Raw genomic sequence first — 57,671 nt, 5'->3', positions numbered from 1 at the left:
GCGTTTACACAAGACTGAACTCCGCACGCGAGCCGAGAAACATTGATCTTCGTCGTTAAAAGCTCTGTTCCGATGCTCTCGTACTTTAGTACGCTCCGCGTCGGTACTCGCTTTTGCCTAGAATATCAACGTTTCTCGGCTCGCGTGGGTTCAGTAGGGTGTCTGGGTATTTGTTGGAATGTCTCTGCGTGCTGACGCATTGCAACTTTTTATAGGATTGTGATTTTATCTATAGTGATGTCGTGGACTGGTTTGTCTTGGGCGCCTACGCTTACGGACTCGATTTCGTCTACTACGTCCATACCTTCTACTACTTGACCAAATACTGTGTGACGGCCATCTAAGTGTGGTGTTCCGCCGGCTTTGTAGGCTTCGATTACTTCGGCTGGGAATCCAGCACCTTCCATTTGTTTTGCCATTTGTGGATGCAGATTTTTATTTGTTACGATGAAGAATTGGCTGCCGTTTGTTCCTGGGCCTGCGTTGGCCATCGATAGAGCGCCGCGCATGTTGAATGCGTTTGGTGAGAATTCGTCTTCAAATGGTGCTCCCCAAATGCTTTCGCCGCCGTAACCAGCACCTTCTGGATCGCCGCCTTGAATCATGAAGTCCGCGATAACACGGTGGAAGATGATGCCTTCGTAGTAGCCGTTTTCTGCGTGTGTTAGGAAGTTTTCTACTGCTTTTGGTGCGATTTCTGGGAACAGCTTGATTTTGATTGTTCCGCGATTTGTTTCCATCGCTACTAATTTTTCGTTTGTTGCTACTTCTTTTGATAATTGTGGATAGTATGTCATTTTTTTAATCTCCTCTTTTGCTTTTAGTTGACTGCTCTTATTTGAACCAGATTATAAGTAAGTTCACAAATACAGCGAGTACATATATACATAATAAACTAGCCGCGCCCCAAATAACAATTTTTTTTGACCATGGTGCCTCCTCTTCCTTAGAGCGTTTATTTTTGTTTCTGTCCTTCTTTATTCTATAATGGAATTAGTGATTTGGAAACTAATAAGGAATAGAGATGGTTTTTATGTCGATTAAACAACGGAATCTGTATATTTTAATGGCGGCAAATTTGTTGATTTCGGCCAGTACGACGATGATTATGCCGTTTTTATCGTTGTATATTGAAACTTTTGGTGATTATAGTGAGGCGTATGTACAACGCTGGGCTGGATATATTTTTGGGGTTGACTTTTTTTAGTCGCTTTTATTTTTTCGCCGATCTGGGGACGGATTGGGGATAAGTATGGGTTTAAGAAAATTTTGATGTTTACTGCTTTTGGGATGAGTATTAGTATTTTCCTTATGGGTTATGCTCATTCTGTCACGTATATGATGATTTTGCGGATTTTCATGGGGGTCGTGACTGGCTTTATTGGTATTTCTAATGCTTTTATTGCGAGACAGACGGATCGTAATGAGGCTGGAAAAGTGCTTGGGACTTTGCAATTGGGCGGAGTAACTGGGATGTTGTTTGGTCCACTGCTTGGTGGGGCTTTGGCTGACTTCTTCGGGTTTTCGAGTACGTTTATTATTACGGGAATCGCGATTTTTGTTGCTGCGTTGCTTGTGACTTTTGGTTTGAAGGAGATTCGACCGGATTTAGAGGGCGTGAAAAAAGTGACGTATTCGCGTCGGGAAGTGTTGAAACATATTTTCCAATTGCGGGTTTTGATGATGGTGATGATTATTTCGTTGCTTATTCAGGTCGCGAATTTTAGCGTGCAACCTTTACTCGCGCTTTATGTTGGGGAGTTGACGCATACGGATAATGTGGCGTTATTGTCTGGGCTTGCTTTTTCGGCGGCTGGTTTTGGTAATTTAGTGATGACTCGAAAATGGGGAGAACTTGGGGATAAGTATGGGTACGAGAAAATTTTGAATATCTTGCTGATTATGGCGGCCTTGTTTGTTTTACCGCAGGCTTTTGTTCCGAATTTGTGGTTGTTTATTTTCTTCCGGTTCTTGTTCGGTATTGCGATTGGTGGCATGGTGCCTTGTGTGACGGCTTATATTCGGCTGTCTGCTCCGGGTCAGATGCAGGGCGAGATGCTCGGCTATAATCAAAGTGCTCGTTTTCTCGGGAATGTGATTGGACCGATTCTTGGTGGGACGATGGCTGGTTTTGTCGGGATGAGTAATGTTTTTGTCTTTACTAGTTTCATGTTTGTCGTCGCGTTTGTACTTCTTTGGTTTAGTTTGAGATCTGATCGAAAACGCCATGTGAATGTGGACTAATTCTTTAATCGTTGTTCTTTTTTTCGGGACAACGATTTTTTTTATTTTTTCACCTTTCTTCATATTTATAGAATTCGAAAAATATCACCCTTTTCACAGACTAATCAAGTTTCTACCCTTTTTTTCAGGTAAATAAGTATGCTATAATAAAAATTGTGGCAAACAACGCGTGTTCCATGTCTTTATTTTTCGGGCATACCCACGAGCACAGAATCACAGCCTATTCTTTATCTTCGGGTTTTTCAGTTGAAGCTTCTATGCTTTCATAAATAAATTGTGATGTTTCGTCATGTTAGATCTTATTTTCATCAAGGAGGGAGAACTTTTGTCATTTCTACACCTCGCCATTTTCTTGCCATTTTTCATGGCCATGCTCATTCCCATTTTTTATCGATGGACCAAACAACTGCATACTGGATGGATTGTTTTGCCAATTCCCGTCATCTTATTTATCTATTTTTTGACGTTTATTCCGCAAACAATGGATGGGGTTGTCACGCAGACGATGCCTTGGATTCCATCACTCGGTATTAATTTCACTGTCGTTGTCGATGGGCTCAGCTTATTATTCGCTTTGCTTATTACAGGGATTGGGTCGCTCGTCACGTTTTACTCTATTTTCTACTTAGGTAAAAAGAAGGAGCGTTTAAACAATTTCTATGCATTTTTGTTTATTTTCATGACAGCAATGCTCGGAGTTGTGCTCAGTGATAACCTGGTTGTTCTCTATTTATTCTGGGAAATGACATCGATTAGCTCATTCCTGTTGATTGGCTATTGGTATCACCGGGAAAGATCGCGTTATGGCGCGCGAAAATCATTACTTATCACCGTCTTTGGAGGCTTAATGCTCCTCGGTGGGATTTTATTACTTCACCTTATTACAGGTTCGTTCTCATTACGCGAAATTATTTCGGAGGCCGCGCTTGTTCAGAGTAGCTCCCTCTTTATTCCAGCAATGATTTTTATTTTGCTGGGGGCGTTCACAAAATCGGCGCAGGTTCCGTTTCATATTTGGTTGCCTGACGCGATGGAAGCGCCGACGCCAGTTAGTGCGTACTTGCATTCGGCGACAATGGTCAAGGCTGGAATTTATCTGGTTGCTCGTTTTACACCTCTTTTTGCGATGTCGGGTGCTTGGTTTTGGACGATTTCGTTGGTCGGGATTGTGACACTTTTCTGGGGTTCGATTACGGCAACGAAGAAAACCGATTTGAAGGCGATTTTGGCGTATTCTACCATCAGTCAGCTCGGCTTGATTATGACGTTGCTTGGTGTCGGGGCTGCTGCGCTTCATTTTGATTCTTGGAATGATAACATTTATATTGGCGCAATTGTGGCTGCAGTGTTCCATCTGTTTAACCATGCCACATTTAAAGGTAGCATGTTCATGATGGTTGGGATTGTCGATCACGAGACCGGGACGCGGGATATTAAGCGCCTTGGTGGTTTGATGCAGATTATGCCGATTACCGCGACAATTGCTTTTATCGGAACGTTTGCGATGGCTGGTTTGCCGCCGTTTAATGGCTTCCTAAGTAAGGAGATGTTTTTCCAAAGCATGGTCGATGTGACGTCGCTGAACCTGTTTCATGCTGAGACGTGGGGCGTTGTATTGCCGGTCATAGCTTGGGTCGGAAGCATCTTCACGTTTGTTTATAGCCTGATTATCTTCTTCAAAACCTTTGGTGGCAAATTCAAACCGCATTTGTTGCCGAAAAAACCGCACGAGGCTCCGATTGGCTTATTGTTACCGCCAATGATTCTGTCAGCGCTTGTCGTCATTACTGGGTTATTCCCGAACTTGATTGCAAAACCACTCCTTGAGCCTGCGGTGAAATCGATTATGCCTTCGCTTTATGGGACGGATTATTCGATTCATATAAGCTTCTGGCACGGCTTCACGTTGGCTTTATTGATGACAGCCGGCGTCATTATTTTAGGGATGCTCCTATACAAGACGGCGAATTGGTGGAAACCTTTTATTTCAGAGAAAGTTCCGGCGTTTTTCCGTTGGGGCAAAGCCTATGATAATGGGATGTATTATATGGAGCAAGGCTCGTATCGCTTTACTTTATGGGTGATGACTGGCTGGTTGCGGACGTATTTGAACTACATGTTGACGGCTTTCATTATTTTAATGCTTGGTACGATTTTTGCGACGGATGCGCTTAATTTCGATCTTTCGGCGATTTCGCGTGTGACGTTGATGGACTATGTTTTAGTGCTTGTCATGATTGTAACGCTACTCGGTGTTGTCTTTTCGAAATCTCGTATTACCTCGATTATTTTGCTTGGTGCCATGGGTTATACGATTAGTATTTTCTTCATTGTGGCTCGGGCGCCCGATCTTGCGTTGACGCAGCTCGTGATTGAGACGATTTCTGTTGTGCTTTACTTGCTCGTTTTCTACCATTTGCCGCAGTTTAGTAATATTGAAGAGAAACCGCGATGGCTTTCCGTGAAAACATTTATTAGTATCGGTGTTGGACTTGTCGTCTTCTTAATTTCACTTTCGGCCTATGATACGACATTTTACGATTCGATTTCGCAGTATTATATTGACAATACGTACACGAAAGCTGCTGGGAAAAATATTGTCAACGTTATTCTTGTCGATTTCCGTGGCTTTGATACGTTGTTCGAAACGGCTGTGCTCGCAATTGCATCCATTGGTATTTTTGGAATGATAAAATTACGGTTAGCTAGGAGGGGAAAAAATGAAAACAAATGACGTATTGCTGCGTAATGTGACCAAGGTTGTTGTGTTTATTATTTTCCTGTTCTCGCTTCATCTATTCTTAGCTGGGCATTATAATCCTGGTGGTGGCTTTGTTGCCGGATTGATTTCAGCCGGCGCCGTTACACTAACGTTGATTGCGTATGATTCGCAGACCGTGAGAAGTATGTTAAATATTAACACAATTATGATGACTGGTGTCGGATTGTTATTTGCAGTCGGTACCGGCATGATTGGTATTCTTACTGGCGATCCATTTTTGACGCATAAATTCGGTCATGTGGATTTGCCGATTATTGGTGACACATCGCTTCACACAGCGACGATTTTTGACTTAGGTGTTTACCTGGTCGTTGTTGGTGTGACGCTTACGATAATTCAGACGATTGGGGAGAGTGACTAGATGGAACTGTTGATGTCGATTTTAATTGGGCTCATGTTTATGGCAGCCACTTACCTCCTTCTTTCAAAAAGTTTGTTGCGTATTATTCTTGGAACGGCGATTTTAAGTCACGGAGTTAACCTGCTTGTTCTGACAATGGGTGGTTTGAAAAAGGGGAAGGCTCCTTTACTCGATACACCAGGGCTTTCCGCTTACAATGATCCACTTCCTCAGGCGCTTATTTTGACGGCGATTGTTATTAGTTTTGGTGTGACGGCATTTTTCTTGGTGCTTGCTTATCGGGCTTATCAGGAACTGGATAGCGAGAGCGTTTCAAAGACAAGGGGGCATGAATCTGATGATGACTAACCTTGTTTTAATGCCCATCTTGATTCCGTTTTTTTGGGGCGATTTTCTTGATGTTATTACCGCGAAAAGTGATGGTGCAGCGTGTCCTTGCTGTGATCACGAGCGTTGTGCTGATTGGTGCTAATATTTTTCTCGTTTATTACGTCTATCAAAATGGAATTCTCGTTGTAACGCTTGGAAACTGGCCGGCGCCGTTTGGGATTTCTATTGTTGGCGACATGCTAGCGATTCTGCTCGTGACGACGACGAGCCTTGTGCTTCTTGCTACGCTGATTTATTCCTTCTACTCTATCGGAAAACCTCGAGAACGATTTCTTTATTATCCGGCTGTCTTATTTATGATTGTCGGTGTTAACGGCTCATTCTTGACGGGAGATATTTTCAACTTGTTCGTTTTCTTTGAAGTGATGTTGATGGCCTCTTATGTATTGCTCGTATTAGGTGGGACAAAAATTCAACTGAAAGCTACGGTCAAGTATTTGCTGATTAATGTCATTGGTTCAGCCTTTCTGGTTATGGCGATTGCCCTTCTTTACTCGATGATTGGCACGCTGAACATGGCCGATATTTCGCAAAAAATTTCTGAGATTCATGGTGGCAATACAGGAATGATAACGGTTGTTGCAGTGTTATTCTTGTTCGTATTTGGATTAAAAGCTGGGATATTCCCACTTTACTTCTGGCTACCTGGTTCTTATTTTGCACCACCGATTCCAGTTCTTGCTTTGTTTGGGGCTTTGCTTACGAAGGTTGGAGTGTACGCGATTATTCGGGTTTATACGCTGTTCTTCTATAACGAAACAAGTTTTGCGCTACCGTTATTGTCTACACTCGCGCTCATTACGATTGTGCTCGGTGTCATTGGCGCCATTAGTTACAACGATATGAAAACGATTATGATTTACAATATTTTAATTGCGGTTGGCGTGATTCTGTTCAGCGTCTCGCTCATGACCCGCGAAGCTATGACCGGTGCGATTTTCTACTTGATTCACGATATGCTGATTAAAGGCACACTGTTCCTTGTGATCGGTACTATCATTGCAATCACTGGCTTTTCCAGCATCAAAAAATTCAGTGGCCTCATGAGCGTGAAGCCATCGCTTGGCTGGACGTTCTTTATCGGGGCGCTTGGTCTTGCTGGTATTCCACCACTCAGCGGCTTTATTGGAAAACTGTTAATCGTGGAAGGCGCTTTTGCCGTTCAGAATTATGTTGGTGGCGTTGTCGTTCTTCTTTCTAGCCTGTTCGTCCTGCTTTCGATGATTAAGATTTTCTCCAAAGGTTTCTGGGGCGAGAAAAAAGGCACGTTTAAACTAGATATTCCGTACCGAAAAATGATGGTACCCGTCTTGATGTTGCTCGCAATTTCTGTCGCTTATGGTATCTTTTCAGAAGGTATGTATCCGCTAATTGAAAAAGCGGTCGATCCATTAGTTGACCCATCGATTTATATTCAAGCGGTACTGGGGGAGTGATGCAAAAATGGCGTTTCAATTAATTATTAATATTATTCTTGCCTGTTTGTGGATGTTCTTACAGTCTGCTTTCACGATGGGAACTTTCATTCTTGGTTTTATCATCGGGATATTCTTGCTGTTCTTCATGCGCCGCTTCCTTGGCTCTCGTTTTTACATTTGGCGAATTTTAGCGCTTGTGAAATTGATTTTTAACTTCTTTAAGGATCTCATTATTTCGACCGTGATGGTAGCGCGTATTGTTTTGAAAAAAGATATGAACATTCGACCAGGAATTTTCCGGTATGAAACGACGCTTGAAACTGACTGGGAAGTGACGATGTTGGCGATTCTTATTACGCTGACACCAGGGACGCTTTCTATCGATATTTCCGATGACTATAAAGCAATTTATGTGCATTCGCTTCATGTTCCGAATATTGAAGAGGAAATTGCGACCATTCGCAAATCCTACGAAGGCGCGATTATGGAGGTGTTCCATTGATTATTATAACCGCAGTCCTAGCCATTGCTCTGTTTATGTATTCTGTCTCGATTTTCCTTTATTTATACCGGATTTTAAAAGGACCAACGACGTCGGATAAAGTTGTAGCGCTGGACTCGATTGGGATGAACCTTGTCGCGATTGTTGCCCTGCTTTCGATGTTACTGGACACGAGTGCGTATTTGGATGTTATTCTCTTGATTGCTCTGCTCGCCTTTATTGGTACTGTCTCATTCGCTAAATTTGTGGAGAAAGGTAAGGTGATTGAACGTGAACGTGATAATTGAGATTATTATTTCGATCATGATTCTAATCGGTGCCTCACTCAGCATTTTGGCGGCGATTGGTGTTATTCGCCTTCCGGATGTCTATACACGAACGCATGCAGCCGGGATTAGCAATACGTTTGGCGTAAGTTTATTACTTTTCGCGACGGTCGGTTACTTTTTCCATTCAGGGGAAGGCTTTAACGCGCGGGTTCTGCTTGCGATCCTGTTTATCTATTTGACCACGCCAATTGCCTCTCATTTGATTAACCGTGCGGCTTACGATACCGGTGTGCCACTGGCGATACGAATTCGTGACCAACTACGCTCTGTCAAAAAAGACGACGAAATTAAGCAGCGAAAAAATATTATTATCAAACAAGAGCAGTTAGAGCGTGCGCGTCAAGAACGTGAAGAACTCGAGGAACAGCTCGATTGGGATTTACGTGATGAGAAGATTGTGGAACGTGAGGAGTTAGAGGATATTGCTCGTGAACAAGAGGAAACATTGATTGAGCTTGAATCTGATGACTCGGAACAAGAAATAATCGAACTTGACGAAGAAAATGATACAGATAAAAAAGAATAGATAAAACGCCATGTCCCGCGAAAAATTGGGGCATGGCGTTTTTTTTATGCTCGTTTTGGCTTAACCGCTAATGTACAGCGACTGATGGCTATTAATTTATTGTCTGCCTCACTGCGAATCTCGACTTGCCACACATGTGTCGTTCGCCCGATGTGAATAGGTGTCGCCGTAGCAAGCACATAGCCATCTTGTATAGAGGAAATATGGTTCGCATTGATCTCAAGTCCAAATGCAATTTCGTTCGAGCTCACATGCTCTGTGGCCGCGATACTCGCTGTCTGTTCAGCAAGTGCCACCGATGCCCCACCATGCAAAAATCCAAACGGTTGCCGCGTTTTTTCATTGACCGGCATTCTCACGGATGCAGAATCCTTCGTCAGTTCTACCAGATCCATTTCTAAGTATTCATCTAAGCTCATAATCGTATCTCTCCTCGCCCTACCTATTTCCTAATTATAGCTGAAAAAAGTGGTTGTGACAAAAGTCAGACTATCCATTTGCCCGTCTTCTATTGAGGATCTAACTCATTTTATTCAAACATTCTCGAATAGGTTTCTCTTCCCTTTTCTTGTGGTACAATACTAATATAACTGTTTGCTAGGGAAGAGGAGATCGCCATGTTAATCAATGTACCTTTAATCGCTTCGCTCATTGCTATTTTTTTCGCGCAATTTGTCAAAGTTCCAATCCATTTGCTTGTTTATCGTAAAATGCAATGGGGTCTCATGTTTTCAACGGGAGGTATGCCTAGTTCGCATTCAGCAGCTGTCACAGCGCTCATGACTACACTCGCTATTACGTACGGGATTGATTCTCCTTATTTCGCCATTGCTGTTGTTTTCGGGATTATTGTCATGTTTGATGCTACCGGTGTTCGTCGCCAAGCTGGGGAACAAGCCGTCGCGCTCAATAAATTAGCCCGCGATTTCCATGAATTCGTAGAACATGCAAAAGGATTAACGGAACCAGGACAAGAAGAAAAACAAAAACACTTGAAAGAAATGCTCGGTCATAAGCCAATGGAAGTTTTCTTTGGCGCTTTGACAGGTATCGCGATTGGTTTTCTTGTGGATTATTTATTTGGACTTTTATAAAGATGATGAGGCGATTCGCAAAATAGGCGGTCGTCTTTTTTTGTCAGTTTTAATATGTATTGAAAAGGGAATAAGGAGGTAGGTACGAATAGAGAATAGGAGTTGAATTTAATGTTAAAAGGGAATTTAAAATGGCTTTTTGTGGTCATTCTTTTTTTTAGTTGCTAGTTTCAGTGGTGTAAAAGTAGAAGCGTCATCTAACTTTTCTGATAATAATTGGCAAATATCATGGCTTATTAAAAATGCTGATTTTGAAGTTGTGGACATTGCTGATTTCGGTGTTTCTGCTGGTGCGCCATACGTTTGGTATGTCGATCAAGAAGGCGTGGAAGCATGGGGAACCTCAAACCCTTCTGGTGAAATTGAAGTATGGCAAAATGGCGTTGGTCAGCCTATTCCTGCCTACTCGGGTAATAATTTTATTGAATTAAATTCAAACGGGCCTGGTCCAGTTTATCAAGACATCAAAACAATTCCTGGCTCCACGTTAACATGGAGTTTTGCGCATCGAGGTCGTAGCGGCATTGACACAGCCGAACTACTGATAGGCGCGCCAGGTAACTTGGCTCCGATTTTCCTAGCCTCAGACGGACAAGAATGGGGAACTTACTCTGGAACATATGTTGTCCCTGCTGGGCAGACGCATACACGGCTCACTTTTGCCCCTATCTCGACTTCTAATGGTAATCTGACCACTGGGAATTTTTTAGATGATATCAATTTGTATATCAGTATCGAAGGCGCGCAACTGGGTGACTATGTATGGCATGATGAAAATGGGAATGGCGTACAAGATAATGGTGAATCCCCAGCGCCTGGTGTAGAAGTGAACCTATATGACAACCAAGGCTCCCTCCTCCAAACGCAGACAACAAATGATTTAGGTGGTTATTTATTCAGCGGTTTGCTGCCTGGAAATTATGGAATTGCCTTCGTTAATCCTGACCCAAGCCACTACGTCTTTACAAATCAAAAAAGTGGTGGTGATGCCGCGCGAGATTCCGATCCGAACAAAAATGGACGTGCTACAATCAATATTCCTACTCTCCGTTCTGAAGTTATATCGATGGATGCTGGGCTGACAACGATTGGCTCTGCAATGATTCATAAAACAGACGGTGTCAAAAATTTAGCCGGTGCATCATTTGACGTGCTAGATAGCAATGGGAATCTCATCACAAATGTCACAACAGATGCAAATGGTATCGCGATGGCTGAGAACCTCATACCTGGCACCTACACCACAAAAGAAACTTCCGCGCCGATTGGTTATCAACTAGATCAAACCGCTACCTCCTTTGAAATCGTTTATGAGCAAACAACTCCCGTCGAACTCAATGTGACCAACCAGATAATAACCGGTTCCGTCACCGTGCATAAAATTGGAAAACAAGACCAAGCATTGCCCTATGCTATTTTTGAGATCAATACCGCGTCTGGTGAAAATATAGGTACAATCACAACCGATAAAAATGGCGATGCTACAATGTCCGGATTGATTCCTGGTGACTATGTGTTAAGTGAAGTTACCGCGCCAAAAGGATATGAACGTTCAAAGGAAACGCGACCATTCACGATTCCTTTTAATCCAACAGAAACCGTCGAACTTACTGTGAAAAACGAATTGATAGAGACGCCCCCTGAGCCAAAGCCTGACGAGCCTAGCAATCCGAGTACACCAACGACAGACTCTAAGCATTCCGCTGTAATAACGGCAACAAAAGCCGTAACATCAGCAGAAAAATTACCCGCAACAGGCGATTCTGACGATTTGGCTGTACTATTTATCGGTATTTTTGCGCTAACAACTAGTATGTACCTCGTTCGACGCAAATAAAAAATAGGACTTGAAATGAAGCGCATATATTGCCTCATCTCAAGTCCTATTTCGATATTATTTATAAAACTTAAATTTACCTTTATTCATCATGACACCCGTTCCACCAATTTGGTATAACGCGCGGTCATCGATGACTTTTTTCATTACGGATGCTGGGTAGCCTTTCAAGCTTCTGCCCATGACAACACCGATAGCATCGTTGTCCCCGATAGAACATACCGTACCTTTTTCATGGTATACGAACGGTGCTAATTCTGCCGTATATCCTTTTACCATTTTGGCAAGGTTCACCGCAGCGATATCCGCTTGTTGCATCGCGATTTGCGCTGTTGGTGGGTACGGCCGATCATTTTCAGGGTTAATCATTAATGAACAATCCCCGATAATCAAAATTTCTTCGTTGCCAGGAACCGTCAAATCGTCGTTTACTTTCACACGACCACGGCCAGCTTCGAATCCAGATGCTTCGATGACGCTATTTCCACGTACACCAGCTGCCCAGATAACAGTCGCTGCTTTGATTTCCACATCTTCTGTTTCGCTTTTCGCATATTTAATACCGTCTGCTGTAGCTTCCTTCACTGGCGTTCCAACGTTGAATTCTACACCACGGTCTTCTAAAACGCCTACGCCATAGTCTACTAGTTTTGCATCAAATTGTGGCAACACTTTTGGTGATGCTTCCATGCAAACAATGCGGACTTTTTCACGTGGTACGTCATATTTTTTCACAAGTTCTGGAATGCGGTTCGTTAGTTCCCCTAAGAACTCAATCCCCGTGAATCCAGCGCCACCAACAACGATTGTTAATAATTCATCGCGTTGTTCGGTTTTCCATTTTGCAAAACTGCCTTCAATTTGAGCACGAATCTTCTTAACAGAATCGATGCTTGTAATCGTGTACGCGTATTCTTTCAAACCGCTGATACCGAAAGTTTCTGCTTCTGATCCAAGTGCAATCAGCAAGAAGTCGTACGAAATATCCCCTTTGTTCGTCAGTGTTACTGTTTTGTCATCTTTGTTGATTTTCTCCACAGTATCTTGAATGAAAGTTGTTTTTGCCCCGTTGACTACTTTCGCGATAGGATACATTAGTTTTTCTGCGTCTAACGTTCCTGCGGCAGCTTCATGTAACCATGTTGTTTCATGATGATAGTCATTTTTGTTCACCAATACTAATTCCGCTTCAACATTCAATTGTTGCAACTTACGCAACGTTTTCAAGCCGCCATACCCAGCTCCCAGAATGACGATTTTTGGCTTACTCATCTGTATCACATCCACTTTCCCATTGTATTTTTCTCACAAAAAACTGCATTAGGTCAAAGCCTAATGACAATTATGTAGATTGCGCTTAAACATCTACGTTTCAAGAAGAAGGCAAAAGCCCTCACCCTATATCTTAGCTCTTTCAAGTCTTTTTTTCAAGAGAAGAAGCTCACAATGTGATAAAATTCTGAAAAGCTATTGCCATACTGTTTCTGGTGTTTTTATGGTAGAATGGTTTTGTTATGGAAATTCGAGAGAACATTTATTTATAGGAGGTTTTTTTGTGGACGATCAAACAAAAATTTATGATATAACGATTATCGGTGGCGGGCCAGCTGGACTATTCGCGGCTTTTTATGCGGGGATGCGAAAAGCGAACGTGAAAATTATCGAGAGCTTACCTCAACTAGGCGGACAGCTTTCCACACTTTACCCTGAAAAATATATTTATGATATCCCAGGCTTTCCAAAAGTACGCGCGCAAGAGTTAGTCAATAACTTAGTCGCTCAAATGAAGCCTTTTAATCCGACAATTTGTCTGGAAGAAGCCGTTGCAAGCGTTGAAAAACAGGCAGATGGCACATTCGAGATTAGTACGAATCAAGATACGCATTATAGTAAAGCAATTATTATTACAGCCGGAAACGGTGCTTTTCAACCTCGCCGTTTAGAACTTGATGATGCGATGCAATACGAAGGTAAAAATCTGCATTATTTCATCAATGACTTGGGCCGTTTTTCAGGACGCCGCGTAGCCGTTTGCGGTGGCGGTGATTCCGCAGTAGACTGGGCTTTAATGCTAGAGCCTATCGCAAAAGAAGTATCGATTATTCATCGACGTAACGCCTTCCGAGCCCATGAACACAGCGTTGAGAAATTAGAACAGTCCTCGATTACGATTAAAACACCATTCATACCGACTGACATTATCGGTGATTCCGAAAATCTGACGCAGATCGTTTTGGAAGAAGTGAAAGGCGACCGGAAAGAAGTCCTTGAGATTGATGATTTCATCGTGAACTACGGTTTCGTTTCCTCTTTGGGACCGATTAAAGAATGGGGACTGGATATCGAGCGTAATTCGATTGTTGTCAATTCCAAAATGGAGACGAACATTCCCGGCATTTATTCCGCAGGCGATGTTTGTACGTATGATGGCAAGGTAAAACTGATTGCAACAGGATTCGGCGAAGCACCAACCGCTGTGAATAACGCGATGAATTACATCGATCCGAAATCAAGAGTTCAACCGATGCACTCGAGTTCGATGTTTGACTAAAGTGCTGAAAGAGCCCGTTAGCTCCGAAAAAATTTGTTAGGGGGCGCAGTGAAAACCCGCTTTTGGTTTTTATGGGGGCCACGAAAATTTCGAGGAGCTGGCTCTTGAAGCCGGATCTGACTAAAGTGCTGAAAGAGCCCGTTTAGCCTCGACAGAAATTGTTAGAGGGCGCAGGAAAAGTCCTCCCTTGACTTTTACGGAGGCCACGAAATTTCCGAGAGGCTGGCTCTTGAAGCCGGATTTGACTAAAGTGCTGAAAGAGCCCGTTATGTTGATGAACTTTCAAACCGTCGTTTGGTTTGATTTAGTGAATCAATAGACAGTGGAGCAACGCGAGACTGACAACCATATTACTACTAATCAAAGAAATCTAATCCTCGAAAGGAAGTTTTTATATGAACATATTAGTATTAGGAGCTAACGGTCAAATTGGGAAACAAACCGTTGCACTGCTCGCAAAAAACACAAATTTCAATGTCGTAGCTATGATTCGCAAAGAAGAGCAACGAGCAGCTCTTGAACAACTTGGTGCAAAAGTAATTATTGCCGATTTAGAAGACGACTTTAGTTCAGCCTATAGCGGCATTGATACTGTTATTTTCTCAGCTGGATCTGGTGGACATACCGGCCCTGAAAAAACCATTGCCATCGATCAAAACGCGGCGATTAGAGCGGTCGAGTACGCTGAACAACACGACATTTCTCATTTCATCATGGTTAGTTCTGTCGGAGCTGATCAACCAGAAAATGGTCCTGACTCACTCAAGGGCTATCTAATCGCCAAGGGAAATGCTGATAAGGCGCTACAACAAAGCCAGCTAAATTATACAATCGTTCGTCCTGTATTGCTCACAAACGAACCTGCGACTGCACATATCAGTGAATATACAACAGGTCCCACGACTATTACGCGAGCCGATGTTGCCCTTTTTCTCAGCACTATTGTTGATAATACCAAAACGTATAAACAAATCTATACCATTCAAAACGGTGATACACCGATAGATCACTTTATCAAATAAAAATAGGCTAGTTCCGAAGAGTCGCCATACTCTTTGAAACTAGCCTATTTTCTATTAAAAAGGATTGTCCTCTAAAAACTGATAAATATTCGCGACTAAATCTGCAGGTGTCTCTCCTCGAACCACTTCCCCATCCACTAGCGCGAACATAGAGGAAGCGCACAAATCGCAGTACGTCAGACAATCGTATTCAATCACATCAAGCTTCGCGTCCGCATCCAATGTATCAAATGCCTCCTGCGCGCCCGAAGCTAAATTATTCACACAAAACTCAACAATCGGATTCATGATTCCCTCCAATCCAATTTACGCCGGTTGATAGCCACGTTCTGTCATCATAGCATAGATATCCTTCAAACGCGGATTTCCCTCAGCGATAACCTCCCCATCAATCACAATCACAGGATACATATACTCCTCTTCCACGATCATGGTGGCTATTCGCTTCATATCAGCTTCCTCTTGTGGCGCAAAAATATCGACATACTCCACTTGAAACGGCTGTTCAGGAAACTTGCGACCTATCGCTGCTCTGAGCCACTCCTCCGTCTCCTTGGAAGATGGAGAGCCAACACAGCTCGCACAAATATTCGATGACCCATAAACAAAAATTCTCGCTTCTTTTTCCATCTTTGCTCACCTCTCTTTTATTCTACAAAATATAGACTACAAAAGCGAGTAAACCGGTTTCTTAATTGAATTATAAAACTATTTCGATATATATTTGTTGACACGCTATTCTGTCTATACTATACTTCATATAGTTCCTTTAATGCGTTTAAGTAGTGCATCAGGAAACTATCATTGTTTGTTACCGTGCTTAATCCACACGGTTAACATAAAAGTAACACTCCCTTTTTTAGTCAGATTTACCCATCTGACTATATAAACTTGCCCCATCCCTTCTTGAGCCTTAGGGACGGGGCATTTTGTTGAAGTGTTGTTCATACTACAAGTAAATCGGCAAGATGCAAACGCTTTCGCTTGATTTGTGTAAAGCGATATCTTCATCATACCCAAAAGGAATGTTTCACGGTCTCATCAGATTTCGAATTTCAAATAAAATTTAGTCGTATTACGAGCAAAGAAAACAATAAAAAATTTATACAGCAAAATTTTAAGTGCCCTCAAAAAGGCAAGTTATTTTTCATATTTTCTATATTTATATTAACAAATATTCTCATTATAAGTTTCACTGGTCACTTCTTTACAACCTCCCCTCAACTTCGGACACTATCCCTTTCTTTTTTTGCTGATGCTGTTATAATAGGGGATATAAGTGAGAACTATTCACAGTTAGGAAGGAGTCGAATGCCATGAACAGCGAGATGTATGCGGAAGTGGATACTGCTCTTAAGAAATTTAGACCTTTTTTAGTCAGAGATGGCGGCGACTATGAGCTCATTGAAGTAACGCCAGATGGTATTGTAAAAATTCGTTTATTAGGGGCTTGTGAAACGTGCCCAAGTTCAGATATGACATTAAAAATGGGAATTGAACTCACTTTATCGGAAAAGGTAATGGGTTTTAAAGAGGTTGTTCAGGTTTTTTTAAAAGGAAGCTTGTGCCGATTTTGTTTGAGTTGGGAGAGATAAAAGATGGTCGAGAAACAAAGTGAATTAGAGAAGAAAGCGCGGGAATGGCTCATAGAACGCGGGGTAACAATCGATGATATCGCTGACTTGGTGCTATTCTTGCAAAAACAATATCATTCAGCCTTAAGCCTTGATATTTGTCGCGAAAATGTGGAGCGTGTCTTGCGCAAACGCGAGGTCCAAAATGCGATTTTAACAGGGATTCAACTTGATGTCTTGGCTGAGGAAGGTAAACTCGTCCAACCGCTACAAAACATTATCGGCGCTGATGAGGGACTATACGGCGTGGATGAAATTTTAGCGCTTTCCATCGTCAATGTATACGGTTCTATCGGATTTACGAACTATGGCTATATTGATAAAGTGAAGCCTGGTATTTTAGCGAAATTAAACGAACATGATGGTGTGCAGGTGCATACATTCCTTGATGATATCGTGGGTGCGATTGCTGCAGCGGCCGCGAGTCGATTAGCGCATAGTTATCATGATGATATCGTACAATAAAAATACAGAAGCATCGCAGGTCTGATTTTAGACTTACGGTGCTTCTTTGTTTATTTTCACAACTTCGACCTGGCGAATCGAGTTTTTATTCATGCTTTGAATCATAAAGCGCCAACCGGATTCCTCCAAAACGTCTCCTGTTTCCAAATCAAATCGCTGGTAGAGTAACCAGCCTGAAAGCGTATGAACTCCTGGACTGCTCAGCTCAATTCCAAGCTCCTCTTCCACAGATACCAATGGTTCATTGCCTTCGATAACGAAATGGCCCTCAGCGACCTTTCTGACTCCTTTTGGCGATGTCGCCTCTTCCATATCTCCAACGATGATTTCCATCACATCTTCCAGCGTAACAAGTCCTGATGTCCCACCATACTCATCTGTCAAAACAACGAAAGACTGCCCTTCCTGCTGCATTTTGAATAACAATTCCTGTAACTTCATTCCCTCAAAAACTTGCATCATCGGCGTCATGAATTTTTCAATCGGCTGATCTAAAATCGCCAAATCACGCCCTAGTCCTGCCATCACAACACTTACTTGTAGCATGCCGACAATGTGATCCTTATCGCGCTCCTCTGTTACTGGGAAAATATGATACGTCTCTTGCGCGGTTAACTCGAGTAAATCCCGAACCGAGTCCGACTTACAAATAGTAATCATTTTCATCCGTGGAATCATCACTTCTTGCGCCGGGACATCATCTAATTTAAAAATATTTTGCATATAGCGAAACTCTTGTGGGTTCAGTAAACCTTGCTGGTAACTGTCATCCAACACGATTTTCAATTCCGTCGGCGTCATCCTGTCCATATCCTCATTGCCCGATTTCACGCCGAATATTCTCGTAATTAAATTGGCCGAATGATTGAGTAGCCAGTTGAGTGGGAATGTTATGTAATACCACCAAATCAGCGGGCGTGCAATGAACATGGCTACTTTTTCCGTGCTGTGGATGGTGAATGTTTTCGGTGCAAGTTCTCCTAGCACCACATTCAAAAACGTAATCAAAATAAAAGCCGTGAAAACCGCGATAGGCCCTTCGATCGAAGTTGGGATTGGCAACACATCAAAAAGTGGCTGTAACCACCCGCGCATCGTTGCCTCACCGACCCACCCCATGGCAAGCGCTGCGAGTGTATTTCCTAATTGGCAGGCCGCAAGATAATCGTTCATTTTCGTTGTCACTTGCTCCACATATTTCGCACGCGGGTTACCACTCATGACAAGCTGCCGCACCGTGGGCTTTCTAATCGCAACAATCGCAAATTCGCTCGCTACAAAAAAAGCCGTCATCACGATTAAAAATACGACAAAAATATCATTAAATACCGCCATCCGAACATCTCTCCCCTGTTAAATAAGAAAAGACGGCACTTCCATTAAGTATCCGCCTTTTTTTCGTATAATTATAATTCCCATTCCGATAATTTCATCACGCGGTGAATCGGTTGTACTTCTTTTGTCGCCAATTGTTCTGGTGAGGTAAAGCCAGTATGCACGATTAGTGTATCCATTCCAAAGCGAATCCCAGCTAAAATATCCGTCTCATAATTATCGCCAACCATGATGACACGTTCTTTTTTCACGCCAAGTTTGGCAATTGCTTGCTCCATGATAATTGCTTCTGGTTTTCCGATGAAGATTGGTTTCACACCTGTAGCAATGGCCACAACAGATGTAATCGAACCGTTTCCAGGCAACAAGCCACGCTCTGTCGGAATTGCTGCATCTCCATTTGTCGAAATAAACATCGCGCCTGCACGAACAGCCATCGTCGCCGTCGCCAATTTCTCGTAGTTGATGTCCCGGTCAATTCCCATCACTACAAAATCAGGGTTCTCCTCGGTCAACTCAAAACCAGCCTTCTCGATTTCATGCCTCACGCCCTCTTCCCCGATTAAGTAAACCGTCTTTTTCCGATCCACCTGCTCCAACATAAATTCTACTGTTGCTTGCGATGTTGTAAAAACCTGATTCGTCGTAGCTGGAATGTCGAATTTTCGCAAAGTTGCCGCAACCTGCTCCGGCGTTTTTGACGAATTGTTTGTCACATATAAATACGGAATATGCGCCTGATCCAATTTTTCAATAAAGCCCTGTGCCTCGGGTATCGGCTCACTTCCAAGATACATCGTCCCATCTAAATCAATTAAATAGCCATCATATTTCACTATCGCCTACCTCTTTCTCTGCTTTCGCCTATTTCACTACTTTTTTAATCACAAAATACTTGCATCCAAAATTGCAGTACTCATATAAATACTCTTTCAACGTGCTAATTTTCGTATCATAAGTCGCTTTCCGGTTATCATCATCAAAAAAACCTTTCAAACGCAGCTGATCATAGCCCCAATCACCAACAATATAATCGTAGCGCGCCAAAATATCGCTGTATCTTTCCGTCAAAGCCTCTTCATCAAACGCTTCCCGGTTATCTTCAATAATTTCATATGTCGTATTCTGAATCGTAATCATGATTCCAGTCAACCTCCCTCACCGTATTTTTCTTTTAATTTCCATGTCATCACATCGCGTAATAACTCTGGTGTATAGACTTCTTTTCCTGTCACCCGTTTAATAATCGGGAAAAATGGCGCATAAACGAACGTGTCGTGCGTTGCAACTCGGTATATCTTCTCAGGATCAATCACCGCGCCGTCCCATAATGCCAAATCTAGTTCCGCATCAAAAGTCATTCGCTTCGTCAATATTGTCCCGAAAAACTCGCCACGAAAACCGAAACCTCGCAATGGTATATCGCGTAACTCCTCTTCTTTTTCCGCAATCTCGCGAATCAAAACATCCAGTTCTATCCCTGTCATCGAAAGTGCAATAAAATTCAGTGGGTGCGGTAACAATTGGTGAATATCATACGCCGTCACAATTCCCTTAGGTAAATCGGTCATATAAATACCAGCATTCGTCAAAAAAAGTATCTGCTCCCGTCCACTCACAAGCCGCCTCATGAAAGAGTTCTGAAATCTCGGAGCTTTTAAACCAATTATGCTCTAGTTGATGCGGAAGTGCAACCACTTTCTGAGCTAATTCCGCCTTTCCTTGTTCTAGAAAAGCTACTACTTGTCGTTCTTCATCTACAGGTGCGGGTAAATCTGCCACCGTGTGTACGCGCGCTTGTTTTGACACCAATTCACCAGTTACTCCATCGAATTCTAGCGTCACTTCCCCAATATATTCTCCCCATCGCCCACCAGCCGCAAGCAAGGCACCATTCACTTCTTTGCCATGTTCCAACAAATGATGCGTATGCCCGCCTAAAATAAGATCGATTTCTGGTATTTCTGTTGCAATTTCTTCATCTAAGGGCAGACCAAGGTGGCTAAGTAAAATAATAACGTCCGCCTGAATCTGATTAACTTCCCGTTTAATCGCTTGAATCGGCTCTTCAATTCCCCATCCTAACGATTCGTAATACTCCGTAAAACAAGCCGTTGCCCCAATAACAGCAATTTTTATGTTGTCCCGTTGAATATAAATATGTGCTTTCGCAAAGTGAGCAAGCTCCGTTCGCGCCATATCTTCAAATACATTGCAGCAAACAACCGGTAACTCCGCTTGATCGTATAAATGCGCCAACTCCTTGTGCCCAAGCGCTGCGCCCTCATTATTTCCAATCGTCACCGCATCATAAGGAAGCTCATTCAAAAGCGCTACATTCCCTTGTCCCATTGAACCTTCCGTATAAGGATGCACCCGATCAATAAAGTCACCAATATCAAAAAATAAATCATTCTGTGCGGTCAAACGTTTTTCCCGTAAAAAAGCAAAGATGCGCGGCCATTTCTCCAGATGACTATGAATATCATTTGTATGCCAAATCGTTAAACGTTTCATGGTAACATCCCCTTCTTTCATCTCCTTCTATTGTAGCCTAAATGCTCCCTTTTGACACGTCACAAAACTGCTTTTCGTCCCTTATTTTCCTTTTAAATTAGTCAAAAGTGGCGTATGATAGACACTATACAAAGAAAAAGGAGGGATTATTTCTTGGACATCTATCAAATTTTTGCACTTTTACTCATCGCAATTTTTGCTGGCGTGCTCGGTTCAGTGTTGGGTCTTGGCGGAGGAATCATTGTAACACCAGCGCTTACACTCCTTTTTGGCATTGATATTAAGTACGCGATTGGTGCCAGTATTATTTCTGTTATCGCAACGAGTAGCGGCTCAGCCATTGCTTATATAAAAGATCGCATCACCAATTTGCGTGTCGGTATGTTTCTCGAAATCGCGACCACGCTCGGCGCCATAACCGGAGCATTTGTTGGCGGACTTCTCTCTGCGACTGCCCTTTACATGATATTTGGCCTCCTGCTTCTCTACTCAGCAATCACGATGATCAAAAAAATAGGCTCTGAGTTCCCAACAAACGTGAAGCCCGACACTCTCGCGACAAAATTACGACTGCATGATACCTATTATGATAAAGCACTTCGACAACAAATAGACTATGAGGTGGCAAACGTCCCAGCAGGATTTGGCGTCATGTACGGAGCAGGTATCGCCAGCGGTCTGCTCGGCATCGGAAGTGGCGCTTTTAAAGTCATGGCACTAGACGTTTTCATGAAAATGCCACTCAAAGTTTCCAGTGCAACGAGTAACTTAATGATGGGCGTCACGGCTGCTGCCAGTGCCACGGTTTACTTATTCCGAGGCGATATTGATCCCTTGATTGCAGGCCCTGTCGCGATTGGTGTCTTGATTGGTGCAACGATTGGAACCAGAATTATGCAACGCCTGAAAAGCAAAGTTATCCGCCTCGTATTTATTCCCGTTTTAATCTACGTCGCTTTGCAAATGATTTTAGAAGGATTGGGGTGGATCTAAATGACTGATAAATCAACAACAGACGAAGAAATGCACCGCGTGGAAGCCGTTGTTAGTTTACTACTTCGAATAGGAGTCCTTCTGAGCGCCGCAATTATTCTCGCAGGTCTGCTACTACTATTGCTCACCGGCTCAAGCGGCTACCCCGGAACGACCTATCCAACAACGCTAACTGCCATTTTCAGCGGGATTAGCGATTTCAAGCCTTATGCGATTATCATGTTCGGCCTTTTCTGCCTTATTTTAACTCCAGTTCTTCGTGTCGTAGTCTCTCTCATCACTTTTTTGAAGGAAAAAGATTACGTTTACGTCACGATAACTGCGATTGTTCTTATCATCTTAGCCATCAGTTTCTTCATTGGTACAACTGGATAAATAAAAACAGTAGTCGCGCTCTTTCTAACTCAGAGCCCCACTACTGTTTTTCACTATCATAAATCACGATATCTTCTCGAATCAAAACATCATAATTCTGCTCTTGCGCCAAAATTCGATGCAAAATCACTTTTTTCTCATCTATTAGCACTTCATAAAACACCAAATATGCCTTACCGATCCTAACTCTGCGGTACTCGCGACTATATTTAGGATCTTGCAACGCCATGCCCATCATTGGAAAAATAGTCAATCGCATTTCCACATTCGCAAGCTTTTCAAAAAATTTCTGCTTCTGGCTTTCGCTACAATATTGATATTCTAAAAAATGAATAATGGCTGCCAGATCTTCCTGAAAAGCATCCGACCATTCTATTTGAATACCACTACTCATACATTAAACCTGCTTATCCATAACGCGAAGATTTGACCACCCATTGCTCGATGTAACCGTACGCTTGTCTTCTTGTGACTCTCTTAATTTATTCAAAATATCTATTTCATTTGAAACCAAAATTCTATCCAATGTCGGAGGGGCAGTATGTGTATTATTTCTTCTTGTCATCTTAATCGCTCCTTTATATTTATTACCATCATTATAACACATTCCGAATGTTTTTTCCAACCGATATCCAAGTGGAGTGAAAATAACTTTTTTTAGGACACTTACATATTTTATCACTCAATTTGAGTATAAAAAAGCAAGAATAAGGGGAGAAAAAATCACCCCCTCCTCATATATCAAATAAATTCATCTGCATCGGTGCAAGCCCTTCGTACGAAATATCCAGCGCTTTTTGCAGTTGTTTCGCATTATCTGCTGCGTCCCCGCCAGAATTATTATTAAAAATCACGATAATCTCTTTCGTTTGTTTTTGCAAATACCTGATGTTTTCCGCCCAATAATTAATTTCCTCTTCATTATAACGGTAAAGTGTTCTAACTTCTCGCCATTCCGGACTATTCGCTTTCATCCACCCTGCACTATTTCTACCGTGTAGCCGTATCAGTGTCATCTCTTCATTCGTTGCCTTAAGTACAATCGGCACACTTCCATTCCCAACTTGCGGCTCATCAACAACCGTATGAATGAAGCCTAAATCTTTTAACAAAGCCAATGTCTGCGGTGTATTCGACTCCGTGTACCACGTCTTATTACGAAATTCAATCGCGAGTGGCAAGTCTCCCATTTTTTCACGAGTAGCTCGTAAGTATGTCACATTCTCTTTCGTGCAACCAAAATAAGGAGGAAATTGGAACAGAATCGCTTTCAGACGTCCTCGCTCACTCATCGGGGCAATCGCATCCATAAAACGACGATACATTTCCGTTTCTGAATCATAATATTGCTGCCATTCTTTATGCTTCGTCATCGCTTGAAAAGCCTTCACAACGAAAGAAAACTCTTCTGGTGTCTGCTCCACCCATTTCTCAGTTGTTTGCGGAGATGGAATTGCATAATAACTCGTATCCACCTCCACCATCGGAAAATGTCCAGCATAATCTTCTAATTTATGCTTTCCAGTGCTCGAATATATCGTCTCATGGTCACTCCACCCCGTTAATCCAATTGTTATCATCACAAAAACGTCCCTTCCTATCTTTTAGATTTCATTGCTCGCGTTATCGTTAAGTCCTTTTGATTTGCAAATTGGCGATATTCCAGGCTATCCATCGCGACCAATTTCACATAACCATCTCGATTAAAATATAGCCCCCACCCATATCGCTTTCCAAGTGGCGAAGTCCTCATACACGCCTGACTCTTTCCCAAAAAAGTAGTTTTTTCTTCTTCCCGCGCTGTCTCTGGAATATTTTTATGCAACATATGCGTTTCAAAAAGAAGATCTTCTTGCGTATATTTATAATCATGCCCATTTAAAAGTTCAAACTGGATCTCACCCACCGTTTTTTTCAGCCGCTTTGTATTCGGAATTTCGCCATGCTCGGCCCTACTATCTTCCGCAACTAAAATAAACGTATTATAATAATTTAAATTCACTTCTCCACACCCATCTTTCATTTTATTGTACAACAGCAAAGAAGGTTTTTCACTATGATTTTAGAAAGCGCTTTATTGTGCGTAAAACAAGGAAATACAGCTACTTTCGAGAAAATATTTTGCCGTCGCATCCCCCATTAACGTTTCCATGCTAGGTTACAACTGCCTTGAGGAACATACAAATTATTTACTTCTCATTCAATGGGAGACGCTCACATATCATACCAATGGATTTCGAAAATAAGCCGGATATGAAGACTGGAAAAAGCTTCTCCACCACTATTATAACCCTTTCCCCGAAGTCAGGCACTTCACACGAATTGAACCAAGCTCATAAGTTACTTTTTATTCAAAATTAGACGAATGCCATTTTGCGATTTTCATTTTTTAAGCGTTCATGCGTTATTTTTTAGTCAAGCCTTCCACGAGTGCCTTCGCCGCCGTGAATTGTCCTTATAGCAGACAATTACGGATGTACTATTCTTCTCTCTTATCCGCATAATCAAGCATTTTGAAATGGGCATCCAGTAGGCTTTGGGCATCTTCATGTATGACGCCCCCCAAAAGCTCCTTCTTTTCGCCTTTTTTCGGCACTCTCACTTTTATACCTAGCGTTTGCGCCAATAATTTCGTATCCAACCGTTCGGGCACAAGTAATTCTTTTGGCAGCAAATGGTTCGGATGATTGTAAAAAGCGATAATGAAGCTTTCCACCATTTCATCGGCCTCTCCGACAAACTCGAAAACTTTAGAGCTCCTCCCAACGATAGCGCCATTACGTACAAAAAGGGACTTGAATCGCGCAAAACTGATTATGTTCTACAAAATGAATCGCATCACGATGACCGAAATCGCTTTTCAGCACTTTTTTTCTTTTCTGTTATGCGCTCTAATACGTTCAACAGTTCGTGGCTTTCTTTCGCTTGTTCGAATTCAAGTTTATCTATTTGTTGTTGCATCCGAGTTTCAAGTTCGCACTTTATCTCTCGTTGTCCACCATTGAAAAAGTCTGAGATTCGTTTGATTTGCGTTTCATATTCTTCCTTTGTGACATCTCGTGCACAAGGCCCTAAGCACATACCAATCTGGTAATAAAAACAAGGACGTCCTTTTTTCCCATCACAATGGCAAAGCGGGTAGATTTTCTGTAGAAGTTCATATGTTTCAGCAGCTTTATAACGACTAGCATAAGGTCCAAAATAATGCGCGCCATCTTTCTCAATTTCTTTTGTTACTTCAAGATGCGGATTTTCTTCGTTCGTAATTTTGAGATATAAATACCGAATTTCATCTTTTAGCATCACGTTAAACGGCGGTTGATACTTCATAATGAGCGTCATCTCAAGCATCAGCGCTTTTTCTTCCGTATCCGTGATAATTAATTCCAAATCATAAATATTATGAACTAATCGCGCGGTCTTCCCTAGTTGTTTTTTTTGTAAAGTAGGATTTGACGCGTTGTTTTAAATTTTTGGATTTTCCGATATATAAAATTTCACCTTTTTTATCTCGATATATGTAACAACCTGGTGATTCAGGCAATGTTTTTAATTTTTGTTTCAACTGGGATTCCACGGATAGCACCTCCAAAAATGTCTATTAATTCCTTCATTTTAGACTTTACTTGACGTTTTGTAAAGCTACGTAGAATTAGAGCCTATTTAGAAAGAAGTCCATACTTGCAACTTCTTCTAAATAGGCTCTACTTATATTATTGGGGACTTACTGCTACTCTTTTGACTTCTTGATATTGTTCATTATAACCAATAATACGAATGGATGCGTTTTTGCTTGTGATAACTGTTGCTAAATTTTTCAATGTGAAAGTTCTTGTTGTCTTGTCTAATACTGCTGTTTGTACGATGTTGCCGTCTATTGATAACTTAATTTCTGAGATATCTTTACCATACATACCCTTCATTGTTGAATGACCCAAAGTGTAGTCATCCGGTGCTAATAGATAGTTGTATAGTGGTGAACCTGTTGTATCCATATCTACACGATTAATTTCTTTATATTGTTTATCTACCGCAACCACTTGCACAACATCTAATGGGCTGTGGATATAAGAAGCGATATTCGTGAATGTATAGTTTCCGGATACGCTTGTAGCTTGAGTTACTGCCACTCCATTCACCCATAAACGAACTTTAAATACGTCACTTCCGTAAGTGCCTGCTAAAATTTGATCGCCTACTCTGTATGTTGTCGGTACTGTTAGCGAATTATTCAGGCTAGAAGTACCCGTCACAGATACTCCAATGCGTTTCAATTCGTTATATTGTGTATCTACGCCAACTATTTCTACCTTATCTGTTGCTGCGTTAATAAAACTAGGCACGTTTGTAAATTCATAAGTGCCATCCGCTTTTGTCGTAGCTTGCGAAACGATTTTCCCATTTACCCATAAGCGGACTTTCCAAATATTTTTTCCAAATGTTCCAGTTAGGTTATTCGTACCCAGTTTATATGTCGTTGCTGTCAACGCGTCGTCAAAAGTAGACGTCCCTGTTACTTGTACAGAAATACGGTTTTGCTCTACATATTTCGCATCGACACCAATGATTTCTACTTTATCCGTAGCTTTGAAAATGTAGTTCATTGCATTCGGAATTTCATATGTCCCGTCTGCATTAGTTGTTGCTTGAACGACTACTTTACCGTTGATCCATAGACGAACGCGGGAAATGCTTGATCCAAACGTACCAGTTAATTTTGAATCACCCAGTTTGTAGGCTTTTGCTGTTAAGTCATTCGGTGTGATTGGTCTCGTGATTTGAACTGTAATTTTTTTTCGTCAATCCAGGATTAGAAGCGGACGTCACTGTAATGATAGCCTCTCCCGCACCGATTGCTTTCCAATTTCCTGATCCATCGATTGTGATTACATCTGTATTACTCGATTGGTACGTTACCGCTTGGCTTGCTTTGGAAGGAGAGACAGTAGCTTTCACTTGTCCTTTGTCGCCATCCTCTGCTTGAATTTGATTCGTACTTATTTCGATCGATGTTGCCACTTCTTTAGGTAATAGGACAGCATATTTTTCTAAAAGCTTTGATTTCGTGGGCTCAGACAAAACCTCAATTGCAAGAAGTAAATCATCTTTTAATTCTGCATAGTCACTATTTACTAAAATAGGATTTGCTTGAATTTTACTAGCTAAGGCCTCAATCTTGACCACCAGCTCTGCCTCTGCATTGTTCTGAAGATTATCGTTCACTAAACCAGCTTTTGTGATAGTAAAGGTGTTCGTTTTTTGTGATGTGTTCACAATTTTTTAAATCATCTACATTCAATCTTCCTGGTTCTGCATGATAGATTCGTAGCTTGTAGCCTACTTTGATATCAAGTATATCTTTACTAGGCACTGTGCCAGAACCAGTCATGGATTTCGTATAGACAACATTGTTATTTAGATCCAGTACTTCTATTTTGGCATATTCTGTCGAGCCAAAATAAGAGTGTGGATCTGTAGAGGTTAATGACATTGTTAACTTTCCTGTGCTTAGATTGACAATAGCATTTGCGAATTCACCATCACCTAGACCTAAGAAATGGACAGTTTGGCTTGTTAATGGGCTTGTTTTTTTTAGCTGTGTAGCTGATTGTTACATCGTTCGTCGCTTCTTTCACGCGTAAATAATGTGTATCAAAACTATATTTAGTCGTCTTCCCTGTAGGTAAACAGATGGTGTAGATACCATTTGGTAGCGTGCCCAGGTTCATGTCCTTCGATGTGATTTTCATACGTTTGATTTCTTTAGATCCGTTCATTAGAATTAAATCTTGACCTTCTATTTGTGAAAAATCGTCTATTTTCAAATGCATCGTTGTGCTTCCAGAAAGTCCACTAGATGCGAGTTGATCCGTATCCACTAGCGAAAAAGGAGTGGTGAGACCCAGCTTATTTTGGAGCGTTGTTAATTGTGAAGCTGGCACTAATTCAGTTAATGGCGCTACTGGTTTATAATTTCGCGAACGATTGTCATCTTGTTGTTGCGTGGACATTGTTCCTCCAAATGAGAGGATTGTGGGAGTGAAATCAAATCCGCTAGCTTGTCCATAGTACTGCGAAATCAGATCAAATAGAAAATGATTGCTTGGTACAAAGCCTGCTTGATTGGCAATTTTCCTATACTCTTGATTGAAAAGTGTAAAACCTTCGTCTCCAGCTTTATCTTGTAATGTAACAAGAGCAAGGAGTCTAGATCGATGGTCCCATTTAGTAACAGGAGTATGTGTCGTCTGCCATAAATTTATAACGGTTTTCTCCACATTAGATTTATCCCCATAAGCGAATAACCATCCATTTTGATATATTCCTGTTCCCATTGTCTTTTTTTCATAGGCTGCCGCATAGAGGTTATTCCAAACCTCGCCCGCGTCAAAACTGCCATCACTCATAAATGAACCCTGATAACCATGGCCTATCTCATGTAATCCACCCCAACCTTTAGAAAGATAAAATCCAGCTAATGTATCAGCATTTTCTGCGGTGTGACTTCCAGAATAATAAGCTGCTCCAGCACCACTAGCATTTGCCTTCATAAAATATTTGTTTGGAATATTTTTATCTGTCGGATTACTTGGTGTAAAAGATAAACCATCTAGCTTATTATACGTTTCAAAAATATCGATATAGTAAGCTATTAACTCATCAATAGACTTAAAATCTTGCATATTCTTCATATAAGCTTTATCTTTTTTAGGTGCAAAAATTTGCGCGTATGGACTTATGATAAGTGCAAATTCTGCTTCCGAGCTATCCCATTGCTGAAAGAACGCTGCTTGATTATTGCCTTTTTGATAGATAGGTAGTGTTTTCATTGCATTCGTTACTTTGTATTCAATAATAGGTACTTCGTTTCCAAATGTTGTATCAATGAAAGGTACGGCTGTGTATCCATGGCTAATTGTTTGCCAGTTAGATGTAATGTTCACTGATTTCTCTTTCTGGGAATTGTCATTTAGTAACTCCATTGTTAGAGTCCCCTTGAAATTCGGATTCGTTTGTCTAATCTCAAGTGGAACATTTGCCGGTAGAATAATACCTAAATCCTGTTTATCATGGTAAATACCTTTTGAAACACCTGCTGTATCTAACCATGTTGGCTTCTCTAGGACATACAAAGACTTCGTTTGTATAGAATCGGCATGTACTTGTTGCGCGAAACCTCCTAATAAGATTATAAACATTAACAATAAGACTGCTTGAACTTTTTTCATACCTTCTCCTTTTTATAGTCGCTTAACAACTACATGTTTTATTTTAGTCATCTGAGTATACAACTACTTTAGATTATCATTTAAGTGGCTTAAAGAAATACATTATTTCTTCTTTATTTAGAAATTAATTGTAGATTTGATGACAATTTATATATTTGAAGGAAAAGTCACCATTTAAGCAAACAAAAAAAATAGACTCCAATGAAGAGACTACTTTTTATAAGAACGGATTAACCAATCGAACCTTCCATTTCGAACTTAATAAAACGGTTCATTTCAGCGGCATATTCCATTGGTAATTCTTTTGTAAACGGCTCAATGAAACCCATAATGATCATTTCTGTCGCTATTCAAAATTTCTTTGTACGGAATCGTATCAGATGTCGATGCGTTATCCATAATCAGCGCCTTTCCCGCGAAGATGAACAGCTGGGTATTTCATCGTTAATTTCGAACCAATGTTTCCATCAATCCATTCCATTATCGCATTTTCATCACAGAAAGTACGCTTGGTTACTATATTGTACACGTTATTGGCCCAGTTTTTAATTGTTTTTTTTAATCCCCCACAGTTACACCTCCAAGACGTACGTCGGCTCTTTTATTTTAGACGTTGCCAATGTTTTTGCAAAGCTTACATCCCCCTTGGTACACGAAAACAGAGTCTTTTTAGAGAAGTCAATATATAACTTCCAAAAATAGACTCTGCGATTACTATGTCACTTTAAGTTGCCTTATCTCCGTAACTTTACTATATAACCAATTCCCATGGTCCCCATTCAGCCGCACCAGGAACATCTCCTTGTGTCCACCATTTGGCTTTGTACGTTTTTCCTTGATATACAGCAGTGTCCCCAGCAACGTAAATGGTGTCAGACTTCCATGTATCTCCAGCTGGTAATGAGCTTACTGTGACTGCCACGGCATTACTTGTTACTGTACTAGTTCCTGTGGCTGAGCTATCCGTGTTGGTTACAATGCAGTAGTAATAATTCGTACCTACGACGCTAGTTGGTGCATTGTAGCTTGCACTTGTTGCGCCACTTATTGCTGTGCCGCCAGTGTTCACTTTACTAGAAGCCTTATACCATTGATAACTAAGTGTACCTTGTGATACATTAGCTCCTATTGACAGAGCTGCTACTCCACCCAAAGTAGTTGTTTTATCTGTTGGTTGACTGGTAATCGTAGGTGTCGCAGCACTACTTGTCGCACTAACAACTACAGATACCGCGTTACTTGTTGTTGCCGTCTTGATTCCTGTGGCTGAACTATCCGTGTTAGTTACAATACAGTAGTAATAGTTGGTTCCTTCTGTATTTGTTGGTGTATTATATGTTGCGCTTGTTGCACCACTTATTGCTGTACCACCAGTGTTCACTTTGCTCGAAGCCTTATACCACTGATAGCTAAGTGTCCCTTTAGATACAGAACTGACTACCGCTAAGTCTGCCGTTCCACCTATCTTGACAGTTTTATCAGTAGGTTGGCTAGAGATTGTCGGAGCTTTCGCATCTGGTGACGGTTGAGCTGCATCATTTGCTGCTTTAATGATTGGGGCAATTGTGTTTACAAAATTGTTTCCGTTCGCTTCATCCCAACCGATGGACCATGTCATAATTCCACGGTAAGTAGGATATTTTGCAAGCAGGCTATTTAGGGCTGACGCGTATACTGAAACGCTTTGTGCCCCGTTACCTGCACCGGTAGTGGAAGGAACTCCGAAAGCAACTTGATCAGGTCGTAATCCGGTAAAAGTCCCTTTATCCATCGTTACGAATCCCGTGATGAGCATCTCAGAAAGACGAGTATATCCTTCTGCAGAATAAACTTGTGCAAAAGGCGCACCGGCATTTGCTGATGGCTGTAACCAAGCGAAGTCGCCATTAAAACCGTTATAGTATTGTGGGTGAATATAGGTCAAAATATCACGAGTAGCGTTAAGAACAGGTAGAAATGCTCCACCATTACCTGTACTGATTGCGCCATTTTGAACATAGCAATACTCAGGAGCCGCAGAAATAATGAAGTCAGATCCGTAAGTCGTTTTCAGATTGCGGAGTAAATATTCAAGGTTTATTGACTGCTGTGATGTCAGATTACCAATTTTATCAGTACTCATAACAGCTATAGAACTACCCTCAAAGTCGACGTCAAAGCCATCAAAGCCGTATTCATTAATAATATTTTTAACGCCGTTCAAGAAAGTATCCCGCTGGGCAGCATTGTCCATATGAACAACACCGTTTTGTCCTCCGCATGAAATGACAATCTTCTTACCTTGAGCTTGTAGCGTTTGAATATCTGCTTTAAAAGCTGCTATCTGCTGAGCTTCTGTACCTGGATAGACTGCTGAAAGATCCATTGATAAATTTGGCGTATAGTAGTTGCCTTTCGTCTCAATAAATGAAACGTTAATTACATCCCATCCTGAACTTGCTTGAGCCAATGTTTTTTTTCGACCCACCGTTACCGCCAAGCCAGTAACCTATGTTTACATGTGGTTTAAGCTGTGTACTTGATGCCGCGGACACATGTGTTGTGAACGCCATCACAGCGGAGAGTACTAAGATAATTGCTAAGCCTGCTGTCAGAATATTTCTTTTCAATGATATGTTCATGAAAAATCCCCCTAATATAATAATTCTTAATTACTATAGTAAAATACTCTGATGCTATTTGCTTTTCCACTTATATTATCTCCTCAAAAACCACCCTTTCGTATCATTCTATTTTTCACTAGATTTCTTCAATGTTGATTAGGGATTGTCTTGTTTTATTGAACTAATAGATGGGCATTATTCTCAAGCAGAGAAAGAATGCGCTTCCATGAAGGTGTTTATCAAAAATTCCCATATCGTTATCTTAAAATAAAGTTATGTAAATGTCAATTTTAATCGCTACTTGGAGAGACGTATATAAAAAGAGTAACCCGAAATCAACAGGTTACTCTAACTTTAAAACATTTCTATCCTCAATGAAAACATCGAGTATATAGGTGTAGGAGATTTATCCAATCGAGCCTTCCATTTCAAACTTAATCAAACGGTTCATTTCGACGGCATATTCCATTGGTAGTTCTTTTGTAAACGGTTCAATGAAGCCCATGACGATCATTTCTGTTGCTTCTTCTTCTGTTACTCCGCGACTCATCAGATAGAATAGTTGCTCCTCAGATACTTTAGAAACTTTCGCTTCGTGCTCTAGAGAAATGTCGCTATTCAAGATTTCGTTGTAAGGAATGGTATCAGATGTCGATGCGTTATCCATAATTAGCGTGTCACACTCGATATTCGAGCGAGATCCTGCTGAATTACGGCCAAAGTGAACGATACCACGATAGGTTACGTTACCGCCTTGTTTGGAAATCGATTTTGAAACGATGGTCGACGATGTGTTTGGCGCCAGATGAAGCATTTTCGCTCCAGCATCTTGGCGTTGTCCTTTACCAGCAATCGCAATGGAAAGTGTCATACCACGGGCGCCTTCCCCGCGAAGATGAACGGCTGGGTATTTCATCGTTAATTTCGAACCAATGTTTCCATCAATCCATTCCATCGTCGCATTTTCATCACAGAAAGTACGCTTGGTTACGAGATTGTACACGTTGTTTGCCCAGTTTTGAATCGTTGTGTAACGACAATATGCATCGCGTTTAACAATGATTTCAACAACGGCTGAGTGAAGGGAGTTGGTCGTGTAAACTGGCGCGGTACAACCTTCTACGTAGTTTACGCTTGCGCCTTCATCCACGATAATCAGTGTGCGCTCAAATTGTCCCATGTTCTCCGAGTTAATACGGAAATAGGCTTGGAGCGGTGTATCCACTTTCACGCCTTTTGGAACGTAGATGAACGAGCCACCAGACCAAACAGCCGAGTTTAACGCTGCAAATTTATTATCAGTTGGCGGGATTATTTTTGAAAAATACTCGCGGAAAAGATCTTCGTTTTCTTTGAGCGCTGAATCTGTGTCTTTGAAGACGATACCGATGTCTTCTAGATCTTTTTTCAGGTTATGATAAACCACTTCGGACTCGTATTGCGCGGAAGCACCGGCAAGATATTTCTGCTCTGCTTCTGGAATTCCGAGTTTGTCGAAGGTACGCTTGATTTCGTCGGGAACCTCGTCCCAATCGTTTACCGTGTGATCTGATGGTTTCACGTAATAGCGAATATCTTCAAATTTCAGTTCGGAAAGATCACCACCCCATTGTGGCATCGGCATTTTGTAGAATTGTTCTAAAGACTTCAAGCGAAAATCGAGCATCCATTGCGGTTCTTCTTTAATGCTTGAAATTTCGCGTACGATATCTTCTGTCAAGCCGCGTTCACTACGGAAAACGGATGTATCTTTATCATGAAAACCGTATTTATATTCGCCCATTTCTGGAATTTCAGTCATAGTCAAGATCCTCCTTTAAACTTATTATTTCTTTCCCTCAAATTCGAAAATGGCACGTTCCATGGCTTTCCATGAAAGTGTGGCGCATTTGATCCGAGCTGGGAATTTTGCAACGCCTGATAAAGCTTCGACATCGCCGTTTTCATCGATAACATCGTGTTCATGACCTTGTACCATTTCTGAAAAGTCACGCGACATTTTGAGGGCTTCTTTTTCTGATTTGCCGATAATGCTCTCAGTCATCATCGAAGCGCTCGCCATCGAGATTGAGCATCCGCTACCTGTAAATTTGGCGGCAGTAATGACTTCATTTTCCACTTTAAGATGGAGATGAATTTCGTCACCACACGTCGGGTTATTCAGGTCAATCGTGACACTTTCGTCGTCTAATGTGCCATTGTTACGCGGATTTTTGTAGTGATCCATAATAACTTGGCGATATAATTGATCTAATTTGCGACCACTCATAGTCCGAAATACTCCTTTGTTAGCTTGAGGCCAGCGATAAACTGGTCGACCTCCTGCTTGGTATTATATACGTAAAAACTTACTCTAGCTGTGGAAGACGTATCCAACCACTTCATGAGCGGCTGTGCGCAATGATGTCCAGCGCGGATTGCCACGCCTTCTTCATCAAGCACTGTCGCGACATCGTGGGGATGTGCTCCCTCTAAATTAAACGTAATCAGTCCGCAACGCTTCGTCGCATCTAATGGACCATATATCGTAATCCCATCTAGCTTTTGCATTTCTGTCATCGCATAGGCGGTTAATTCTTCTTCATGATTGTGAATCAAATCAAAACCGATCGTTTCCAAATAGTCAATCGCAGCGCCCAAACCAATCGCTCCCGCAATGTTCGGCGTCCCTGCTTCCATTTTCCATGGTAGCTCTTTCCACGTGGCATCGTGTAACTCCACAAAATCAATCATTTCGCCGCCAAATTCAGTCGGGTTCATCTCGTCAAGCAATTCCCGTTTCCCATAAAGCGCACCAATTCCAGTTGGAGCCATCATTTTATGACCTGAAAAAGCGTAGAAATCAGCGTCCAATGCGAGAACATCGACCTTCATGTGTGGCACAGCTTGCGCGCCATCAACAACGATAACCGCGCCAACCGAGTGCGCCAAATCTGCAATCTCGCGAACCGGTGCAATCGAGCCGATCACATTAGAAACGTGAGCAATCGCAACAATTTTCGTTTTCTCATTGATCACTTTTTCGGCATTGGCAAGCGTAATCGTCGCGTCTGCGTCCAAATCGATATAAACAAGCGTCGCGCCCGTCCGTTTTGCCAATTGCTGCCACGGAATCAAGTTACTATGATGCTCCAAGTGGGAAATCACGATCTCATCTCCAGCTTGCAAATTCGCATCACCATAACCGTTTGCGACCATATTAATCGCCGTCGTCGTCCCGCGCGTGAAAATAATTTCCGCCGTTTCGCGAGCGCCAATAAAACGCGCAACCTTGGCACGACTTCCTTCATAAGCATCCGTCGCACGAGCCGCCAGCGTATGCACACCACGGTGAACATTCGCGTTTTCCCACTCATAATACTTCATTACCGCATCTAGGACCTGCTTCGGCTTTTGAGAAGTAGCTGCATTATCCAGATAAGCAAGCGGTTTTTCATTGATCTCTTGCTTTAAAATCGGGAAATCAGCCTGAACTTTCGAAGTTAGCGTCATGTTAGCGCACTTTCCCTTCGATAACTTCCTTCAATTGAAGTTTTACACTTTCGATTGGTAGTTGACGCACAACTGGATCAAGGAAACCGTGAATAACAAGACGTTCTGCTTCCTCTTTCGAAATTCCGCGGCTCATTAGGTAGAAAAGTTGCAACGGATCCACACGGCCAACTGACGCCGCATGCCCAGCTACTACATCATTTTCATCGATTAAAAGAATTGGATTGGCATCTCCACGCGCTTTTGGACTAAGCATTAACACGCGAGATTCTTGTTGCGCATCCGATTTTGACGCGCCATGTTTAATATGACCAATACCGTTAAAAATCGTTGTCGCGCTATCTTTCATAACACCGTGTGACAAAATCGTACCCAGCGAAGCCAAGCCGTAATGCGTCACACGTGTCGTAATATTTTGCGTTTGCTTTCCACGACCAACCGTCACCGTTTTCACGTCACTGACAGAGCCATTGCCCATCAAGTCCGTCGTGTTTTCATTAATCGTGTCGCCATCGTTCATCAAACCAAGCGCCCACTCCACACGGCTATCGTTGCCAACATGTCCACGGCGGCTAACATATGTCGTAGCGCCACTTCCCAAGTTGTCCACCGCACCGAATTTAACTTGCGCATTATTTTCCGCGATTACTTCAGCAACAATGTTCACAATACCTTTATTATCCGCGTCAAGCGTCACATAGTTTTCCACATACGTTACGGCGCTATTATCATCCGCAACCAATAAAACATGGTTCACAAGTGGAGACGCTGCGTTTCCGTGTGCAAAAACTGCTTGAATCGGCTCTTTCACTTCCACATTTTTCGGTACATATAAGAACAATCCACCGTTCATAAGCGCTGCATGGAAAGCTGTCAAACGACTTTCATCCACTTTTACCGCTTCGGTCATGAAATACTTCTGCACCAATTCCGGATGTTCCTTCGCCGCCGTGATGATATCCGTAAAAATAACACCCGCGTCAGCCAATTCCTTATTTAAATGCAGTCGCGCTGGGCGATTATCGATTTGGACGTACACATTCGCGTCCTCCGCAATTAAGGCCTGCACGTTCTCAGGTAATGCTTCGTTCGTCACACCCGCTCGGAAGGCCTCGTAAGCCTCAAACTTCGTGAAATTCCAGCGATCAATCTTTGTTTTATCTACAAACGGCAATGCTAATTCAGAAGCTTGTTGCCATGCGTTTATCCGTAGCTCTGTTAACCAGCCAGGCTCGCCTAAATCGCCTGAAAAAGCACGGATAAAATCATCTTTTACTGCTAAATTTTCTGTCATGATTTATCCCTCACTCTCTTATTTTTGGTCAACGGTTTCTTCTTCTTCGTCAAACTCGATACCAAGTTCTTGCTTAATCCAGTCATATCCTTCAAGCTCTAGGCGCTTCGCAAGTTCAGATCCGCCACTTTTCACGACTTTACCTTGCATCATTACGTGCACATGATCAGGCTCGATATAATTCAGCAAACGTTGGTAATGGGTAATAATCAAGCAACCAAAACCTTCGCCGCGCATTTCGTTGATTCCTTTTGAAACGACTTTCAATGCATCGATATCAAGACCAGAATCGATCTCATCTAAAATCGCAATCGTCGGCTCAATCATCAATAATTGTAGAATTTCGTTACGTTTTTTCTCTCCGCCAGAGAAACCTTCATTCAAATAACGCTCAGCCATTTCTTCGTCCATTTCCAAAACAGCCATTTTTTCGTCTAATTTACGGATATATTGCATAAGCGGAATTTCTTTACCTTCTTCACGACGGCTATTAATCGCAGCACGCATGAATTCGGCGTTTGTAACCCCACTAATTTCACTCGGATATTGCATGGCTAAAAATAGGCCAGCACGAGCGCGTTCGTCTACTGCCATTTCCAGAACATCTTCCCCATCAAGTTCGATTGTTCCTTGTGTTACTTCATATTTAGGATGCCCCATTATCGCTGAGGATAGCGTCGATTTACCAGTTCCGTTAGGTCCCATTATTGCATGGATTTCCCCTGTAGAAATTTCTAGGTTAACCCCTTTTAAAATCTCTTTTCCTTCTATTTCAACATGTAAATCTTGAATTTTCAACGTTGACATTAAAAATTACCTCCTAATTTTTCCGTGTTATTTTTCATCTCGCATGTTTCTAGTTTAGTATAATTCTAATCTAATTACAACTATCCGAAATACTTTCTTTTTTAAAAACGTCTTGCTTTGTGATATAGCCTTGTTCTTCCCTCCATCGCTCATATTATCACTTACTTGCCAGCACTTGAGAAAATCGCCATTAGCGTCCTCTACCAGTGTACCAAAATGTAACACCGAAAACACTCAAAAAGGTTTAAAAAAGGATTGTCGAAATGAAGCCTATATGCTATGGTTATGTTAGCGTCATAATTTTGAAATATTCAAGAGTATACTTAATCACCTCGCAACAAGAATTAATGGAGGCATATTTAATATGAAGAAAGCCATCATCGCATTGACTTTGATTGTTCTATCGGTAGCTATCTTTTTAACAGCTTGCAGTTCACCAAAATCAGAGTTCATGTCATCTTTTCGAAATATCGTAAAAAATAAACAATATACTGCTACGTTCATGTTGCAGCCTAAGGCAATATCAGGTTTTGAAGCACTTGACGGTCTGAATCCAGATGCCTTAACCGCGAGCAATCTCACTGTGAAAACATCGCGCGATACGGAACGCGATTTAACCTATAATACATTTGGCCTCCATATCGGTGGCGCACCGACGATGGATTTGACTGCGCATTCCTTTCAAAACGGAAGCACTGGGAAAATTTTCGTTCCTGTAAATGATTTTTTCGAAACAGCAGCACCCGTTACGAATATGCTCAATTTAGCGACGGACTCCGTTTACTCCAAAGTACTTTCTGAAAATGAAGATTTAAAGGGCAAATATGTTGACCTACTTCAAACGCTGCAGAATGTTACAGGCCAAGTTATCGATGAAAACACGGTCGACGAACAAGCCGATCAAATACAAGCTATCGAAGGAAAAACCGCTTTTCTTCTTTATACAAAGTTGAACAGCCTGGATAAAAGCCATTATCAAACGACAAATGGGACGATTAAACTCACGCTTAACAAGAAAGAACTCGCAGAATTAGCAAACGCTTGGCTGGAAGAGTTCCATTCCAATCGGGATTTTATTAGTCTCTATGCAAAAATAGCTGGCCTGACGGAATCTCAAGCGAAAGAAAGCTGGGCTGATAGTAATAAAGAGATGCAAGAAAACACTTAAAAGCCTGATTCAGAATAAGAAAATACAACTTAGTACTGTCATGACTGTGTATCCCGACTCCGATAAAGGCGTCAAAAAACTAGTGATGGCTTTCGATTATGCAAATCCGGACAATCAGCAGAAGTTAAAATTCGATTTTACGATGAATTTATTAGATTTCGAGAAAATACCAATGGCACCGAATAAAGCGGATATCATCACGAAGAAAGAACTCGATAACGTGATGACGGACATCATCCGCGCTCAAAGAAAATAGCTATGGCACATGTGCCATAGCTATTTTCGCGTCCTACCGTCTCGCAATATTCACCGTCGTAAATACAAATTTATCATATCGATGACGCGACTTCGAGTACTCAAACGCCATCCCATTATTCAAATAAACCGTCTGTTCGACTTCAATCACGGGATCCGTCTCCGAACAATCAAGATAATCAAAATCAAGTTGTCCCGGCTTATCCGCTCGAATTTGCTTGTAAGAACTGGCGATTTTCAAATTTAGCCGTTCGCGAATATACGTATAAATCGAATGCTCCAACACTTCTTGCGTCACGCCAGGAATCAACGCAACAGGCATACACGTATGCTCCAAAACATAAGGCTCACCGTCCACAAGTCGTGCCCGGACAATATCGTAAATCGGCGTTTCCAAATCAATATTTAACCGCTCCGCTACATACTTATCCGGAAACGTGACCTGAAACTGGACGATTTTACTCGCTACATCGCGCCCTTCCAACAATTTCGTAAAGCCGTTCACTTCTTGGCTATGAATGTTCAACCGATCCATATCAAGCGCAGACTTAATAATAAATGTCCCATGCCCGCGCTTTCGATACAGCAACCCTTCCAAAACCAGAACCTCCAGTGCCTTCTTCATCGTCATGCGGCTACAATCAAATTCTTTGGCAAGCGTCATTTCATCTGGAATCGGTTTATCAAGCGGATACTCCTTCGCGAAAATACGCTTTTTCAACTCTTCCGCGATAAAACTATATTTTGTTTGATTATTTGCCATGACGCTAAACACCTCTTTTTTCTTTCTATTTTACCATAAAAATTATTCCGCATCCTCAAAACCATGATTATCAGAAAGCTCTTTATACCAACGTCCTGAAGATTTGATTGTGCGCTTGTAATCTTGATCTAAGTTCACTTCAACCAAGCCATAACGATTTTTGTACGCATTCGCCCAAGACCAGCAATCCATAAAGGTCCACAGATGGTATCCTTTACAATTCACGCCCTCCGCCATCGCCTTATGCAACCACTTCAAATGATCCTTAATAAACGCAATCCGGTAATGGTCATCGATATAGCCTTCCGCCGTACGATAACGATCTTCGCCCTCAACACCCATCCCATTTTCAGAAATGAAGAACGGAATGTTTCCATAATTATCGCGCAGATTAATCGCAATATCATAAATCGCCTTCTCAAAAATCTCCCAACCACGATACGGATTCATTTTGCGATATGGCATTTCATAGTTATCAAACAAATGCTCCGGCATAAATGGCGCATCCGGATGAGCCGCATATTCCTTCGCCTTCACACGGCGTGGCTGATAATAATTCACACCCAGAATATCAATAATATTGTTTTTAATAATCGCTAAATCTTCCTCTGTATACGTCGGTAAAACATCGTGTTCCTTCAAAATTTCTACTAAATCAGCCGGGAATTCCCCTTTTGTCACAGGATCTAAGAAACTACGATTAAAAATCAAATCCGCAATATGCGCCGCACGAACATCAGCAGGATTTTGACTACGCGGATAAGACGGCGTCAAGTTCAGGATAATCCCAATCTCCCCATCTTGCTTCAATGCGTGATATTCCTTCACAGCAAGCGCATGAGCAACCGTTGTATGATACGCCACTTGTACTGCACGCTTGAAATCAACAACATTCGGGAAATGCGCATCGTACAAATATCCCATTTCAACAGGAACAATCGGCTCATTAAACGTAAACCAATGCCTCACACGATCACCAAACAACTCAAAACACGTTTTTGCAAAAGTCGCATAAGCACTCACTACTTCACGATTTTCCCAACCACCGATTTCTTGCATCGACATCGGCATATCAAAATGATACAGGTTAATAAATGGCTCCACACCATTCGCCAGCATTTCATCAATCACATTATTATAAAATGCCACCGCTTTCGGATTCACTTCCCCAATCCCATCAGGAATCAAACGCGACCACTGAATCGACGTCCGGAACGAATTATGCCCCGTTTCCTTCATCAATTGGATATCCTCTTTATATTGATAATAAAAATTAGACGTATTCACCGGACCTACATTATTGAAAAAACGACCTGGTTCTTCCTTATACCAATGATCCCAAATACTCGGTTTTCTGCCATCGACATCAGCAGCCCCTTCCGTTTGCGGACCTGAAGCAGCACTACCCCACCAAAAATCTTGCGGAAATTCATATTTCATCATTTCTACCTCCAAGAGACGAGCATCAAGCACCCGTTTGATATCTTTATTATACCCTATTTTTTTAAAAGTATAAACTTATAACTTGATAAAGATGTATTTGAGATGTTTTTTGCAAAACAAAATAGATACGAAGTCAAATTGAGTTCTTATAGATAGTACCATTCAATTAGAGATATACATATTTCTTCTTTCTTATTATATTGAAACAGCAGATATCGACAATAAAAGCCAATCCATCATGAAGTTCCCTGGTCTGCAAGCTAATCAAGAAGTGACCTTTATAGCAGAAGATGGAAAAGGAAATACAAGCGATCATGTCATCATGATAATACAGGTAGCTACAGTTAACTATCCATAACGTAAACTAGTGCAAGTGGGCAGGTAAGGATAACATTGTAAATATAGTCTCTAATCCTGAGATTTGCTACGCCTCTTTTCATAGAGAAACTATGCATATTTCCCATTTTCTATCACTGCTCCTTGCATCGCTAAACGATCTGCATCTAGTTATGTGATTTAAAACCCTCTTCTTTTGAGAATGTACTAAATAATTGAAAGGAAGGTGCTGTAATACGAAATATCGGAAAACATCGCTTCAGCAAAACTGTTATGATTTAACAAAAAGGACGGTTATTCATTGACCACACAGAGACACGTTCAGGTGCAGAAAGAGAGCTTGAAATCGCTCGAAAATTGGCACATTTAGATAGTTTTGCAATAGAAGAACTCCCTAAAAATACAGCAGATAGTATACATCTTTACTGTTGGGTATGGACCCAGTCACCATCCTAATACGTGAATAGATATATCTAAAACACCCTATCTTTTGGATAGGGTGTTTTCTGATTCTATGCTTTGCTGTTTCAACCTAGCTTCTTGTATCATAAGAAAACGGCCACCTCGGTAAGTAGGCAGCCGTTTTTCGAGAAATAACAGCCAGTGAAAGCTGTTACTATCCATAATAATACATCTGATTCATTTTTGCAATGATTGGCAATGGATCTGGTAGAACTCGAACCTACGACCGGACGGTTATGAGCCGTCTGCTCTAACCAACTGAGCTACAGATCCACAAAAAAGTAACCGCCCATTGGTATAAACATTTATTTTAAAGGAAGCGATACATTGAGAAGCACTATTTATCTTAAAAAGTTACGTTAGTTAGCTCCAAGATAAAATACACTACAATCAATGGGCTGTATACCTTTAAAATATGGAACCCGACCTTTTGTACCTAGCTTAGCCTCGTCAATGCTTATTCCCCTCTTTATTTGGTTTTAAAATGAATAACCCAATTCCAAGTAGTATAACCCCGATAAGCAGTAAATACATCAAACCTGAATCACCAGTTTCTGGAAAAAAAGTACTCTTACCATCTGAGCCACCATTTCCTGTCGCTCCATTATTATTTGATGAACTCGTAGGATCAACAGTCGATATCTTCTTGTTTTCAGCTTGAACCGTGATAGCTTTCGGTACACCTGTCCCCTTATCATTAATCGTGAAGCGATATTCTTCATCTGTGATTTGATAACCCGTTGATGCCTTCGTTTCTACAAAAGCATATTTTCCTGGACTTAAATCTCGGACGTTAACCTGCCCCATTTTATCTGTTGTCAAGCCTGATTTCAATGTTTTACCTCTCTCATCGATAAGTTTGAACTGCGTACCCACCAATTTTTCCGCCTTGTTCCCAGCATCTACTTTCGTTAATACCGCTCTTCCCTTATAGTTCACGAACGTGCCCAGTGCCACCTGTTTTGGGATACCAGATGCCGTTCTATCAATTGTGAATGTCACTGGTTTTGTGTTCAAAATATACCCAGCCTTCGCTTTTGTTTCCACCAGCGTATATTTCCCTGGATCCAAATCATCCATAACCAATTTTCCAGCCTCATCTGTTTTAAAAGGCGCCGTTTCCTTCGTCACCTCATTCGTCAATTCAAAACTAACACCTGCCAAGCCTTGATTCTGCTCATTGACCTTGCTTAACACAGCGCTACCTTTATAATTCACAAAGTCAGCTAACTTGATGGTCCCTGGATTATCCATAAATGCCTCCGTAATCTCAAAGGTTTGCGGCTTCGTATTCAAAATATAGCCATCTGGAGCACGGACTTCCTTCACCTCATATTTACCAGGAGCCAACCCGTCAAAATGATAGACACCTTCTTCATTCGCTTTCAGTTCTTTGGTCAGGCTCTGATTCACCTGGTTCCCATCTACATCACTCACCTGAATAAGCTCGAAAACCGCTGTCGTTAGTTGTTTACCATCCTCGTCCGTTTTATTAAATTCAATCGATGCTTGGAAGTTTTCAAAATTCCCACGATCGATGACTTGATTCTCACCACCACTTGCTGAGACAACGAAGTAAATCGGATTTTTATTGATGATAAAGCCATTCGGTGCTTTCGTCTCGATTAGTTTATAATACCCCGGTCCAACATCGCCATAATCTATTTGCCCGCTGTCATCCGAAATTACTTGTTTTATTGGTTGATCTTCGCCAAATTTATAAAGATCAAATATAGCACCACTTAGCGCCTGTGATCCGCCAGTTTTGGTGAGTTTCACAATGCCTTTAAAGTTCTGGTATTGCCCTAAATTCAGCTCTTTCACCACACCATTTTGCGAAGCGTTAATCGTGAACTCTACTGGATACTTATTCAGGACATAGCTCTGACCATTGCTCTGTAACGGCGCCTTCGTTTCCACTAGTTTATAGTCACCTGGAGATAGGTCATCAATTTTGATAAGTCCTGCCTTGCTCGATGTATACACACCTAACTCGGCATCCTTGTCATCGTATAACGTATATTCTGCGCCCGCCAATCGCTCTCCTTGACCATTGACTTTCGTAAGTGCGATACTTCCCTTGTAATTGATTATATCGCCAAGATTCACCGTTTGTGGCTGCCCATTTGCCTGTGCTGAAATCGTAAAGAAATGATTCGCCGTATTTAAAATATAGCCGTCTGGGGCCTTCGTCTCAATCAACTTATAGATTCCTGGAGCCAAATTAGGTGCAGAAACCTTACCAGTACCATCACTCGTCACCGTCTGGATAAGATCATTTCCTACAAACTTCCGGATTTCAAACTCCGCACCGCCCAAACCTTGATGATCTACGTTAGTTTTCATAAATTGAACGCTACCTTTATAGTTAACCTGATTTTCTAAAATAACTGTATCCGGATTACCAGCTTGACTTGCAGCAATGACAAAGTTCTGCACTTTCGTATTCAAAATGTAACCGGTTGGTGCTTTTGTTTCTTGCAATGTATAGTGACCTGGCGCGAGTCCAGTCAATTGAACAGAACCATCTGCAACCGAAGTCAGTGTCGTCGTAATCACTTCATTGACAACAGCACCTGCTCCATCCGCCACACGTGTCACCTTGAAAATCGCACCTGCAAGTCCTGTCGTTCCGTCCTCCGCTACTTTCTTAAAAGAAATATCGCCGAGATAATTCACAACAGGCCCTACTGTCTGGCTTGCTATGACACCATTTCCGTCCTTCGTCACTGTGAATTCCACTGGTGTTGTGTTCAGAATATAGGATTTAGGTACAGTTGGCGCTTTGGTTTCGGTAAAGCGATACGTCCCCTCATCTAACCCCCGAACGACCAATTTCCCAGCTTGATTACTGACAAACGTTTCATTCGCTCGAATTCGAGTCCACGTAGTACCAATTTTTTGTTCCAGTTTAAATGTGGCACCCGCAAGATTCGTATTGTCTTCCGCCTTCTTGCTAAGCTCTACAGTGGAACGCTCATTCACAATGTTGGTAAAAGCGATGGGCGCCGAAGTAGTTGCATTGATCTCGATCGGCTTTCCATTTTTCAGTTCCGTCGAGACAGAAACACCAGCTGGTGCTTGCGTCTCCTTCAAAAGATACGTCCCATATGGTAAAGCACCAAATATAATCCCACCATTCGCATCTACTAAACCTTCCCGTAAGACTGCTGTATTGGCCTGGTTCCATAGCTCAAATTTGGCACCCGTTAGTTTATTACCTGCATCATCGACTTTGTGCAGTGTCACTTGACCTTTCGTTCCGACTGCAGTTCCACCACCATTCGAGACGTTCACATTTACTTCCTTGCTTTTTTTCCCCCAGTAACTGTCTCGATATTATCTCCTTTGACAGTGATATCATTCGAAACTTTACCAGTTGCTGCGTTCGCATCTAGAAAAACAACCGAGCGATAAACCAATTCATAACTTGCTGAAATTTGCCCAGTGAAACGCACTTCTAGATGTTGCAATCCCGTCACATTATCTGTCGTTAGTAGCACATCATATAGACTTGGATCAAGTGGCGCTCCTCGTGTTATTTTCCCGGATGGATCAATGCTTGTTGTATATACCATAATCGATGCTTCATCAATCGCTTGGTTTGTTGATGGGTTATCTGACACCACCACATTATTTAGCGTGGATTGACTCGGATTAATCATCACATCCCAATTCACAAACCCATCTGCATCTTGTGTACCTGTTTTTTCAGCGTAACTGCCACCGTGCGCTACTGAAACTTTACCTGTAATATCGTAATCAGGATGTCCATCATTCTTCACTGTTGCCGTATTCGTGTAACTACTTGAATCATGAATAACCTCGCCTACGAGTGATGTTTGATATTCAAACATGTACTGACTGAGAGACGAATTCACATCTGGCAGATTGATTGTAAGCGTCTTATCATTCCCATCCGACGGCTCTGTTACGACGAATTCTGCTCGTTCTTCTGGTGTCAATTCCGCACCCTTCACATAAGAGCCGTCCGAAGCAATCGAATAATGGAAGATTTTTAAGCTGTCTGGCACAAAGTTCTGATTATCTGTCATTTTATCCACTACTTGTGCATTTTCAAGCCCCACTTTACTATAATTAACACCTAGCGTCCACGTAATCAGCTTATCTTGCGCATTATACTCCCCAAATTTAAACCCATTATCTTGCGAGGCTGGATTCGGCTTAAATTCTGCCGTGTCACCTGGATTTTTATGCGTATTATCCGTTGTACTCACCCAATCAGACGTCGCATGATTTTTTAAAAGCCGTTTCACCACTTTGTTCTAAAACATCCGCGTCATATTCCGTCTTATAGTTAATTCGGAATGTATCCGAAGTATTCACGAAACTCCCAATAAATTCTGCGTGGATTTGATTTGTTACTGCATCATAAGTCATCGTGTAATCTATGCCTTCTCGTAGTGGCTGGCCCGTTGTCACATCACTAATACTAAAGCGTAAATTCACCCATGTCAGACCTTCACTGAGCGTATCTGTGAACGTCCAATTTTCCATTTGGTAATTATTTTTATTGATATCAACAACCCAATCCAACGTTTTACTGCCGTAGTCCACGTTCTCAATATTTTTTATCAACCCTTGCTGTTTAGCGGTTCCAGATTCTGTATCCTTATTCCCACTGCCATCCACAACACTATTACTATAGGTTGTGTCCTTATCAATCACATCTTCCACTTGTGTCGTATAATGAATATTCACAGCATAATCCACATCACCAATAAACACAATCTCAAAACCCTTGCCATCAGGTGCTGGAACTAGATTGTAGTCGATGCCAAGCACAAGCGTGTCCCCTTCTTGTGGATTTCCATTACTATCAAAAGTAACCTTCTTCAAAACAACACTAGCATCTTGAAGCGTCATATTTCCACTAATCGTATCATGCACCGTGGCTTGGGATTCCTTAATATTAAACTCATTATGATTATAATTAATTACCCAATCAAATGTCTGGTCTTCTGGATGATAGTTTGGCTGTCCTTTTACCAGACCAGCCTTATAATTCGCCGTCACGGAGGCCTCCGCAGGAATCGATTCTATTTCATCCCCGTCAAACGTAACATCATTCGTAAAATTAACCGCGCCACCCTCATTCCCTGGCTTCACGCTAGCATCAATATCCGTCGTATACTCAATCCGGTACGGCTTATCAATTACATTCGCAAAAGTCACTTTTCCATCTGCATCGACCATATAGTCACTTGTTGAAATTTCGACCTCACCTCCAGGAATCACATTCCCGTCAAAATCTACTTGCAACTCGTAGACTTTCACACCCGTAATCGTCAAACCTTCTGGCAAATTCTCCGTCTCTGTCGCGTTCGTAATATGATTCATATCCTTATTAACATCCACATTCCAAATCACCTGATTCGGATTCGGTGTTTTATCAAAATGCCCCTCTTTACTCACAGAGCTCGCTACATCCGGTCTCACCGTCACATCAATACCTGGTATCTGCTCCTCACCTGGAATCACAATCGTAATATCACCAGGTCCAGGAATATTCGCCTCATCAAACTTTCCACTAAAATGAAAGTCTCCATGAATGTTCGATTCTTCCGTCACCCGTTCATTAAACGTAATCGTAACCGTCCCATCCACGTTCACAACGGCTGTCGCATACGTATCGCCATTCGCATTGTTCAACGGAAAACTCTGATTTTGCACAATTTTAATCTCATCTGGCAAGGTAAACGTATAATAATCGCCGTCTTGCATTTGCTCCCTCACACTCTCAGGCAAGTCAAACGCCATCTCAAAATTCACATTGTCCTCAATCGTTGGGTTTGTTACAGGGTTCCCATCCCCGTCCGTATAAGTCAGATTCATCCCCGTTAAAAACTCATCTGTCGGCCCTAATAAATTCTTAATATCCACTGCCGCACGTTTCAACTGTGGCTTCTTCCCAACATCCGTTGCTGGTTTTTTTTTCTAGATTCGGTGTCACGACATCTATCTTAGGCTCATCTGGCTTAAAAATCACTTCTTTCGCTGTCTTTTCACCATCTATATCAAACTCAACCGTCACTTTTGGTTCATCTGTATCTTCCAACTGCCCCTTAAATGGAAATACAATTTTGGCCTCCACATTAGGGTTAATTGTAAGCACAATCTCTTGTAAATGTGTCACATAAGACCCAATCACTTGTTGCTCTGCATCCTTCAATTCACCACTTTCATCAGTTAAGACTACATTATCAGAAAGCGTTACCCTTATATTTTGCTGTTCATTCCCTGTTTTCACAGCACCCTGTAGTGTCGTGTCTATTTCATTCGTTGGTAATACTTCTTGATCCTTGATAGTAATATCAGTTAACGTCAATGCCTTCTTGCCCAACCCATCCGTCGGTATTGCATAGATTATTTGTGGTAAGAAAAGTTGTAGTACAATCGCCAATATAGATACCCAAGCAAATGTTTTTTTCATCCAAAATCCCCCTTTATTAAATATCACTCTATATATTTTATTTTATCCCCTATTTGGATATGCTTTAAACGATTTTATATAACATTCTGATTATTTTAACTTCTATATTTTTCCGCTTACATTCTATTTTGGAATACCACAAAGCACTTATTCCTGTTCCTTATGCAAGTGATTTAAAAAAAATGCATAAGGGTATTAATTAAAATGGACTTAATTAACATTTTTATTTTAAAAAAAGAAAGGAATGAAAATGATGACCATTACTAAACAAAATGGATTTAAAGTACTTGTAGATTATTTGTCTTCGTCTGGGATTAATTTGTATACAGGGGTGACAGGTGGAGGTGTCGTTCATTATCTGAAATACCTTATACCGTACACGCCTGCTGAGAAAATACCCTCTTTATTTACAATCAGTGAGTATCCTGCAGGTTTTGCCCCATTAGGACATTATGTTGCCACTGGAAAAATTGCAGCTGCCATATCTACCACTGGTGCTGCAACAAAACTATTATCTTGTGGACTCAGCGATGCCAAACTTCATGACATTCCCTCCGTCTATGTTTTCCCTATTTCGACTGTTCTCCATGCAGAAGACGGTTCCTTACAAGATTCCTCTATCCATGGCAGTAATATTGTTCAGCAACTGTTAGCAGAATTGCCTCAGCATGTATTCCTTCTAGATAACCCATTTACATTTGCTACGCAATTAGAACAGGCACGACAAGCATTGCTCTCACGAAAGCCCGTTGTATTTTTATTAGATAATGAAATGATGGCATTGCCAGCCTTTGAATTTCCAATAATTCCAAATCATAAACCAGCCTATAGGAATTCTGAAATTATTCCATTCGTCCGCCTATTTCGGGAAAAAGTACAAGGCAGACGAGTTCTTTTATTGGTAGGAGAAGAAGGTATACATGATCCTGCAATGCGAAAGCTGACGACAACTATTTGTCACGAACTGAAAGCTGCTGTCGTATGGAGTATCAATGGTGGAAACTGTGTGGAGCATAGTAATCCTTATGCCTATGGATATATTTCTTTTGGCGGAAATGACAAAGCTCTAGATATCTGGGAATCTATAGATGAAGATGATGTGATACTTTGTATCGGTGTAACACCCGATGAATATACAATCGATTTAAAAAAAAATCCCTGCTGGAGATGTCTTTTTTTTTAACAAACATTGAAAATGCCTATGGCCAAATAAGAGGAAACTTTCACCATAGCGCGCAACATCATATGCACCAAATAAATGCCCCTATCAGCGAGGTTCTGCAAGCAATCATAGAGGAGGCAAAACAGCACTCATTCACGACAAAAGCCTGTCCAATCGCACCTAAAAATTTAAATAACCGAGAAATCTTAGCACCTCAAAAAGGGTATGCAGACATGGCAAAGGTCTATGCGCGATTATATAATTGGTGGCAACCCAACAGCCTTGTTATCAGCGATGTTTGCCTTGCTTACAAAGATTATCAGTATGTAACACAAAGGCCAAATGATACGATGACCTATTTCTCTTTTTACAGAGGTTCTGCCATGGGCGGTGCGTATGGGGTTGCTATTGGGGCAAAGTTAGCTTCACCTGATAAGCGAGTATATCTTTTTAGCGGAGATGGCTGTTTCAGATTATATGGGGGCAGTTTAAGCGAAGCAAAAGATTTAGGTATCGTCTTGTTTCTATTAGATAATCATACTTATTCTATCGTTGCCCAAGGATTACCGTTAATTCTCCCAACAGTTGATTCTGCAAGCTTCCATGATACGTTAGACAAGATGGATTACGGTAAAATCGCAGAAGCATCTAGCTGGTTAAGTTATTCAGTATCAGCAGATTTATCCAATTTTGACAACATTCTACTAGAAATAGAAAAAAAATAAAGGAAAGTCGATTCTTGTAACTATTCCAGTGGATCCAGAACAACTCCTTGGACAAAATCCACGAGTGCGTAATTTGTAGATTGGAGGTTCATCATATATGAATGAAAAAGAAAGATACCAAATGCTTTGCCTAGTTGAACAATCTTATAAACACTGGACAGAGGAACAATTGCCCACACCCCTCCTGGAGAAAAAAGACCGCCTTCGATGGTTAGATGAGCAATCACCCTATGGTTTGTTGGTTCAAAATACGAACGCTGAGCCATTTTTCATCTACGCCAATAAACAAGCACAAAATATTTTTGGCTATAATTTGGAGGAATTTCTATCCATCCCTTCCAGAAAAAGTGCACCTCCTCAGAAACAAAAAGATAGGAATCTTATGTTAGAGAATGTTGCTATGAATGGCATATCAACAAATTATTATGGCACAAGGATAGATAAACAAGGGAAGTTATTCGAAATAGAAAAAGGAATTATTTGGAAGTTGATAAACGAATCAGGTGCATTAATTGGGACTGCTGCACTGATCTACATTTCGAAGGTATGAATCAGTCAAAACCTGTTACCATCATTTATAAGCGGCTCCTGGTTATAAGCCTTCTGCATAGCTTATAAAGCTGCAGACTCATCAGGTTTAAACTAAGAGGCTTCAAGAAAAAATATTTCCGACGCTATATCTATGCCCTTTGTCAATAAGTTGGAGTATAGCTTTTGAAATAGCTAAGGTTGTGCAGAGTAAATTTGCTCCAATTTTAACAATCACAACTTTTCCTCTCCCCTCTTGCTAACCGCCACCAATTAAGCTAAAATAAAAACATGTCGTATATGTCTAGGAATATGGCCCAGACGTTTCTACTTAGCTACCGTAAATGGCTAAACTACGAGCAATAGCATATCTCGATTTTTGTTTTTGACAGGATCGGTTCTTTTTTTGCGATGGCTCATCTTTGAAAAATGTGCGACAACACAATTCAGGGAGGCTTTGTTTAATGGAAAAATTGTTTAAACTACGAGAAAATAAGACAACGATCAAAACAGAAATTTTGGCAGGGTTAACAACGTTCTTGTCGATGGCTTACATATTATTTGTAAATCCGTCTGCGCTTGCAACAACTGGAATGGACATCAGCGCGGTATTCGTGGCTACGGCCTTAGCTGCGGTCGTTGGTTCACTGCTCATGGGGCTCATCGCGAATTATCCGATCGGCCTCGCACCAGGAATCGGGCTTAGTTCCTTTTTCGCGTATACGGTTTGTGCACAGTGGGGCATTCCTTGGGAAACAGCGCTATCTGGCGTTTTGGTTTCTGGCTGTGTCTTCATCGTACTTACGGTCACCGGGATCCGGGAAAAAATCATCAACGCTATTCCTACCGAGTTGAAATTTGCAGTTGGCGCCGGTATTGGCTTTTTCATCGCTTTTCTCGGCCTGAAAAACGCGGGTATCATTGTCGGAAACAAAGCAACGTTGGTGGCGCTTGGCGATCTTCATAACAGTGCGGTGTTGCTTGCGGTCTTTGGTATCGTGGTTACCATTATTCTCATGACTTTAAGTGTAAATGGTGCGATTTTTATCGGGATGGCTGCGACCGTTATTGTCGGCATGCTTTTCCAACTCATCGATGTTCCCACACAAGTCGTGGCACCAATTCCAGATATATCGCCTACATTCGGGCAAGCGCTCTTCCATCTCGGTGATATTTTCACACCGCAAATGCTGATTGTTATTTTGACATTTTTCTTCATTGATTTCTTTGATACTGCCGGTACACTCGTTGCCGTAGCGAATCAAGCGGGATTCATGAAGGATAACAAAATACCACGTGCAAGTCGCGCTTTGTTTGCTGATTCGTCTGCAACCATCGTTGGTTCGATTCTCGGAACGTCGACAACAACGTCTTATGTAGAATCAACGGCAGGTGTTGCGGTCGGTGGTCGTACTGGCTTAACAGCGATTGTGATTGCGATTTGCTTTGCCCTATCGATGTTCTTTTCGCCACTTCTAGGTGTTATCACGAGCGCTGTTACGACGCCGGCCCTTGTTATTGTTGGCATTCTAATGATTGGCAACGTAGCTCATATCGATTGGTCGAAATTCGAAATCGCTGTTCCTTGTTTCATGGTTATCCTGATGATGATGCTCAGCTTTTCGATTGCTTCTGGGATCGCGCTCGGCTTCATCTTTTATCCAATCACAATGTTTTTCAAAGGTAGATATAAAGAAGTTCACCCGATTATGTACGTACTCATGTTATTATTTATTTTATATTTTGTGTTTGTTGTTTAAAAAAGTTGGGCGGAAACGCCCAACTTTTTTAATTCTCTTCATAATAGTCGTAACCTCGTCCTACATCTGCCAAACGATGTGCATCTGAGCCGTACACCAATTCGATTCCGAGCCCTCGCGCCTCTTTTGCCACATCAAGCGGTGGATACGTCTCCCCGCAAAACTCCTTATAAAGTCCTGCTGTATTCCAATCTAGCTGGTATTCTTGCGCTTTGACGTCTTTTAGTAACTGCGAAATTTGCAATCGTGCCTCGCTTTTTATACCAGTCTCCTCTTCCGTAAAAAAGCCTTGGAATTTCTGACAAAGCGAAATATGGCCTAATCGTTTCGGCTTGGCTACACCTAAATCTGCAAACAACGATTCTCTAATCAACGCATAATAAGCCTTTTGTACAGCAGCAAAATCACCATAGTGCTGCAAAATTCCAGCCTCAAAATCTTCTGCGGAGAAATCGATAAAACGCCATCCTTCTGTCCCAGGCATAAAATGAAGCGACAAAATACTGTCATCCATCTGCGAACCATACTCCCTTAACAAAGCCCGTGTATCCCTTTCAAACCCTGGCAAGAAATCCACTTCTAATCCAACATGAATCCGAATTTGATTTTTATATTTCTGCTTCATTTCATGTGCGTGTTTAAAATAAGTATCTAGCTGATCCCAGCGAATCGCAGCCGTTGCAATATCCTCCATAGGATTCGCAATGAGTTCCTCAAAAGCTACCGGCATTGGCGGGTGCTCCGTAATCGAATAATCCGTAAATCCTAGTGTTATTGCTTTTTCAATCATTGATTCCAGCCTATCCCCCGAGCCATGCGGACAAAATTCCGTATGCGTGTGTCCATCCCACTTTTTCATCATGCATCCCTCCTTTTGGCTTCATTGTATCATCACTCCATCCAAAAAAGCCATGATATTGAATATCATGGCTCACCAGACTTATTCTATTATCATTTCTACCGGGATACGTTTGATTTCTTTATAGTTCGCATCAACTGCTATTATCTCTAGTTTATCCGAACTACTTGTAATTTTTTTGACGATATCTTTGCATGTATATGTTCCTGTTACTGGATCTAAGTCCGCTTGTCTAACGATTTCTCCATTTACCAAAAGACGCACATATTTGATGTCTTTTCCATACTTTCCTGTCAATGTCGCGCTTCCAAATGTATAACTATCAGCTGTCAATGTAAGATCTAGCACAATTGGTTCCACCACAACTGTTGTGCGGCCAAGTTCTACATAATTTTCATCCACACCAACAATTTCCACCAAATCAGTATCTTTTAAAATACTTTTCTTAGCATCTTCGAAAATATAGCTACCATCTTCACGTATCGTACCTTGCTGAACAGATTTACCATTAACCCACAGACGTACTTTACTAATGTTCTTGCCAAGTGTCCCGGTCAATTCTTTCGTGCCAAACTTATAGGTATCTGCCTTCACCCAGTTCTCAAAAGGCGAGCTTGCTACACTTACTTTCACTCGTGCCACTTCTATATTTTGCGTATCAACGCCGACAATTTCTACAATGTCTTTCTTTGATGTTACGAATTTGGCGATATCTTGCACTTGATACGTACCATCTGCATTCGTTGTTGCTTGCCCCACTACTTGACCATTGACCCACATGGAAATTTTGGCGATGTCTTTTCCATAAGTACCAACAATATTGGCCGAGTCTATTTGATAAGCATCCGCCGTTAATTTGTAATCTTTAATAATAGAACCGGTTATATTGACAGACACGCGTGCGATTTCAACAAATTTGGAATCTACCGCAACAACTTCAACTTTGTCATCCAATGATTTGACGTATTTCGTAGCATTGTCTATTTTAAAAGTACCATCTGCATTTAGTGTCGCTTGTGTTACTACAATGCCGTTAACCCAAAGTCGAACCCTTGGTATATTCGCGCCATATTCGCCGGTGATTGTTGCTTCGCCTAACTTGTAATCAGATACAGAGAGTCGAATATCAGCTCCTTGAGCCACCAATATACTTGCTACATTTGTCATACCACTAAGCGGTTTTGTGACATATATTGTTAGGCTTGTGTTGGCTACTTGTTCTGGTATTGATACGCTGAATTTCCCGGTTCCATCAGCCGTACCTATGCCCAAAATAAGCGTTCCTTTTCGTACAACGACGTTTCCATTTGGTTCGCCGGTTCCGGTCACAGCCGTTTCGTTTGTTGTTACTCGATTGACTGTAATTGGAGCGATTATGCTAAATTCTTTCTTCGCCTTATCAAAATCTTTCTGAAGGCTAGCCCGAGTTATATAATCATTCACTTCATTGATTTGTGCCTGTGCTTTATTCAAATCTGATTGATTCGTTGTTGGTTTAACCTCATTTGCAGGATTATTTTCTAGAAATAAAGCATTAACAAGCTCTCTTGCAAGTTCTTCTGGTGTTGGAACAGCGGTTACTTTTAAATCAGCAATTAAATAGAATTCATTTTGCGCTTTAGCCCATATCGCAACTGTATCGCCAGTTTCCAAGTTATTCGACGTTACAACATTTTTTAATTGCGCCATCTACTGAGCTCGTTGTCTGAACGGATTTCCCATTCACAGTAATTTGATAGGTGTAATAGCTCTGTTCCGCGTTATTTAACGCAAATGTAGCTGCCTTATGATCTGCGCTTAACGTTATTTTTTCAAACGCATCCCTAGCTCCCACTAACGTCTCTGCCTTATCAACGTAACCTTGCAACACTTCTTTCTCTGGTGCGGGTGTGAGGATATTTACCTTCCGTTGCGCCTCTTCCACGCTAGCTTTACTAGTCGTTAAAGCGACCATTTCCTTAGGATCATCATTTAAAAATAAAGCTGAAACTGCTGCTACTGCTTCTTCGTAGGGAATTCCTATGACATCCTGTGTTAGCGTTGTAGCCACGAATCTCTGACCATTTGAACGGAGCAGGTTGACGTAAACTTTAACTTTCATCCCTTTTTCTAGAGTTACTGCCCCCATGTCACGCCAAGTGCCGTCCTCATTATATCGGTTCACGTGATTTAGCGCTACCCTATATGTATTATTCCCTGTTGCCATGCCTGTTGTCATCGCGATTTTTTCCCCCGCTGCATTGTATACTTCTGCAATAAAAGCGGTCTGCGATACTAGTTCTCCTGTAATTTCAGTTGCCCCGTTTAACGTAGTCTCGATCGTTAATGATGTTTTTATTTTAGCCGTAAGTTGTGTAATCGCCTTGTCAAGAATCGCTCGTAACTCTGTCTGTTGCGTCGTATCTTCTAAAAGTGACACAGCTTCAATAGCGTCATTGACTGGAACATAATTAAGCCCATCCCGAATGTCATTACTAGGATTTCGATTGATAAATAACGCATAAACCTCTGCCTTGGTCATTTCGTAGCTAGAAACTTGCACTGTCTCATTAGCCGCTTGCGCTCCTAGTGGTGATATGGAGATAGTCGATGCGACAAATATATTGGCCGCTAAAAGTAGTACCCCTGTTTTTCTCATTACTTTATTCATTTTTTTTCGCCCCTTCTTCTATTATTTATCATTACAAGTCAACCATAGCAGTATTCATCACACAAAAAAATACAATACTTCCTCTTTCTAGCTATAAAATAGTGACAATTTAGACATATTTCATTTTGTACATTTGCATATTTCTAGAATATTCTATGAATTTACTGTTATACTGAATCTATATTTCCTTTTATATTTACAAAAACGCTTTAACCTGCTAATATGGTAATACGATAAAGTTAATTAGAAAGGAGATCGAATCAATGAAATGGAATCGGAATCTACCTATTGGTACCCGAGATAAACTTTTTAAAGAAGCTGCCTCGGCTTATGATATGGAGCATCTGGTGAATCGGTCGTTTCATGCGCGTGGGTATCAGCGAATTGAGACGCCTGTTATCGAATTTGATGATGTTTTTTCGGCGATTAATGATGTGAATTTGTACCGCTTTTTCGATAAAAAGGGGCGATTGACGGTTTTACGGCCGGATATGACGTCGCCGATTGGTCGGGTGATTAGTACAACGGGTGTGACGCCGCCGCTCAAGCTTTCTTATAGTGGAAAGGTGTTTCGCGCGAATGAGGAATTGGCTGGGGAACGCAATGAAATGACGCAGGCTGGGATTGAAATTATCGGTTTTGCTTCTATTAAAGCGGAGATTGAATGTATTACGAGTGCGATTGCGGTTTTGAAGCAGCTTGGGATTAGTGATTTCCAAATGGAGATTGGGCATGCGGCGATTTATCAGGCGGTGATTCAGACGCTTGATTTGCAAGGTAGCGATGAGGAGAACTTCCGCCAAGTGTTGCAGAATAAGAGTCTATTCGGGATTCGGTCGTTTGTGGAAAGTCACCCGAGTGAGATGGATGATTTTATTTTGGCATTGCCGCGTTTGTTTGGTTCAGTGGACACGATTCGAGAGGCTCGGGCTTTGACGGAAAATGGTGTTATTTTGGAGGCGTTGGCGCAGATGGAGACGATTATTGAGGTCGTAGATGTGCCGGAGCATTTGTCGGTGGATATTGGATTGGTGCAGGAGCTTCACTATTATACGGGTGCGATTTTCCGTGGTTATGCGGATATGTCGGCGGTTCATTTCTTGAGCGGTGGGCGTTATGATTCGCTTTTCGCCGAGTTTGGGGAGGATAATTGGCCGGCGGTTGGACTTGCGCTGAACCTGGATGAGATTGTGTCGCTGAAACGGCGGACATTGAAAGAGGATAAGCCGGACGCGAAAACGTTTATTCATTATTCACTAGCGACGACGCACCTGGCGGAGGAAATTCTGGCCAAAACGCCGAACAG

The 57,671-nt window shown here is 41.6% G+C and carries 56 protein-coding genes, 1 tRNA gene, 5 pseudogenes and 1 riboswitch (1 of these 63 only partly in view); of the genes and pseudogenes, 24 read left to right on the top strand and 38 right to left on the bottom strand.

All coding sequences use genetic code 11. The features are described 5' to 3' along the window. Positions 1 to 209: 209 nt before the first annotated feature. Positions 210 to 797: a peptidylprolyl isomerase gene (locus PCORN_RS04285; RefSeq protein WP_036077842.1), complete on the bottom strand. Its 588-nt coding sequence runs from the start codon at positions 795 to 797 to the stop codon at positions 210 to 212. Between the two features lie 236 nt (positions 798 to 1,033). Between PCORN_RS04285 and PCORN_RS04280 the strand changes: the two are divergent. The 8 genes and pseudogenes from PCORN_RS04280 to mnhG all read left to right on the top strand — a co-directional run bounded on the left by PCORN_RS04280 (position 1,034) and on the right by mnhG (position 8,552). Next, positions 1,034 to 2,244: pseudogene (locus tag PCORN_RS04280) on the top strand (lmo2377 family MFS transporter). Positions 2,245 to 2,569: 325 nt separating this feature from the next. Then, on the top strand, positions 2,570 to 4,978 hold the full coding sequence (locus PCORN_RS04275) for a Na+/H+ antiporter subunit A (RefSeq protein WP_036077840.1): 2,409 nt from the start codon (positions 2,570 to 2,572) through the stop codon (positions 4,976 to 4,978). Further along, complete coding sequence (locus tag PCORN_RS04270) at positions 4,965 to 5,387, top strand: Na(+)/H(+) antiporter subunit B (RefSeq protein ID WP_036077837.1); 423 nt, start codon at positions 4,965 to 4,967, stop codon at positions 5,385 to 5,387. Before PCORN_RS04275 ends, PCORN_RS04270 begins: the two co-directional genes overlap by 14 nt. After that, positions 5,388 to 5,735 (top strand): Na(+)/H(+) antiporter subunit C, encoded by a 348-nt coding sequence (locus PCORN_RS04265; RefSeq protein ID WP_036077835.1) that lies wholly within the window; start codon positions 5,388 to 5,390, stop codon positions 5,733 to 5,735. Next, a pseudogene (locus tag PCORN_RS04260) lies at positions 5,728 to 7,213 on the top strand (Na+/H+ antiporter subunit D). Before PCORN_RS04265 ends, PCORN_RS04260 begins: the two are co-directional and overlap by 8 nt. A 7-nt stretch (positions 7,214 to 7,220) precedes the next feature. Then, positions 7,221 to 7,697: a Na+/H+ antiporter subunit E gene (locus PCORN_RS04255; RefSeq protein WP_036077833.1), complete on the top strand. Its 477-nt coding sequence runs from the start codon at positions 7,221 to 7,223 to the stop codon at positions 7,695 to 7,697. 35 nt (positions 7,698 to 7,732) lie between these two features. Continuing rightward, on the top strand, positions 7,733 to 7,984 hold the full coding sequence (locus PCORN_RS04250; protein ID WP_260447338.1) for a Na(+)/H(+) antiporter subunit F1: 252 nt from the start codon (positions 7,733 to 7,735) through the stop codon (positions 7,982 to 7,984). Then, positions 7,968 to 8,552, top strand: coding sequence for a monovalent cation/H(+) antiporter subunit G (mnhG, locus tag PCORN_RS04245; protein ID WP_036077893.1), 585 nt, complete (start codon positions 7,968 to 7,970; stop codon positions 8,550 to 8,552). Before PCORN_RS04250 ends, mnhG begins: the two co-directional genes overlap by 17 nt. Positions 8,553 to 8,596: 44 nt before the next feature. Here the strand turns inward: mnhG and menI are convergent, their stop codons facing one another. Further along, entirely contained in the window at positions 8,597 to 8,971 is a 375-nt protein-coding gene (menI, locus tag PCORN_RS04240; RefSeq protein WP_036077831.1) for a 1,4-dihydroxy-2-naphthoyl-CoA hydrolase MenI, read from the bottom strand. A 198-nt stretch (positions 8,972 to 9,169) separates the two neighbouring features. On the opposite strand from menI, the gene PCORN_RS04235 reads away from it, so the two are divergent. Both PCORN_RS04235 and PCORN_RS04230 read left to right on the top strand, forming a co-directional pair. After that, the gene (locus PCORN_RS04235) at positions 9,170 to 9,646 is read left to right on the top strand and encodes a divergent PAP2 family protein (RefSeq protein ID WP_420912012.1); all 477 of its coding nucleotides are present in this window, start codon (positions 9,170 to 9,172) and stop codon (positions 9,644 to 9,646) included. Between the two features lie 139 nt (positions 9,647 to 9,785). Continuing rightward, positions 9,786 to 11,483: an LPXTG cell wall anchor domain-containing protein gene (locus PCORN_RS04230; protein ID WP_036077827.1), complete on the top strand. Its 1,698-nt coding sequence runs from the start codon at positions 9,786 to 9,788 to the stop codon at positions 11,481 to 11,483. Positions 11,484 to 11,540: 57 nt separating this feature from the next. Here PCORN_RS04230 and PCORN_RS04225 read toward each other — a convergent pair whose 3' ends face one another. After that, complete coding sequence (locus PCORN_RS04225; protein ID WP_036077824.1) at positions 11,541 to 12,755, bottom strand: NAD(P)/FAD-dependent oxidoreductase; 1,215 nt, start codon at positions 12,753 to 12,755, stop codon at positions 11,541 to 11,543. A 283-nt stretch (positions 12,756 to 13,038) separates the two neighbouring features. Between PCORN_RS04225 and PCORN_RS04220 the strand changes: the two genes are divergently transcribed. Both PCORN_RS04220 and PCORN_RS04215 read left to right on the top strand, forming a co-directional pair. Beyond that, the gene (locus PCORN_RS04220) at positions 13,039 to 14,034 is read left to right on the top strand and encodes an NAD(P)/FAD-dependent oxidoreductase (protein ID WP_036077822.1); all 996 of its coding nucleotides are present in this window, start codon (positions 13,039 to 13,041) and stop codon (positions 14,032 to 14,034) included. Positions 14,035 to 14,429: 395 nt separating this feature from the next. Continuing rightward, entirely contained in the window at positions 14,430 to 15,056 is a 627-nt protein-coding gene (locus PCORN_RS04215) for an SDR family oxidoreductase (protein WP_036077819.1), read from the top strand. A gap of 54 nt (positions 15,057 to 15,110) precedes the next feature. On the opposite strand, the gene PCORN_RS04210 is transcribed toward PCORN_RS04215, so the two are convergent. After that, positions 15,111 to 15,344 carry a YuzB family protein gene (locus PCORN_RS04210; RefSeq protein ID WP_036077817.1) on the bottom strand — a complete coding sequence of 78 codons (234 nt, stop codon included), beginning with the start codon at positions 15,342 to 15,344 and terminating at the stop codon, positions 15,111 to 15,113. Between the two features lie 18 nt (positions 15,345 to 15,362). Continuing rightward, a complete protein-coding gene (locus tag PCORN_RS04205; protein WP_036077815.1) occupies positions 15,363 to 15,686 on the bottom strand; it encodes a YuzD family protein in 324 nt (107 codons plus the stop codon). Positions 15,687 to 16,372: 686 nt separating this feature from the next. On the opposite strand from PCORN_RS04205, the gene PCORN_RS04200 reads away from it, so the two are divergent. Both PCORN_RS04200 and PCORN_RS04195 read left to right on the top strand, forming a co-directional pair. Continuing rightward, a complete protein-coding gene (locus PCORN_RS04200) occupies positions 16,373 to 16,651 on the top strand; it encodes a NifU family protein (protein WP_051999248.1) in 279 nt (92 codons plus the stop codon). 3 nt (positions 16,652 to 16,654) lie between these two features. Then, on the top strand, positions 16,655 to 17,155 hold the full coding sequence (locus PCORN_RS04195) for a phosphatidylglycerophosphatase A family protein (protein WP_036077813.1): 501 nt from the start codon (positions 16,655 to 16,657) through the stop codon (positions 17,153 to 17,155). A gap of 33 nt (positions 17,156 to 17,188) precedes the next feature. Here the strand turns inward: PCORN_RS04195 and PCORN_RS04190 are convergent, their stop codons facing one another. From PCORN_RS04190 to PCORN_RS04175, 4 genes and pseudogenes are all read right to left on the bottom strand, one after another. Then, positions 17,189 to 18,490, bottom strand: coding sequence for a hemolysin family protein (locus tag PCORN_RS04190; protein ID WP_036077811.1), 1,302 nt, complete (start codon positions 18,488 to 18,490; stop codon positions 17,189 to 17,191). 71 nt (positions 18,491 to 18,561) lie between these two features. After that, positions 18,562 to 19,329 carry a TIGR01457 family HAD-type hydrolase gene (locus PCORN_RS04185; protein WP_149024250.1) on the bottom strand — a complete coding sequence of 256 codons (768 nt, stop codon included), beginning with the start codon at positions 19,327 to 19,329 and terminating at the stop codon, positions 18,562 to 18,564. A gap of 25 nt (positions 19,330 to 19,354) precedes the next feature. Next, positions 19,355 to 19,633 carry a YutD family protein gene (locus PCORN_RS04180; RefSeq protein ID WP_149024253.1) on the bottom strand — a complete coding sequence of 93 codons (279 nt, stop codon included), beginning with the start codon at positions 19,631 to 19,633 and terminating at the stop codon, positions 19,355 to 19,357. Positions 19,634 to 19,638: 5 nt separating this feature from the next. Next, positions 19,639 to 21,007, bottom strand: a pseudogene (locus PCORN_RS04175) (bifunctional metallophosphatase/5'-nucleotidase). Between the two features lie 114 nt (positions 21,008 to 21,121). Here PCORN_RS04175 and PCORN_RS04170 point away from each other — a divergent pair. Both PCORN_RS04170 and PCORN_RS04165 read left to right on the top strand, forming a co-directional pair. Continuing rightward, positions 21,122 to 22,000 (top strand): sulfite exporter TauE/SafE family protein, encoded by an 879-nt coding sequence (locus PCORN_RS04170; RefSeq protein WP_077913782.1) that lies wholly within the window; start codon positions 21,122 to 21,124, stop codon positions 21,998 to 22,000. After that, a complete protein-coding gene (locus tag PCORN_RS04165) occupies positions 22,001 to 22,375 on the top strand; it encodes a DUF1634 domain-containing protein (protein WP_036077802.1) in 375 nt (124 codons plus the stop codon). It abuts the gene before it with no gap. A 40-nt stretch (positions 22,376 to 22,415) separates the two neighbouring features. On the opposite strand, the gene PCORN_RS04160 is transcribed toward PCORN_RS04165, so the two are convergent. From PCORN_RS04160 to PCORN_RS04150, 4 genes are all read right to left on the bottom strand, one after another. Further along, positions 22,416 to 22,769 (bottom strand): type II toxin-antitoxin system RelE/ParE family toxin, encoded by a 354-nt coding sequence (locus PCORN_RS04160; protein ID WP_036077800.1) that lies wholly within the window; start codon positions 22,767 to 22,769, stop codon positions 22,416 to 22,418. Positions 22,770 to 22,772: 3 nt separating this feature from the next. Beyond that, positions 22,773 to 22,940, bottom strand: coding sequence for a hypothetical protein (locus tag PCORN_RS19255; protein WP_159102530.1), 168 nt, complete (start codon positions 22,938 to 22,940; stop codon positions 22,773 to 22,775). A gap of 169 nt (positions 22,941 to 23,109) precedes the next feature. Further along, positions 23,110 to 23,955, bottom strand: coding sequence for a DUF72 domain-containing protein (locus PCORN_RS04155; protein WP_036077889.1), 846 nt, complete (start codon positions 23,953 to 23,955; stop codon positions 23,110 to 23,112). Positions 23,956 to 23,972: 17 nt separating this feature from the next. Continuing rightward, positions 23,973 to 24,377 carry a DUF6157 family protein gene (locus PCORN_RS04150; protein WP_241433064.1) on the bottom strand — a complete coding sequence of 135 codons (405 nt, stop codon included), beginning with the start codon at positions 24,375 to 24,377 and terminating at the stop codon, positions 23,973 to 23,975. 54 nt (positions 24,378 to 24,431) lie between these two features. Between PCORN_RS04150 and PCORN_RS20060 the strand changes: the two are divergent. Further along, positions 24,432 to 24,714, top strand: a pseudogene (locus tag PCORN_RS20060) (antibiotic biosynthesis monooxygenase family protein). Between the two features lie 140 nt (positions 24,715 to 24,854). Here the strand turns inward: PCORN_RS20060 and PCORN_RS20055 are convergent. From PCORN_RS20055 to sufC, 15 genes and pseudogenes are all read right to left on the bottom strand, one after another. Continuing rightward, positions 24,855 to 25,190, bottom strand: a complete 336-nt coding sequence (locus PCORN_RS20055; protein WP_420912014.1) for a hypothetical protein — start codon at positions 25,188 to 25,190, stop codon at positions 24,855 to 24,857. A gap of 23 nt (positions 25,191 to 25,213) precedes the next feature. Then, the gene (locus PCORN_RS20050) at positions 25,214 to 25,765 is read right to left on the bottom strand and encodes an excinuclease ABC subunit UvrC (protein WP_241433062.1); all 552 of its coding nucleotides are present in this window, start codon (positions 25,763 to 25,765) and stop codon (positions 25,214 to 25,216) included. Between the two features lie 10 nt (positions 25,766 to 25,775). Beyond that, entirely contained in the window at positions 25,776 to 25,952 is a 177-nt protein-coding gene (locus PCORN_RS21215) for a GIY-YIG nuclease family protein (protein ID WP_241433061.1), read from the bottom strand. A 136-nt stretch (positions 25,953 to 26,088) separates the two neighbouring features. Continuing rightward, the gene (locus PCORN_RS04140; RefSeq protein ID WP_338151759.1) at positions 26,089 to 27,141 is read right to left on the bottom strand and encodes an immunoglobulin-like domain-containing protein; all 1,053 of its coding nucleotides are present in this window, start codon (positions 27,139 to 27,141) and stop codon (positions 26,089 to 26,091) included. Beyond that, positions 27,128 to 27,559, bottom strand: coding sequence for an Ig-like domain-containing protein (locus tag PCORN_RS17135; RefSeq protein WP_159102529.1), 432 nt, complete (start codon positions 27,557 to 27,559; stop codon positions 27,128 to 27,130). The genes PCORN_RS04140 and PCORN_RS17135 overlap by 14 nt, the downstream gene beginning before the upstream one ends. Before the next feature lie 28 nt (positions 27,560 to 27,587). After that, positions 27,588 to 27,896 carry a putative mucin/carbohydrate-binding domain-containing protein gene (locus PCORN_RS18210; RefSeq protein ID WP_077913780.1) on the bottom strand — a complete coding sequence of 103 codons (309 nt, stop codon included), beginning with the start codon at positions 27,894 to 27,896 and terminating at the stop codon, positions 27,588 to 27,590. 19 nt (positions 27,897 to 27,915) lie between these two features. Further along, positions 27,916 to 29,604 carry a M60 family metallopeptidase gene (locus PCORN_RS04135; protein WP_051999245.1) on the bottom strand — a complete coding sequence of 563 codons (1,689 nt, stop codon included), beginning with the start codon at positions 29,602 to 29,604 and terminating at the stop codon, positions 27,916 to 27,918. Positions 29,605 to 29,834: 230 nt separating this feature from the next. Then, a pseudogene (locus tag PCORN_RS18205) lies at positions 29,835 to 30,157 on the bottom strand (SufD family Fe-S cluster assembly protein); the annotation flags it as partial. Between the two features lie 198 nt (positions 30,158 to 30,355). Beyond that, the gene (locus PCORN_RS17130) at positions 30,356 to 32,071 is read right to left on the bottom strand and encodes a glycosyl hydrolase family 18 protein (RefSeq protein WP_051999244.1); all 1,716 of its coding nucleotides are present in this window, start codon (positions 32,069 to 32,071) and stop codon (positions 30,356 to 30,358) included. Further along, positions 32,019 to 32,225 carry a hypothetical protein gene (locus PCORN_RS18960; RefSeq protein ID WP_149024249.1) on the bottom strand — a complete coding sequence of 69 codons (207 nt, stop codon included), beginning with the start codon at positions 32,223 to 32,225 and terminating at the stop codon, positions 32,019 to 32,021. Before PCORN_RS18960 ends, PCORN_RS17130 begins: the two co-directional genes overlap by 53 nt. Before the next feature lie 388 nt (positions 32,226 to 32,613). Beyond that, the gene (gene sufB, locus PCORN_RS04125) at positions 32,614 to 34,008 is read right to left on the bottom strand and encodes a Fe-S cluster assembly protein SufB (protein ID WP_036077796.1); all 1,395 of its coding nucleotides are present in this window, start codon (positions 34,006 to 34,008) and stop codon (positions 32,614 to 32,616) included. Between the two features lie 24 nt (positions 34,009 to 34,032). Then, a complete protein-coding gene (gene sufU / locus PCORN_RS04120; protein ID WP_036077794.1) occupies positions 34,033 to 34,476 on the bottom strand; it encodes a Fe-S cluster assembly sulfur transfer protein SufU in 444 nt (147 codons plus the stop codon). Next, entirely contained in the window at positions 34,473 to 35,699 is a 1,227-nt protein-coding gene (locus PCORN_RS04115) for a cysteine desulfurase (protein WP_036077793.1), read from the bottom strand. Before PCORN_RS04115 ends, sufU begins: the two co-directional genes overlap by 4 nt. A gap of 1 nt (position 35,700) precedes the next feature. Next, entirely contained in the window at positions 35,701 to 36,993 is a 1,293-nt protein-coding gene (gene sufD / locus PCORN_RS04110; protein ID WP_036077791.1) for a Fe-S cluster assembly protein SufD, read from the bottom strand. A gap of 18 nt (positions 36,994 to 37,011) precedes the next feature. After that, a complete protein-coding gene (sufC, locus tag PCORN_RS04105; protein ID WP_036077789.1) occupies positions 37,012 to 37,800 on the bottom strand; it encodes a Fe-S cluster assembly ATPase SufC in 789 nt (262 codons plus the stop codon). Between the two features lie 364 nt (positions 37,801 to 38,164). On the opposite strand from sufC, the gene PCORN_RS04100 reads away from it, so the two are divergent. Both PCORN_RS04100 and PCORN_RS19250 read left to right on the top strand, forming a co-directional pair. Next, complete coding sequence (locus tag PCORN_RS04100) at positions 38,165 to 38,968, top strand: Lmo2079 family surface lipoprotein (RefSeq protein ID WP_036077787.1); 804 nt, start codon at positions 38,165 to 38,167, stop codon at positions 38,966 to 38,968. Between the two features lie 85 nt (positions 38,969 to 39,053). Beyond that, on the top strand, positions 39,054 to 39,224 hold the full coding sequence (locus PCORN_RS19250) for a hypothetical protein (protein WP_159102528.1): 171 nt from the start codon (positions 39,054 to 39,056) through the stop codon (positions 39,222 to 39,224). 33 nt (positions 39,225 to 39,257) lie between these two features. Here PCORN_RS19250 and PCORN_RS04095 read toward each other — a convergent pair whose 3' ends face one another. The 7 genes from PCORN_RS04095 to PCORN_RS04065 form a co-directional block, all read right to left on the bottom strand. Then, positions 39,258 to 39,986 carry a GntR family transcriptional regulator gene (locus PCORN_RS04095; RefSeq protein WP_036077784.1) on the bottom strand — a complete coding sequence of 243 codons (729 nt, stop codon included), beginning with the start codon at positions 39,984 to 39,986 and terminating at the stop codon, positions 39,258 to 39,260. 42 nt (positions 39,987 to 40,028) lie between these two features. Then, positions 40,029 to 41,426 carry a glycoside hydrolase family 1 protein gene (locus PCORN_RS04090; RefSeq protein WP_036077782.1) on the bottom strand — a complete coding sequence of 466 codons (1,398 nt, stop codon included), beginning with the start codon at positions 41,424 to 41,426 and terminating at the stop codon, positions 40,029 to 40,031. 1,000 nt (positions 41,427 to 42,426) lie between these two features. Continuing rightward, positions 42,427 to 42,500: transfer RNA gene (locus PCORN_RS04085), tRNA-Ile, on the bottom strand. A 177-nt stretch (positions 42,501 to 42,677) separates the two neighbouring features. After that, a complete protein-coding gene (locus PCORN_RS04080; RefSeq protein WP_036077780.1) occupies positions 42,678 to 45,524 on the bottom strand; it encodes an MSCRAMM family protein in 2,847 nt (948 codons plus the stop codon). 2 nt (positions 45,525 to 45,526) lie between these two features. Further along, complete coding sequence (locus tag PCORN_RS04075; protein ID WP_206537422.1) at positions 45,527 to 46,504, bottom strand: collagen binding domain-containing protein; 978 nt, start codon at positions 46,502 to 46,504, stop codon at positions 45,527 to 45,529. Next, positions 46,470 to 48,146 carry a collagen binding domain-containing protein gene (locus tag PCORN_RS04070; RefSeq protein WP_036077776.1) on the bottom strand — a complete coding sequence of 559 codons (1,677 nt, stop codon included), beginning with the start codon at positions 48,144 to 48,146 and terminating at the stop codon, positions 46,470 to 46,472. Before PCORN_RS04070 ends, PCORN_RS04075 begins: the two co-directional genes overlap by 35 nt. Continuing rightward, positions 48,121 to 48,681, bottom strand: a complete 561-nt coding sequence (locus tag PCORN_RS04065; RefSeq protein WP_036077774.1) for a hypothetical protein — start codon at positions 48,679 to 48,681, stop codon at positions 48,121 to 48,123. Before PCORN_RS04065 ends, PCORN_RS04070 begins: the two co-directional genes overlap by 26 nt. A 250-nt stretch (positions 48,682 to 48,931) precedes the next feature. Between PCORN_RS04065 and PCORN_RS18200 the strand changes: the two genes are divergently transcribed. The 4 genes from PCORN_RS18200 (at position 48,932) to PCORN_RS04050 (ending at position 52,856) form a co-directional block, all read left to right on the top strand. After that, complete coding sequence (locus tag PCORN_RS18200; protein ID WP_159102526.1) at positions 48,932 to 49,864, top strand: thiamine pyrophosphate-binding protein; 933 nt, start codon at positions 48,932 to 48,934, stop codon at positions 49,862 to 49,864. Beyond that, positions 49,849 to 50,568, top strand: a complete 720-nt coding sequence (locus tag PCORN_RS18195; RefSeq protein WP_077913777.1) for a thiamine pyrophosphate-dependent enzyme — start codon at positions 49,849 to 49,851, stop codon at positions 50,566 to 50,568. The genes PCORN_RS18200 and PCORN_RS18195 overlap by 16 nt, the downstream gene beginning before the upstream one ends. A gap of 97 nt (positions 50,569 to 50,665) precedes the next feature. Beyond that, the gene (locus PCORN_RS04055; protein WP_036077772.1) at positions 50,666 to 51,118 is read left to right on the top strand and encodes an MEKHLA domain-containing protein; all 453 of its coding nucleotides are present in this window, start codon (positions 50,666 to 50,668) and stop codon (positions 51,116 to 51,118) included. 252 nt (positions 51,119 to 51,370) lie between these two features. Beyond that, positions 51,371 to 51,472: riboswitch (purine riboswitch) on the top strand. 88 nt (positions 51,473 to 51,560) lie between these two features. Continuing rightward, entirely contained in the window at positions 51,561 to 52,856 is a 1,296-nt protein-coding gene (locus PCORN_RS04050; protein WP_036077771.1) for an NCS2 family permease, read from the top strand. A 28-nt stretch (positions 52,857 to 52,884) separates the two neighbouring features. On the opposite strand, the gene hisJ is transcribed toward PCORN_RS04050, so the two are convergent. The 3 genes from hisJ to PCORN_RS04035 form a co-directional block, all read right to left on the bottom strand. After that, positions 52,885 to 53,715 (bottom strand): histidinol-phosphatase HisJ, encoded by an 831-nt coding sequence (hisJ, locus tag PCORN_RS04045; RefSeq protein ID WP_036077769.1) that lies wholly within the window; start codon positions 53,713 to 53,715, stop codon positions 52,885 to 52,887. 81 nt (positions 53,716 to 53,796) lie between these two features. Then, on the bottom strand, positions 53,797 to 55,404 hold the full coding sequence (locus PCORN_RS04040; RefSeq protein ID WP_036077768.1) for an immunoglobulin-like domain-containing protein: 1,608 nt from the start codon (positions 55,402 to 55,404) through the stop codon (positions 53,797 to 53,799). Next, positions 55,370 to 56,365, bottom strand: a complete 996-nt coding sequence (locus PCORN_RS04035) for a toxin Cry1Ac domain D-VI-related protein (protein ID WP_036077766.1) — start codon at positions 56,363 to 56,365, stop codon at positions 55,370 to 55,372. The genes PCORN_RS04040 and PCORN_RS04035 overlap by 35 nt, the downstream gene beginning before the upstream one ends. Before the next feature lie 263 nt (positions 56,366 to 56,628). Between PCORN_RS04035 and hisZ the strand changes: the two genes are divergently transcribed. Next, positions 56,629 to 57,671: the 5' portion of an ATP phosphoribosyltransferase regulatory subunit gene (gene hisZ, locus PCORN_RS04030; protein WP_036077763.1), read on the top strand. Its footprint extends 130 nt past the window's final position; 1,043 of the gene's 1,173 nt are visible here — the first part of the coding sequence; the start codon lies at positions 56,629 to 56,631; the stop codon falls past the right edge of the window.

The organism is Listeria cornellensis FSL F6-0969, from assembly GCF_000525855.1.
Lineage (GTDB): Bacteria > Bacillota > Bacilli > Lactobacillales > Listeriaceae > Listeria_A > Listeria_A cornellensis.
This window is presented reverse-complemented; position numbering and strand designations above follow the sequence as displayed.

What these genes read in the sequence shown, in the direction of transcription:
- PCORN_RS04285 (WP_036077842.1), bottom strand. Translation starts at nt 797, where the DNA reads ATGACATACTATCCACAATTATCAAAAGAAGTAGCAACAAACGAAAAA.
- PCORN_RS04270 (WP_036077837.1), top strand. Translation starts at nt 4,965, where the DNA reads ATGAAAACAAATGACGTATTGCTGCGTAATGTGACCAAGGTTGTTGTG.
- PCORN_RS04265 (WP_036077835.1), top strand. Translation starts at nt 5,388, where the DNA reads ATGGAACTGTTGATGTCGATTTTAATTGGGCTCATGTTTATGGCAGCC.
- PCORN_RS04255 (WP_036077833.1), top strand. Translation starts at nt 7,221, where the DNA reads ATGGCGTTTCAATTAATTATTAATATTATTCTTGCCTGTTTGTGGATG.
- PCORN_RS04250 (WP_260447338.1), top strand. Translation starts at nt 7,733, where the DNA reads ATGTATTCTGTCTCGATTTTCCTTTATTTATACCGGATTTTAAAAGGA.
- menI (WP_036077831.1), bottom strand. Translation starts at nt 8,971, where the DNA reads ATGAGCTTAGATGAATACTTAGAAATGGATCTGGTAGAACTGACGAAG.
- PCORN_RS04235 (WP_420912012.1), top strand. Translation starts at nt 9,170, where the DNA reads ATGTTAATCAATGTACCTTTAATCGCTTCGCTCATTGCTATTTTTTTC.
- PCORN_RS04225 (WP_036077824.1), bottom strand. Translation starts at nt 12,755, where the DNA reads ATGAGTAAGCCAAAAATCGTCATTCTGGGAGCTGGGTATGGCGGCTTG.
- PCORN_RS04215 (WP_036077819.1), top strand. Translation starts at nt 14,430, where the DNA reads ATGAACATATTAGTATTAGGAGCTAACGGTCAAATTGGGAAACAAACC.
- PCORN_RS04210 (WP_036077817.1), bottom strand. Translation starts at nt 15,344, where the DNA reads ATGAATCCGATTGTTGAGTTTTGTGTGAATAATTTAGCTTCGGGCGCG.
- PCORN_RS04205 (WP_036077815.1), bottom strand. Translation starts at nt 15,686, where the DNA reads ATGGAAAAAGAAGCGAGAATTTTTGTTTATGGGTCATCGAATATTTGT.
- PCORN_RS04200 (WP_051999248.1), top strand. Translation starts at nt 16,373, where the DNA reads ATGAACAGCGAGATGTATGCGGAAGTGGATACTGCTCTTAAGAAATTT.
- PCORN_RS04195 (WP_036077813.1), top strand. Translation starts at nt 16,655, where the DNA reads ATGGTCGAGAAACAAAGTGAATTAGAGAAGAAAGCGCGGGAATGGCTC.
- PCORN_RS04190 (WP_036077811.1), bottom strand. Translation starts at nt 18,490, where the DNA reads ATGGCGGTATTTAATGATATTTTTGTCGTATTTTTAATCGTGATGACG.
- PCORN_RS04170 (WP_077913782.1), top strand. Translation starts at nt 21,122, where the DNA reads ATGATAGACACTATACAAAGAAAAAGGAGGGATTATTTCTTGGACATC.
- PCORN_RS04165 (WP_036077802.1), top strand. Translation starts at nt 22,001, where the DNA reads ATGACTGATAAATCAACAACAGACGAAGAAATGCACCGCGTGGAAGCC.
- PCORN_RS04160 (WP_036077800.1), bottom strand. Translation starts at nt 22,769, where the DNA reads ATGAGTAGTGGTATTCAAATAGAATGGTCGGATGCTTTTCAGGAAGAT.
- PCORN_RS19255 (WP_159102530.1), bottom strand. Translation starts at nt 22,940, where the DNA reads ATGACAAGAAGAAATAATACACATACTGCCCCTCCGACATTGGATAGA.
- PCORN_RS04155 (WP_036077889.1), bottom strand. Translation starts at nt 23,955, where the DNA reads ATGATAACAATTGGATTAACGGGGTGGAGTGACCATGAGACGATATAT.
- PCORN_RS04135 (WP_051999245.1), bottom strand. Translation starts at nt 29,604, where the DNA reads ATGAAAAAAGTTCAAGCAGTCTTATTGTTAATGTTTATAATCTTATTA.
- PCORN_RS18960 (WP_149024249.1), bottom strand. Translation starts at nt 32,225, where the DNA reads ATGAACATATCATTGAAAAGAAATATTCTGACAGCAGGCTTAGCAATT.
- sufB (WP_036077796.1), bottom strand. Translation starts at nt 34,008, where the DNA reads ATGACTGAAATTCCAGAAATGGGCGAATATAAATACGGTTTTCATGAT.
- sufU (WP_036077794.1), bottom strand. Translation starts at nt 34,476, where the DNA reads ATGAGTGGTCGCAAATTAGATCAATTATATCGCCAAGTTATTATGGAT.
- PCORN_RS04115 (WP_036077793.1), bottom strand. Translation starts at nt 35,699, where the DNA reads ATGACGCTAACTTCGAAAGTTCAGGCTGATTTCCCGATTTTAAAGCAA.
- sufD (WP_036077791.1), bottom strand. Translation starts at nt 36,993, where the DNA reads ATGACAGAAAATTTAGCAGTAAAAGATGATTTTATCCGTGCTTTTTCA.
- sufC (WP_036077789.1), bottom strand. Translation starts at nt 37,800, where the DNA reads ATGTCAACGTTGAAAATTCAAGATTTACATGTTGAAATAGAAGGAAAA.
- PCORN_RS04100 (WP_036077787.1), top strand. Translation starts at nt 38,165, where the DNA reads ATGAAGAAAGCCATCATCGCATTGACTTTGATTGTTCTATCGGTAGCT.
- PCORN_RS19250 (WP_159102528.1), top strand. Translation starts at nt 39,054, where the DNA reads ATGGCTTTCGATTATGCAAATCCGGACAATCAGCAGAAGTTAAAATTC.
- PCORN_RS04095 (WP_036077784.1), bottom strand. Translation starts at nt 39,986, where the DNA reads ATGGCAAATAATCAAACAAAATATAGTTTTATCGCGGAAGAGTTGAAA.
- PCORN_RS04090 (WP_036077782.1), bottom strand. Translation starts at nt 41,426, where the DNA reads ATGAAATATGAATTTCCGCAAGATTTTTGGTGGGGTAGTGCTGCTTCA.
- PCORN_RS04065 (WP_036077774.1), bottom strand. Translation starts at nt 48,681, where the DNA reads ATGAAAAAAACATTTGCTTGGGTATCTATATTGGCGATTGTACTACAA.
- PCORN_RS18200 (WP_159102526.1), top strand. Translation starts at nt 48,932, where the DNA reads ATGATGACCATTACTAAACAAAATGGATTTAAAGTACTTGTAGATTAT.
- PCORN_RS18195 (WP_077913777.1), top strand. Translation starts at nt 49,849, where the DNA reads ATGTCTTTTTTTTTAACAAACATTGAAAATGCCTATGGCCAAATAAGA.
- PCORN_RS04055 (WP_036077772.1), top strand. Translation starts at nt 50,666, where the DNA reads ATGAATGAAAAAGAAAGATACCAAATGCTTTGCCTAGTTGAACAATCT.
- PCORN_RS04050 (WP_036077771.1), top strand. Translation starts at nt 51,561, where the DNA reads ATGGAAAAATTGTTTAAACTACGAGAAAATAAGACAACGATCAAAACA.
- hisJ (WP_036077769.1), bottom strand. Translation starts at nt 53,715, where the DNA reads ATGAAAAAGTGGGATGGACACACGCATACGGAATTTTGTCCGCATGGC.
- PCORN_RS04040 (WP_036077768.1), bottom strand. Translation starts at nt 55,404, where the DNA reads ATGGCGCAATTAAAAAATGTTGTAACGTCGAATAACTTGGAAACTGGC.
- PCORN_RS04035 (WP_036077766.1), bottom strand. Translation starts at nt 56,365, where the DNA reads ATGAATAAAGTAATGAGAAAAACAGGGGTACTACTTTTAGCGGCCAAT.